Below are 57,036 nucleotides of genomic sequence, written 5' to 3'. Positions count from 1 at the left end.
CAAGTACGTCACCCGGAATCACCTTGCGACGGAATTTGCATTTGTCGATGTTCATGAAATAAATCAGCAGCTCGCTGTCGATCACGTCCATACCGACACCCAGCATGACACCAGCCGTCTGCGCCATCGCCTCGACGATGGTGACGCCCGGCATGATCGGTGTGCCCGGGAAATGGCCCTGAAAGTGCGGCTCGTTCATGGTGACATTCTTGATGCCAACCGCCGAATGATAGCCAGAGATATCCACCACCTTGTCGACCAGCAGAAACGGATAGCGGTGGGGCAATATCCGCTGGATCAGCTGAATGTCTGCGCTTTTGGTTTCCGTGGTCATAGTGCAGTTGTCCCGTTGTGGAGTTGTTCTCTTTGTCGCGTGGTTAGCAACACCGCGCCCTAAGGGCAAGCGAACCTAGTCGCTGCCGCCGTTTTCAAGTTGGCTGCCATCGCCAATCTGTTCATTGATCCGTGCAATTGCCGCGTCTGTTACATCGGTCCGGTCCGAGCTGAGAAAAACGTTCGACCGTTCAATTACGACCGATGCACCGGATTCGCGCAACAGCTCAATCAGGATCGGTTGCACAAGAACCAGAAAGGTTTGACGCGCATCCTCGCTTTGACGTGCGAGGGCATCCAGTTTGGCCCGTTGACCTTCGCGGTGCGACTGAACCTTGTTGTCGAAGGCCTCGGCCAACGGACGGAATTCATCGGGCGTCAATTCCGCGCGCTTTTCGGTAAGGTCTTTTTCTTCCTTGCTTAGTTCAGCCACGATCCGTTCGTTCTCGGCGGCCAGCGACGCGCCTTCGCTTTCAATCTGACGCAGAACACGCTGTCCGAATTGCGACTCGGTAAACAACCGGTCGCTGGACAGGGTTAGGACATCGGCCTGAGGTACACCCAACTGCTGTGCCTGAACTGTTGGCGTACAGGCAAACACCAGAAAAACGCACAGGGCCCGCAATGGGCCCTGCACTATTGAAGATATATCGTTCCGCATTCCGTGATCAGAACCGTGCCTGAACGGTCAGGTCAAAGTTCTGTTCCTTATCGAAGTCCTCTTTCTTCAAGGCTTGCGAGAAATTGAAACGAAGCGGTCCAAATGGCGTATCCCAAAGAACCGATACGCCGATCACGTGGCGAATGGAGCCGTCCGCGCCGACAATGTCAGCACCGGCAGTATTCACGTTGTCGATGTTGTACACGTTGCCAACGTCGTAGAACACGCCGCCCCGCAAGCCCAGTTCCTCGGGCAGCCCCAACGGGAAGTCAGATTCAAAGCGGGCAACCCAATAGTAGTTACCACCGATTGCGTCGTCCTGACCGTTGGACAGGTCACGTGGACCCAGACCCGCAGGTTCAAAGCCTCGGAACGTGTTTGGACCAATCAAAAAACGGTCGACCACACGGCTGAAGTCATCACCCCGCCAATGCAGCGCACCAATTTCCATCGACGCCCGCAGGACAACTTCCTCGTTCAGGACCCGGGTCTGAGCGATACCACGCGCTGTGGTCTTGTAGAACTCGTTGTCGCCGCCAAGACCGGCTGCATCGACGCCTACTTCAAACAGAACGCCGGCATTCGGGTTCAGACCGCCACGACGGCTGTCATAGAGGTAAGATACGCCCAGCGTGCTGGAAGTCCGCTTACCTTGCGCAATCTCCGAAGCGATAACGGCACCGTTCACCTCGTCATCTTGCTGCGTCATCTCGCTGCGGTCCCAACCATAGCGCAACCGGACCGACGACAATTCGCTGATTGCATAGCTCAACTGCGGCTCGAAGAAGACCCGTTTAGTATCGTAGCTGGCAAAGCTCGAATTCGTCGATGCCAGACCCAAGCCCAAATCAAACTGCAACCGGCGGCCCAGCAAGTACGGTTCGGTGAAGTTGATCGTGTATTGCTCGGCGTCCTGCGCTGTCGAAAGCGTTACCCCAAGGTTTTGACCACGCCCCAGGAAGTTTGACTCGTTCAGGCCGATCGCAATCCCGAAACCGTCCGAAATCGAGTAACTACCCCCAAGGCTCAGCGAGCCTGTGGGTTGTTCTTCGACGTCCACATCCACTATCACCTGGCTGGGCGTCGAACCTTCGCGCGGCTCTACATCGGCCACGGCAAAGAAACCAAGGGCGCGGATACGTTCGGCACTCTGGCGGATTTCACGCGGGTTGAACGGGTCACCTTCGACCGTGTCGAATTGGCGACGGATCACGCGGTCCAATGTGGTTGTGTTGCCTTCGATGTCGATGCGTTCAACAAATATCCGCGGACCTCTTGTCAGCACAAACTGAACGTCCAGCGTCAGATCTCGCGCATTCCGCGTGACACGGGGTTCAACCCGCAGGAAATCCACGCCCTGTTTCAGGCCCAACCGCTCCTGACGTGCGATCGAGTTTTCAATCAGCGACGGAGAATAAGTCACACCCGGACGGATCTTCAACGCAGCCTGATAGGCTGCTGGATCAACACCGGGAATTTCACTGACGGTCGAAATCTTGCCAAACGAGAATTTCTGCCCTTCGGTGATGTTCATCACCAGGAAGAACGCGTCGCGTTCACGGGTGAATTCGACATTCGCGCTGTTGACCCGGAAATCAATATAGCCACGCGACAAATAGAAGTCGCGAATGACCTGTTTATCGAACTCGATCCGGTCTGCGATAAATGTATCGCCCCGCAGGAAGGTACGCAGGAAGTTAGCCTGTTTGGTTTCCAGAACCCGACGCAGGCGGCGGTCCGAGTAAGCCCGGTTGCCGACAAAGCTGACACGTTCGACTTCGATCGTTGTGCCTTCGGCGATCTCAAAAACAAGATCGACGCGGTTATCGCTGCGGCGAATGATGCGCGGGATTACCGTCGCCGACACACGGCCCTGCGCCGAGTAAATCGCTGCGATCTGATCCGCGTCAGCTTCTGCCACCTGAGGAGTGAAAACGCGGCGGGGTTGAGAATTGATCGCTTCAAGCAGAACATCGTCCTTTACGCGGCGATTGCCTTCGATGCTGATCTGGTTGATCGTCGGATATTCTTCGACTTCGATAACCAGAGTGTTCCCGCGCGGCGTCAGTTCAACTGTCTCAAAAACACCACTGTCAAGTAAACGCTGAAAAGCGTCGTTCAACTGTCCGGCAGTTACTGTCTGACCCGGCTGGATGCCTGTTCGGGCAATAATTGTCGAACTTTCAATGCGTCTGTTGCCCTCAACATCGAACGAATTGATCGTGTAGCTTTGCGCGCGAGCAGCCTCCGGCAGGAAGGTAAAGCAAGCTATAAATACAAAGGAAAAAACACGTAGCGTCTGCCACAAAATCTTGTTTGCTGGCTTCTGCCCCCCGCAGGATGTGCCTGCGCCTCGCCTATTAGTCATTTTTTTCTCTACCCAGAATTTTAGGACTTTATTGTTGAGTAGCGAGATTAGGTTTCCTTGTCAAAAGACGAAAAAACAAAGCGGCCCTGTGGGCCGCTGCGCGTTGAATTCAATTCTTGGTAAGAATCACATGTTAGCGACAAGCGTCCAGCCGCCGAGAGCCAGTGCCGTTGCGCCAAAAAATAGTAACAGGTCCCAGTTTAGGAGGAACAGGAAGCTAAAACTCTGATATGATTTTCGCAGCGCCTTTGTCATTTTTAGCCTCTGACACAGAAATTAAGACGCAATAATCCTATGCTTGGATTGAGGCGAAATTGCGGCTTTTGTTAGGGATGATCGGCCACAATCAGCAGAACAGATCGTTGGACACGGAAAAAATCATCAGACCCAGAATCAGGGATATCCCAACCCCCATCAAAACCTTCAGCGCGCCATCGCTTGGCGGTTTGCCTGTCACCGCCTCGTACGCATAGAACACCAGATGACCACCGTCCAATGCCGGGATCGGAAACAGGTTCAACAAGCCAACGGCGGTAGACAGCACGGCGATAAAGAAGATGAAGCTTTGCGCGCCTTGGCTGGCCATGGCCCCCGAAGTTTCGGCAATGCCAATCGGGCCTGACATATTGCAGGTACTGATTGCACCCGTAACCATGTGCCACATTCCCGACAGCGACCGCTCGATGACTCGCAGAGTTTGGCGTGCGCCACCCGAAATGGAGTCCAGAATACCGGCCGATTCAGTCGCGGGCTCCAGCATCATGCCTCCGACGATGCCGATGCGCCAGTGTGTGACAAACCCGCCTTCTGGTTTGGGTTCATCTGTGCGGCGCGGGGCAAGGGCAAACTCAAGATCGGCCCCATCGCGCCAGACATTCAGCAACAGAACCTTACCGTCGGATCCTTCGACGTGTTCTTTCAACTGGTCGAACGCAAAGATCGGATCGCCATTTACCGACGTGATGACATCGCCGCGCTTGAGGTCGATATCCATGGCAGCGCTACGGGGTGCTACTTGCTGAATAAGCGGTGGAAACAGCCAGGGACCCGAAACATCCATTGTCTGTTCATCGCGTATGACCGTGTAGTCAAGGATCGGTTCCACCGGCAACGTGTCAACAAAGCCGGCCCATGCGCCATCCTGATCGAAATCCGGTACCGGAATACCGGCAATGGCGACGATTTCATCTCCGTCCCGCAATTCCTGAACGGTTCCCGGCAACGGGTACAGAGTTCCAACGGTCAGAGGATCTTTGGTCACGCCTTGGGTCAGGAAAATCAGACCAAACACCAGGATCGACATCACGAAATTGAAGACCGGCCCTGCCGCAACTGTGGCTGATCGCGCCCAGAGAGGTGCACCATGCATGGTGCGGCGCAGATCCTCCGGGCTTTGCTCGATGATTTCGGTCATCGCAGTTTCGTCTTTGCCCGACGCTGCGTTGGCATCGCCCAGAAATTTGACATACCCGCCAAATGGCAGCGCTGCGATCTGCCAACGCGTGCCACGCTTGTCCGTTCGGCTCCAGAGAACCGGGCCAAACCCGATCGAGAACACCTCGGCATGAATACCGGACCACCGCCCAACGATATAGTGGCCGTATTCGTGAACTGCGACGATCACTGAAAGCGCGATAACAAACGCAATGATCGTGTACAGCAAGTTGCCGAACTGAGGGATCAGAGAAAGTACGTCCAAAATTTTATCCTGCTCGTTGGATGACGATGTCATCTACCCACGTACGTGCCAAATGGTCCGTTCGCAGTACGTTATCAAGGGTTAAAGGGGCATCAATAAGACCGTCGGCGGCCTCGAACCTGTCAAGTACGGCCTCGACGATATCGGCCATCTGAAGGAATCCGACCTCGCGTGCGATAAACCGGTCCAATGCGCGTTCCTTCGCGGCATTAAAAACAGCGCCCGACAAGCCGCCGCGTTCCATCACAGCGCGCGCAAGGCGCAGCGCCGGATACCGCGCTTCATCAGGTTCGTTGAACCTCAATTGCCTTAATTTCGCAAGGTCCAGGCGTTCGACCGGCAAGCCCTTCCGTTCGGGCCAGTGCAGCGCATATCCGATGGCATGGCGCATGTCCGGAGCACCCATATGAGCCATGACAGCTCCATCCTGAAATCCGACCAGGGCGTGAACGATGGATTCCGGGTGCACCAGAACTTCGATTTGGTCCGCGGACACACCGAAGAACTCTTTGGTTTCAATAAGCTCCAGCGCTTTGTTGAACATCGACGCGCTGTCGATTGTGATCCGTTGCCCCATGTTCCAGTTCGGGTGGCTTGAGGCTTGTTCCACTGTGGCAAAGGCCAGCTTGTTCAATGGCCAGTCACGGAACGCGCCGCCGCTTGCAGTGATGATGATCCGCTCGACAGCGGTCATATCCTCGCCGACAAGTGCCTGAAACACAGCCGAGTGTTCGCTGTCGACCGGCAAGAGCCGCGCGGAGTTTGCCTTGGCCGTCTCAAGAACCAATGCGCCGGCGCAGACCAGCGTTTCCTTGTTGGCCAATGCCAATGTGCCACCCTGCCGGAGTACCTCAAGACCCGGCTCCAGACCGGCTGCGCCCACAATGGCCGACATGACCCAATCAGCAGGCCGCGCCGCCGCTTCGGTCAGCGCTTTTTGACCTGCTGCTGCCTCAACGTCCGAACCCGCCAGCGCTGCGCGCAACTCATCCAGTTGATCGTCATACGCCGTAACCGCTACATCCGCTTTCAAACGCCGGGCGTCTTCGGCCAGTTTCTCGATATTCGCGCCACCGGTAAGCGCGACGACGTCATACGCGGCAGGGTCACGATCAATCAGATCAATCGTGTTCTGTCCAATTGATCCGGTCGCGCCGAAGATTGAGATTTTGCGCATCACATCGCTCCGGGGGAATAAAGAATCCCGGCTATCAAAACGAACAGGGCCGCGCCCATCATGCCGTCAAAGCGATCCAAAAACCCACCATGGCCCGGGATCAGGTTCGAGCTGTCTTTGACCCCAAACTTGCGCTTTGTCGCGCTTTCGACAATGTCACCGGCCTGACTGGCCATCGAGGCAATCACCGAGATCAATACGAACACCACGCCAAACCCGGCATATATGGCAAAGAACGTTCCGACGATCGCCGCAGCAATCCATCCGCCCGCGGTGCCCGACCATGTTTTCTTTGGGCTTACCTTTGGCCAGAACTTAGGGCCACCGAAGGTTTTGCCAACAAAGTATCCGGCAACATCGGTGGCCACGACTACCGAAATCAGCCAGACCATCCAGCCAAAGCCCATGTTTTCGCGGATCGAGATAAAACCCAGACCTGATGCAGCGATCCAAAGCGCGAATAGCGCATAGATCCCTTTTGATCGACTGATCTGCCCTGCCCCAACCAAGGCCGGAGCCAGCAGGAATGGCAGTGTGTAAAGTGGCGGCAGATGATAGCTGAGCACAACCGCAACTCCGGTGAGGATGCCCAGTTGGATGGCCACACCATTGCGGTCCGGGTCGATCATCCGCACCAGTTCCCAGGTCATCAAACCGCAGGCAATCGCGATAAAGGCTTCAAACCACAGCCCGCCCAGCCACACCTCGACCGAGCCGATGCACACAAGCACCGCAGCTGATAGGACACGGGCGGTTAAGTCAGACCATCGGCCTTCACTCATGCCGGAACCGCTCCAAACCGCCGGTCACGCGTGCCAAAGTTACGGCACAGCCGTTCCAGTTCGGCCGATGTGAAGTCGGGCCAGAGCGTGTCGATGAATTCGTATTCCGAATAGGCGGACTGCCATAAAAGAAAGTTTGAAATACGGGCTTCGCCACTGGTCCGGATCACCAGGTCCGGATCGGGAAGAACATGTGTATCCAGGTACTTGGGAAGGGTTTCCTCGTCCACATCCTGGGGGCGCAGGCGGCCTTCGGCCACATCACGTGCCAGTCGTTTGGTCGCCCGAGCAACCTCATCCCGACCGCCGTAATTTATCGCAATAGTCAGGTGTACTAAATCATTGTGTTGAGTGGCGGCTTCAAGCGTATCCATCAGGTCGGTCAGCTTGGAATCCAAACGCACCCTATCGCCGATAAAGCGTACACGCACACCGGCTTTGGTCAGATTGCGCGCTTCTTTGATGATATACCGTTTAAACAAGCTCATCAGTCCCGCAACTTCGACCTGAGTCCGTTTCCAGTTCTCGGTCGAAAATGCAAAGACGGTCAGATACTTGACGCCCAGTCCCGGACAGGCCTCGACCACTTCCCGAACCCGCCGGGCACCAGCCTGATGCCCAAACAGCCGGGGCCGGTTGCGCGCCTGTGCCCACCGCCCGTTTCCATCCATGATGATGGCGACGTGGCGCGGTCCGGTTTCAGGTGAGGGTTGCGTGGTGTCAGGCATGATGTGGGCTCAGACCTGCATGATCTCTGCCTGCTTGGTTTCAAGCGCGGCGTCTACATTCTTGATCATCTGGTCCGTTAGGTCCTGAACTTCACTTTCCCAAAACTTCTGATCGTCCTCGGACATACCGTCAGCCTTGGCTTTCTTGATCTGGTCCATACCGTCCCGGCGAACGTTGCGGATCGAAACCCGGGCGTGCTCGGCATACTGCCCTGCAACCTTGCCCAGCTCGCGGCGGCGTTCTTCGTTCAGCTCAGGGATCGGCAGCATAATGATTGTGCCATTAAGCTGTGGGTTGATGCCCAGACCACTTTCACGGATCGCCTTTTCAACTTTGCCCACAAGGCCCTTGTCCCAGACATTCACAGTCACCATACGTGGTTCCGGGACGTTTACGGTGCCGACTTGATTGATTGGGGTCATCGACCCATAGGCGTCAACCATGATTGGTTCCAACATCGAGGCCGATGCGCGCCCCGTTCGCAGCGAAGCGAACTCAGTTCTCAGGTTGCCCATGGCGCCATCCATACGGCGCTTCAGATCGTCGGTGTCCAGTTCAAAATCGTCAGACATGCTGCTCACTCCCCGTCTTCAGGTGCTGTTTGCATGGCTCATAGTCCATCGCAATTGGGATGTATAGCAATGATGATCCGTAATTGCGCCAATGACCAGAGGTGTTTCTGGTATTTTCGGGTTCTTTCAAAGGCACATGAACCGACCAACACGAATGTCAGTCGGTTCAACCAAGCGCATAGGAATCAGCCGTTTACGTTGACAACAACGCGGCCTTTGACTTGTCCTTTAAGGATATCCGCGCCCAATTGTGGCAGATCACCCAAGGTTGCCGGATGAACCATCGCCTCAAGCTTGTCCATCGGCAGGTCGGTTGCCACCCGCTGCCATGCACGAACCCGGTTGTCATAGGGCTGCATCACGCTGTCGATGCCCAGCAGATTGACACCGCGCAACAGGAACGGAATGACGCTGGCGGGCAGCCCTGCGCCTCCGGCAAGGCCAACGGCTGCGACCGAGGCGCCGTATTTCATCTGACCCAGAACACGGGCCAGCATCTCGCCGCCCACCGCATCAATGCAGCCTGCCCAGGTTTCACTTTCCAGCGGGCGTTTTACAGTTTCATTGATATCTTCGCGCGGGACAATCGTCGTAGCGCCAAGTGATTTCAGATACTCACCGGCTTCAGGGCGGCCCGTTACAGCAGCCACTTCATATCCCAAATTGGCCAGAATGGCGGTTGCAACCGAACCAACACCACCGGCGGCCCCGGTGACCAGCACTGGCCCATTTCCAGGCTGCATGCCTTGATCCTCAAGCGCCATAACCGCCAACATCGCGGTGAATCCAGCAGTGCCTACGGCCATTGCCTGCCGCGTGTCCAGACCTTCGGGTAGCGGAACCAGCCAGTCGGCCAGCGCGTTGGCTTTCTGGGAATACCCGCCCCAATGCGCCTCGCCCACACGCCAACCCGTCAAAACAACTTTGTCGCCCGGATTGTAGCGACCGTCCGAAGACGCCTCGACCGTGCCGCTGTAATCAACACCGGGCACGTGTGGATAGCTGCGCACCAGCCCGCCGCCCTTGGGCGACAAGCACAGGCCGTCCTTGTAGTTTACGGTCGAATACTCAACTGCGATTGTGACTTCGCCGTGGGGCAGATCCCCTTCGGAAAGCTGTTTGACCGAAGCGCCTGCCAGTCCGCTGTCTTCGTCCTTATCCATTACCAACGCATTGAACATTTTCAACTTTCCTTTCTTTTCAATCAGTCACCAGCCTGCGCTGATCCGAGATGTACCGTTCAAATCCAGAACTTGTCCCGCACGGTTGCGCCACGCATTCCATCCGGTGTTTCAACTTCGATCCGTGTGCCGGGTTCCCAATGGCTCAACTTGACCATCCCGATGGACACATTCGTGTTGAAATCAGGCGACCACGCGACCGACGTGATCTGGCCAATCCTCTTTCCGCCCGCAACAATCGGCCAAGGGCGGTCGCATGGCGGTAAGGCGTCGCCGTCGATAGCGATCGGACGGATTTGCTGAACCGGGCCTTCCTTGGCGACGCGCAACAGAGCGTCCCGGCCAATACACCCGATTGCCGTATGCGTGTTGCAGAACTTACCCAATCCGCATTCATGCGGAGTGTTGTCGTCGGTCATGTCGTTGCCGTAGGACAGTAACCCGCCCTCGATCCGTTCGATTAGATTGGGACAGCCCGCACGGACTTGCAGGTCTTCGCCCGCCGCAAACAGCGCATTCCACAAGGGCATACCGATGTCCGAGCCCTCGACATAGATTTCGAAACCACCTTGTTTGGAATAACCAGACCGTGCGATTGCGAGTTCACGCCCCTCGAACTCGAACTTGTCGAACTTAAAAAAGCGAATGTCACGCACCCGGTCGCCAAAAACACGGGCCAGCAGGTCATCCGCCTTCGGCCCCTGAATCGCCAGCGGAGAGACATCGGGTTCATCAACCAGCACATCCAGACGATACCCGTTGGCAATACCTTTGACCCACAGTAGTAAGTCGCTGTCGGCAATCGAAATCCACCACCGGTCTTCTGACAGTTTCACGGCTACCGGATCGTTCAACATACCACCGGTTTCATCGACAATGGGAACGTAAAAACACTGGCCGGGCAACATCCTCCGCAGGTCTCGCGGCGTCAGCATCTGCATCAGGCGGGCAGCGTCAGGTCCCCGCAACTCGACCTGCCGTTCGCAGGACACATCCCAAACCTGCACATGGCTCTTCAGGTGCCGGTAATCCGCCTCCACGGACTCAAAAACAGTAGGCAATAACATACGGTTATAAACCGTATATCCTTTTACCCCTGCGGCCTCGACACCATCCGAAAAAGGTGTCCGGCGCAGACGACGCGAGAGTGAGATCCGAGCCACTTAAGCCTCCTCAGGCAGAAAAACCAGATCGCTCACCGGAGCGGTCGAACCGGTCTCGGTCAACATCTGATGCAACTGACCCCGGTGATGTGTTTGGTGGTTGAAGAAATGGACAACGCATTGCGCATAGGGTTTCGTGACATCGGCTTCTTTTGCAGCCGAGAACCAGGTGAACGGGCCGCTCAGGTCCGTGTCATTCAACGACGCACTCCACGTCGTGATCCTATCGTCAATCTTGTCCCGCAGCGGCAGCCATTTCGCCAGATCGGCACACAATGACGGGCTTTCCGGAATACCGCCGCCGGGACCATCGCCCTTGTCAAATCGCGACATCCATATCCAGTCCCCCCAAAGCAGATGATTTGCCGTGCCCAGGATGGACCCAAAAAATGCTCCGCGCTTGCGGGTCAGCTCCTCATTCGACAACGCCGAAAGAAACCCCTTTAACTGACTGTTTTGCCAGTGATTATACCGCGCCATTTCTTGGGCATAGGCTGCGGTGATCATCACTTGGGCCCGTGCCAGTCGATGGGACAGATTTCAGCGGATTTGCCACCAAAATCCCAAACACGGCCATAGTCACGCACTTTGGATTTGGTGCCGCGGGCAACGATGATGTCTGGCCCCATCCAATACTTCGAGTTCGACACCATGACCGGGTGTTCCGGGTCTTTGCCGCCCAGCATCTCGATCTCACCCTGAATTTTCCGGCCGATCGCGATGCGGCGCTTGTTGCCGTCGCGCTCGATCTGGACCGGAGCACGCTCGGCCCCGATGATCTCGCTGACCAGCATGGTGAACAGCCCCGTCGTGCCGCCCGCCTGACCGCTGAAGATTTGCAGCAGTCCGTTATAGGCCTTGCCGCTGGCCCGTTCATCCACATAGGCGGCCACTTTCCACTGGCCCTCGCCCATGCGGCCCGGAATATCGACCAGCAAGCCGACGTTCAGACCGGACAGATCTTCGCCCTCATAGTGGCCTTTATCAATGATGACACCCATCCACGCGTGGCAATGCCCCTCGGTCGGGGGATGCGCACCCAATGACACCACACAGGGGCAGAACACATCGCACGAGCAGTTCAGGATCAATTCGCCTTTTATTGCCCATTCCGTCGGGCTCATCTCGCGCCGCTTGGGATTTGGCATACGGCTATCAATGCGCTGGCTGATCGGCAGCCTGTCGGCCTCGGGTTTTCTGTTCTTAGCCATAGGCTTATCCTCCGTAGCTTATTGGGTAGACGAGCAGAACAAGACCACCCGCAATCAATGCAAATCCCATCGGACGGGTTACTGCGTGCCCGATCTGGGGAAGTTTCTCCAAAACCATGAACAAGGTCGCGACGCCCATCCACAAAAGGCTCATGACACCGCCAACAAAACCAAGCGCCATAAACCCCCAACAACACCCCACACAAAATGCCCCCAAGCCCAGCCCCATGCGCAAACCGCCCGGGAACCCGGTTTTCCAATGGCCAAGGAAGTAGGTCATAGGAGCGTGACAGACGCCGTGACAGACCTCTTTCGCGCGGGAGAACTGAAAGGCGCCGACCACGATCATGAGCCCCCCGGCGAAGTAACCAGATTTACCGATGCCCAGCATGTCGATGGCCCCACCGAACAACAATGCCAGTTGAACACCGGTGATCAAAGCCGCGAAGCCGACCCAGACGGTAAGATATCCGGTCAGTACACCCAACCAACCTGCACGCGAGCCATTGGCGCTGCGGATCAGATCGTCATAGCTGCGCAACGTCGGCACGAGCGTCGGCAACATCATAGCCGCCATCATGATAGCCCACATCCAAAACAGCGGACCAAACTCGGCCATGGGCATATACATGTTCATCCGCGGGTCCATCGCGGCCATGGCCTGTCCCATTGGGCCGGGGCGACCGATCCAATCCAGATCCATGTCGCGGCTCATGGTGAACATGAACCACCACGAGGACAGGATCAGGGCGTAGAAACCCAGCCAAAATGCGTTGCGTAGAACTGTGCGACTCACGCGCTCCTCCCGACTCAGTCCTTGCTTTTGAAATGTCAGACTTTTAAATGTCAGACAAATAAAAATTCACCAACGGTCCCCGGAATATGAAAATCGACCCTAAAAAACCTGCTGATCTGTCGGCTCAGATCGCTCAGGCCATTCGCGATGCGATCATCTCGGGTGAGTTGATCGTGGACGAACGCCTGCCGTCCGAGGCGGAATTATCTGAGCAATTCCAAGTCTCGCGGCCAACCGTGCGCGAAGCCCTAAAAAGGCTTGCTGCTCAATCTCTTATCCGCACGCAACGCGGCGCAAGCGGTGGCGCTTTTGTAAATCGGTTGAGTTTTGAGGGTGCGTATTCTCAGCAAATCACAACCTCGACCCTGCTGTTGTCGATGAACGCGGTCAGTTTCGACACGGCATGCGAGGCGCGCTTCGCACTCGAACGCGCCTGCGCCGCCTTGTCTGCGCAACGTCGTACAGCGGATCAGTTGGCAACCATGCGGGCTGAAATCCACCGCCAGTCCCAACCAGGCCTGACGGATGAGGCATTCTGCGCCTCAGACGTGGCGTTTCACCGGGCATTGGTGGATGGCGCAGGCAATCCCGTGCTGTCTTATCAATTGGCCGGCGCGGTCGAGGCTATGCAGCCCCTGATGAACATGATCACCTTCACGGCGCGGTCGCGCGAGGCAATCATCGCATTCCACAATCAAATCGCCGACGCGCTGGAACACGGCGATTCGACCAAAGTGGACGCGGCACTCGTTTCGCTTGAGAACTATACCCGGCAGCTGGCGCAGGATGTGGCGCAACAACGGCGCAAACCCGCGTGAGGAGAACAGGATGACACCCGCAGTGAACGTGATTGCAGCTCTTCTAACCATTGGGTTTGGCCTGTTCGGGTTTCTGGCGCCCAGCTTTACCCTAGGCGCGTTGGATCTGACCCCAACCGACAGCAATATGGGGTTGAGTGAAATGCGCGCCTCGGTCGGTGGGCTTTTCGTCGTGACCGGTCTGGCGGTTTTGTTTCTGAACCACCCAATGGCCTATACCATGCTGGGGGTTGTTTATGCGGGCGCGGCTTTGGGACGCTTTGTATCGGTCGTTCTGGACAACCCGCCATTGGTCAAAGCCGCGACTTTTGGTGGAATCGAGCTGGTCATTGCGCTTTGGTTGATCCTGGCCAACATCAACAGGGCCACCTAACCCATTGGAATTGCATTGCGCGTCCAGTTGAATTCCCGGTTTGCATCCGCCCGCACGCTCACCTATATAGAGAGTGTCCTTCGGGACTATGGACATAAACGCGCTCGTAATAAGCGGATCGGACCCGGGGGCGGTACCCGGCGGCTCCACCAAAATCTTTCGTTTGAAGATCATGGGGCCGAAATAGGATCGACGAACGTCTAAAGGGGTTAGCTTTGTCTCGGCTGTCTGCCACCGTTACCGGCGAAAATAGTACAATTGCAAACGACAATCGTGCTCCGGTTGCAGTTGCTGCGTAAGCAGTAACAAGACCGAAACTTAAGCCCTTGCGCCTAGCCGCGTAAGGCGGGGTTCGCAGGTACCTGGCAACAGAAACCTGCACTTTCAACAAAAAGTCTGAGTTTTTTGCTGAGCATGTTCATGTTCAGAGTTTTTTCACGTTTTGGTCTCATGCTGACGCCAGCAGAATAAGGAGTGCTGGGATGGCGCACGCAGATCTACTCAGAGAATGGTATTCCGAGGTTTGGGAAAACGGCAATACGGACGCGATTGACCAATATTTCGCCCCCGAAGCGATGGCCGAGGGGCTAATTCCGGAAATGCAGGTCGGTGCAGATGACTTCCGCGATCTGGTCATGGCCTTTCGTCATATCCTTGGGGACATACAGGTCGACATGCCCAAAATCATCGAAAACGGCGATTGGGTCTCGGCCATCATACACTTGCGCACCACGCGCGCCGATAATGGCGCACCCTTGCAAGCCACTGGCAGCGTCATGGGCCGGATCAAAAATGGCCGTATGGTTGAGGCATATAACCAGTTCGATTTCATCTCACTCTTCGAACAGCTCGGCCAGTTTCCGCAGGATACCCTGCCTGTGTGCATGACGGGACAAAGGCTGGATTGGGCCTGAATTATCAAGCAATCTTGACCCCCTCGGCGCTTACGCGGTAGCTAGGGCCATGGGGTAAGATTGCGAACACCCCGTGAGGCGTCAGCCCAAGTTTCGCATGTATCCGACAAAACCAGGAGACATGCTGTGCCCGCGCCAAACTCGATCACCCCAAAGCAGTTGCTCAGGCTGATAGGTACACCTCAGGCCCCCAGATTGATCGACATCTGTATGGATGCAGATTTTGAGGCTGATCCTTACTTGATCCCTGGTTCTACGCGCCATTCCGCGACGGATTTCAAAGGGCTGGCCAGCTTGATTGGCGACGGCCCGACCGTCGTGATTTGCCAAAAAGGCAAGAAGCTTAGCCAGGCCGTCGTGTCGGGGCTGCGGAGCGAAGGTGTGCAGGCCGAGTATCTGGAAGGCGGTATGTTTGCCTGGCGTGACATGCCCGAGGCACCACGCGTGCCTGCCGCAGCTTTGTCGATGCTACGGCCCGAAGGGTCCCTTTGGATAACGCGGCACCGTCCAAAGATCGATCGCATCGCCTGCCCTTGGCTGATCCGCAGGTTTGTGGACCCCAATGCCCGGTTCCTGTTTGTTGCACCGGGTGAAGTTGAAGCAGCAGCCGAGATGTTCGGCGCGACCCCGTTTGACATCGAAAACACCTATTGGAGCCACCGGCAGGACCGGTGCACCTTTGACACCATGCTGGACGAATTTGCGCTACGCACGCCCGCGTTGGATCGACTTGCGACCGTTATTCGTGCCGCGGATACCGACCGTCATGACCTTGCGCCAGAAGCAGCCGGACTACTTGCGGTCTCTGTCGGGTTGTCCCGGCAATATCGCGACGATCACGAAAACCTCGCTGCGGGAATGCACCTGTATGATGCGCTGTATCGCTGGGCACGCGATGGGTTCGAAGAACGACACGACTGGCCGACGGATCGCAAATCATGACCCCCACATTATCCGATCTGGTCAGGATCTTCGGACGCATCGGAGTGTTATCCTTTGGGGGCCCCGCCGCGCAAATTTCGCTTATGCACCAGGAACTGGTGGAAAAACGCCCCTGGCTGGACGAGCAAACGTATCTGAGGGCCCTCTCCCTTTGCATGCTTTTGCCCGGGCCTGAGGCCATGCAGCTTGCCACCTACGCAGGTTGGCGTCTGCGCGGCGTGACCGGAGGATTGATAGCGGGCGGCCTGTTTGTGATACCCGGTGCGCTGATCATAGCCATATTGGTCGGTCTCTACGCTTCTTTTGGCGACCTGCCCTTGGTTCAGGCCGGATTCCTTGGGGTCAAAGCCACGGTTATCATCATTGTCCTGCAGGCTCTTAGGAACCTTTCACGCAAAGCCCTGACAGATGTGGAACACCGGGCAATCGCCGGATTGGGCTTTGTTGCAATCTTTGTGTTCAACCTGCCTTTCCCTCTGATCATTCTGGCTGCCGCACTTTGGGGATACCTGAGTTTCAAAGGTAAAGCGCACCCTACCGTTACACCCCCTGCCCCCAGCGCCACGCGCCCGTTGCGCACCTGCGCCATTTGGCTGACGCTGTGGCTTGGTCCGTTGGTTTTGCTGAGCGTGACCGGTCAGAAGTTGCTGAGCGACCTCGGCTGGTTCTTCGCCCGCCTGGCCGTTGTTACATTTGGCGGTGCCTATGCGGTCCTGGCCTATATGACCCAGACCGTCGTGGACAAATATCAATGGATCAGCACTGATCAAATGATTGACGCATTAGGGCTGGCGGAAACAACGCCGGGTCCTTTGATCCTGGTCACACAATTCGTGGCTATGCTGACGGGTCAGATCTCGGGCGGCTTCTCATTGGCGCTTACCGCCGGTGCGGTCGCTCTCTGGGCGACGTTTGTGCCGTGTTTTCTGTGGATCTTCCTTACCGCGCCTTATTTGGACCAATTGGCCAGGCGTCCGCGGTTGTCCGCGGCGCTGCACGGGATAACAGCTGCGGTTGTTGGCGTGATTCTCAACCTTTCCGTGTGGTTCGCCCTTAACGTTCTTTTCGGAACTGTCCCCGATTTGACATGGGGCGTCCTAACCATCCCTTGGCCCGAGTTGGCTACTCTTAATATGCCGGCACTTGTATTAACGGCCATAGCTGGGGTGTTGATATTCAAGCTAAAATTCGGCATGGGAGCGACACTAGCCCTGATGGCCGCAGCCGGAGTTGGATTTCACTACCTTTGAACAATCCGCTCACACTCGGTCTTTCGTTTCCGAACGAATCCCCTATGCTTGGGATAACCACTTTTGAGGATGAAACATGTCGCAGGACATCGACTATGGAACCCTGATGCACACCGCGATGCGCGGGCTCATCAAGAAGGTTCTGACCAACGTTTCAGAAAACGGTCTGCCTGGGGCGCATCACTTCTTTATTACATTCGACACACGGCAGGATGGTGTCGAACTGGCTGACTGGCTGCGCGAACGCTATCCCGAAGAGATGACGGTTGTCATGCAGCACTGGTTCGAAAATCTTGAAGTCGGCGACGACGGTTTTGCGATCACGTTGAACTTTGGGGACGCGCCCGAGCCGCTTTATATTCCGTACGATGCGATCAAAACCTTCGTGGATCCTTCAGTTGAATTCGGACTGCGTTTTGAAAGCCCGGAAGACGAAGAAGAGGTTGCGACCCATATCGTTGAAGACACGATCGAAGTTGAAGAGCCTCAGGTCCAGCAAGACGCAGATGTCGTTTCGCTGGACAGTTTCAGAAAATAAACTTCGGCTTAGAAACCCCGATTATCTCGGGGTTTATTCTTTCTTGAGAAACGTATCGACAGAGCGGGATTTCACCCCGTTGCGGAAGCGTGAGAAAGAGAGGTTCAGCCCACCGTCGGCCAATGTGCGATCGAACTGCTGCAACTCGTACCCGCCGTTTTCATCAATAAACAACGAGAACACGGTCAGCGTCTCACCATCAATCCGGCCCCAGACGAACGGTTCACCCTGCATGGGGTCCAAAGGCACCTCGTGCCCGAACACATTGCGCTTCATCGCCGCCGAATAGACGTCAGACCTGTCAGATTGCTTGAAATCGATCGAGAAGGACTGCGCTTTGACGCGGCCATCCGGCTTGTAGGTTGTGGTTTTCCAACTGACGTTGAATCCGTCTTTGGTCTCATGAATCGACACGCTCATGTCACGCGGGGTTTCGCTGCCGTCATCGTCAACGACATTTGCCGAGCCGACATAATCTCCGACAAACGGTTCGATACTATCCGCATGGGCCTGAAGGCTTGCAAAAGCGATCCAAAACAACGCGCCCAGTGAAAATGCGATTAGTTTCAGCGGATGAATCCGGGAATGTAGGAGCACTTTAACCTCCAGCGCTGTGATCTGGGTATACTAACCCAGCGGTGGGCGCACACAATGGTACGAATGGCGGCGCGCAAAAGAAAAATGACGCATCCCCGCGCCTATACCTTTGTTGACCTTAAGTTTATGGTGCGCGCAACTGGCCGATTGCGCGATGACGCCGTCACGGGTAAACGGCATACGACTGCATACTAGACGGAGTGACCGATGTCTCAGACCCGCACCGAATCCGACAGCTTTGGCCCGTTGGAAGTTCCCGCCGACAAGTATTGGGGTGCACAAACTCAACGTTCGATCATGAACTTTCCGATTGGTTGGGAAAAGCAACCCGTCGCCATCGTGCGTGCGCTGGGCGTCATCAAAAAGGCCTGTGCGATGGAAAACAAGGCCATCGGCAAGCTGGACGCCAATATCGCTGATGCAATCATTCAGGCTGCGGGCGAGGTGATTGAAGGCAAGTTCGACGACAACTTCCCTCTGGTGGTTTGGCAGACAGGCTCGGGCACACAGTCGAACATGAACTCGAACGAGGTCATCGCCAACCGCGCGATTGAGATCATGGGCGGTGAGATCGGCTCCAAAGACCCTGTTCACCCGAACGATCACTGCAACATGGGGCAGTCGTCAAACGACACCTTCCCGACCGCAATGCACATCGCTACCGCGATGAGCGTGCGGGACGTATTGCTGCCCGGGCTTGAGAAATTTGCTTCGGCACTGGAAGCCAAGGCCAAAGAATTCGCAGGCATTATCAAGATCGGCCGGACGCACACTCAGGATGCGACCCCTCTGACGCTAGAACAGGAGTTTGGTGGCTATGCGCACCAGATCCGCCAAGGTATCGCCCGGGTCGAGGCCGCAATGCCCGGCATCTATGAACTGGCGCAAGGTGGCACTGCTGTCGGTACCGGCCTGAATACCCATGATGGCTGGGATGAGGCTGTAGCCAAGAACATGGCCGACATCACCGGCCTGCCCTTCGTAACAGCACCGAACAAATTCGAAGCCCTTGCCGCCCATGACGCCATGGTTTTCCTGTCGGGTGCGCTAGCGACCATTGCGGGCTCTTGCTACAAAATCGCAAACGACATCCGGTTCCTGGGCTCCGGCCCGCGGTCGGGTTTGGGCGAACTGATCCTGCCTGAAAACGAGCCTGGCTCGTCGATCATGCCGGGCAAGGTGAACCCAACACAGGCCGAAGCGCTGACGCAGGTGGCCGCGCATGTGATCGGCAACGACGCGGCAATGAAGTTCGCTGGTTCGCAGGGTCATTTCCAGCTGAACGTCTACAATCCGATGATGTCGTACAACCTGCTGCAATCTATTCAGCTGTTGGGCGATGCCACCGACAGTTTTACCGAACGCATGCTGCTGGGCATCAAGGCCAATGAACCGCGCATCGACAAGCTGATGAAGGAATCTCTGATGCTGGTGACGGCGCTTGCCCCAACCATCGGCTATGACAACGCCACCACCGTCGCCAAGACCGCCCATAAGAATGGCACGACCCTCAAGGAAGAGGCAATCGCCCTGGGCTTTGTCGATGAAGAGACGTTCGATGCCGTCGTCCGGCCTGAACACATGATCGGCCCCAAATGATCACTGGGCGCAAGCCATTGTTTCTGTGCCTGCTTCTGGCGGGCGCGGCGACATCCGCGCAAGCGGAATTGTTCGACTTGATTGACGCAAGACTAGAGTGGATGCAGGACGTCGCCGCGTTCAAGCACGCAAACGATCGTCCGGTCGAAGACCTTGCACGTGAGAAGGTCGTGATTGACAAGACGCTGGAACAAGCAGCACTTGCGGGCGTTGACCCCGACAGCGCGCAGCTGTTTTTCGAAGCGCAGATCCAAGCCGCCAAGGAAATTCAGTCTTGCTGGATCGAACGGTGGAGGAAGGATAAAGCCTCTGTTCCAGAGAGATATGCGGATCTGACAACCGAAGTGCGCCCTGCGCTATTGGAACTAGGCGGACAAATCCTTGAGACATTGTCTGATCAACCGCCCGTATCATCTTCGTCGCAGGCCGATTTTCTGGACACTGTGAATGTTGACTGCCTGTCAGATGACAGCCGCGCCGAATTGTTCGATAGTCTGACAAAGGTGAGACATGCGCAATGACGACCCCGGTCAATCTGAATAAGTATAGAAAAGAAAAGAAGCGGACCGAATCCAAGGCCCGCGCTAATCAGAACGCCATCGCGTTTGGCCGTACCAAGGCCGAAAAGGATCTTGCCAAAAAACAGCAGCAAAAGCTGAGCCAAGACCTTGATGGTCGTAAGCTGGATAAATGAGTGGTCGCCCGGTCAAGCGATCCCTGACACTCAAGGGTCACCGGACATCTGTTTCCCTGGAGGATGAATTCTGGCAGGCATTCCGCGCAATTGCGAAGGAAAAAAACCTGCCAATCAATGCCTTGGCGGCGGAAATCGATGTCGAACGCGATCCGGAAGTCGGACTTGCATCTGCCATTCGGGTTTTCATTCTGAACTGGTATCAATCCAAGTAAATCTGCCTTGCTCTGACCTTCCGAAAGGGCCTACAGTACCTTAGAACAAAAAGGGTACATCGCGATGGCGAACACAATTGAAGGACCAGACGGAAAACCGCGCTGCGCTTGGTGTCAGGCTGCGCCCGAGTTCTTTGCGTATCACGATCAGGAATGGGGATATCCGGTTGGCGACGATCAACGCCTGTTCGAAAAGCTCTGCCTGGAAAGCTTTCAGTCCGGCCTGAGTTGGCGCACCATCCTGTCAAAGCGTGAGAATTTTCGCAAAGCATTCAAAGCCTTTAATATCAACGCCATAGCCGCATTTGACGATGCAGACACCGAACGTTTATTGCAGGACGCGGGCATTGTCCGACATCGTGGTAAGATCGAGGCCGTAATAAACAACGCCCGTCGAGCGCAAGAGTTGATCGCCGCTGAAGGGTCCTTGGCCGCGTATGTATGGCGATATGAGGCGAACACGCCACCTGTCCCGCAAACGGCTTCGACATCGCCGGAATCCGTGGCGATGTCGAAGGACCTAAAAAAACGAGGCTGGAAGTTTGTCGGACCAACGACCGTATTTGCCTTTATGCAGGCAATGGGGCTGGTTAACGATCACGCCAAAGATTGCGTCATGCGTGAAAAAGCGGCGCAAATGCGCCGCGAGTTCACCAAACCTGTGTAGCGCGATCAGACCGACGCGCGGAAGATCTTGTCGATATTGCCGCCCAGGGCCGCGTTGAACTCAGCTTCGGATTGCTGTTTCGACAGGCCTTCAGTCAACGCACGCGAGAACGACGCGATCATCTTTCCGTTCTGGCCCAGCAGATCACATGCCTGCTCGGTCGAATAGCCACCCGACAGGGCCACCACACGCAGAACACGTGAGTGATCGGCCACTTCGTCATACAGATTGGCCTGGCTGGGGATCGTCAGCTTGAGCATGACGTCCTGCCCTTCATCCAACTGATCCAGATTTTTCAGGATTTCAGCCTTCAGGATGTCTTCGGCTTCGGCTTTGGTCGCCGAGTCGATGTTCACCTCAGGCTCGACAATCGGAACCATGCCTGCGGCCACGACTTCGCGTGCAACATCGAACTGCTGTGCAACAACTGCCGCGATGCCTTGGGCGTTAGCCTCATGAATGACCGAGCGTTCCTTGGTGCCGAAAACACCGTCAGCTTTGGCCAGAGTCTCGGCCAGACCCGGAATGGGTTTCATCATCTGAACGCCATTCGCTTCGTCTTCCAAGCCTTTGTCAATCTTAAGGAAAGGCACGATACCTTTGACCGACCACAGATAGTCTGCAACTTTCCGGCCATCGATTTCTTCGCCCAAAGTGCGCTCGAACAAGATTGCGCCGATCACTTTATCCTTGGTGAAATCATCTGCCAGAATGATCCGCGCACGCATATTCTGGATTTCACCGAACATCTCTTCTTCCGAGCTGTAGTCCGATGCGTCCACGCCATAAAGCGCCAGCGCTTTGGGGGTCGAGCCACCGCTTTGATCCAATGCTGCGATGAAACCTGCGCCGTTAGACATTTGCGCGCGCTGTTCTGCTGATGACATATGACTTTCCCGTTCAATGTGATTCCGCTTTTTCAAACCGCATACAGCAAGGCGTGATAGGATGGTAGTTTGTTAGCGCTCAACCAAGCGCAACCAAATTCCATCCTTCGATCGGACGGTCAAATGCGCCACTGGTACGGGGTGGCGCCCCTCAACCAGATCAAGCCGGAAGTGTCGTAACAGCATGGATAACAAAAGCGGCCCTTCGATCATGGCGAACCCTGCGCCCGGGCATACCCGGGAACCTGTTGAAAATGGAATGAACGCGTTACGCTGACACGTCTTTCCGTTCTCTGTCCCCCATCGGGTCGGATCGAATTCGTCCGGGCGTTCCCAAAGCCTCTCCTGCCGGTGCAAATGCCAAGGGCTGATCACGATTTGCGCGCCTTCGGGGATATCCCTGCCCCGAAAACGTTCGGGGCATGCTGCCTCACGCACCATCATCGGCACCGGGGGGTATAGCCGCAGAGCCTCGCGAAACACATCCCGACTGAGTTTCAGGCGCGACATAGCGGCGAAATCGGAAGTGTCCAACGCCCCTGCTTCTTCGGCCAACTTGTCCTGCCATTCGGGGTACATGGCCAACAGGTACAGCGTCCAGGCTAGTGCGGACGCGCTGGTTTCGTGGCCGGCAAGGAAGAAGATCGCGACCTGATCGACCATTTCCTGCGTGTCAAAACCACGCCCGGTTTCGGGATCACGTGTCGTCATGATCTTGGTGGCCAGATCGTCCGGTGCTTCACCACGTTCGATCAGCCCGGCACGTTCTTCCGTAAGTTCCTTGATTAGACCCCTGATATCGTTTGCATTTACCTTGGTGCGTCTCGTGTGTAACCGAGGCAACCACTTGGGCAATGGGACAAAGGCCGCAATGTTCAAAATGGGTTGTTCGCGCTGATAGCCGCGAAATTTGTCAAAGACCTGCGCAGCTGTCTCGTTTTCGATTGGCACCGAAAACAGGGTTCGGAAAATAACATCCGCAGCGATGTGGCTGGTGATCTCTTCGAACTCGAGAACTTCACCTGTTTGCGAACGCAACCGCTCCACCGCCGCCTGGCCAGCCGCGCGCATCGCAGGAAACGTGTCTTTCAAACGCCCCCCCTCGAACGCGGGATCAATGATCCTACGCTGCCGTTTCCATGTATCGCCATTTGTTAGGAAGACGGACTCTCCCAATAGCGGGCGCAACCCTTCACTTATGCGGTTTGACTTTGGGAATTCAGTAGGGCGTTTTTTCAAAACTGTTTCAACAAGTTCCGGCTGATTGATCAAGTATGACCGAAAGAACGGTGTTCGAAATTCGGCCATCCAGGCTCGGTACAGCCTTTGAGGCTGGGCCGACAAAATATCCTTTCGGAATAGCTTTAGGTACCGCCAAAGCGAAACCTTATCCGGGCGTGGTGTTGGCTTGGGCGGTGTCATGATTTTATCGACGTGTATTTTGAGACGGCCATATCGACCCGTGATTTCGACGGTGCCCGCCCAGCAAACCTCTGCCCCAAGGTTTGTGGCCCCGCAGTGATACGAAAATAGTCATACCGATCAGGCTTATCAAACGCACAAAGATACTGGAAATGCAGCCGGAAGAATTTCCACCGCAAGTATTTCCATCGTTCTGGAGACAGGGTCTGTGTGAAGGCCGCAGACAAAACCAACGGCCATTTCTTTTCAACAGTGGCCACGCCGCTGACTGACACTGGATCGCAAAGGGCAAAAGAACAGCCATCGCCGGGGGCCGAGACATCGACCCATGTCAGGTTTTCTTGCGTGGACAGGAATTGCAAATCGGTGCGCAATTCATGCGCTTGGGGCAAAAAGGACACCATCGGCATGACCTGCCCCAATGTCAGGAACGAAAATTCAGGGCAGTCGTCGCGTTGTATAAACTCGCGGATGACATCGGCCAGAACGCTGACGCCCAGATGGGCCCCTGAACTATGGCCGACGACCAACACCTCGTCTGCGTCTGAATTCAGCGCCTCTTGGATCAACGCGCTGAACTCGCGCAAGCGTTGGCGCAATTCAACTGGGGTCGCCCCGTTGAGTTTTGCGGAATAGGCATAGTCGTGCATCAAGTAGTAGGCAAAAAGCTGGCCGTCTTGTTGGCGAAACCAGCGCATCAGACCGTACGCGGCCCCAACCGCCAAGATTACGCCCAGCCAGCCGATAAACGGCATCAAAACCCATGTCACGGCCCCGGCCAGCAAGATCGCCAGCAGCAGTTGAGCCACCAACATTCCAACCGGATACAGTGCGGCAATCACAGGCCCTTTGCGCAGCTGCATCAGGCGCCACAGAGTTCCAGAGGACATATAGATCCATGCGGTCTGCACCAGTTGCAGATAGGTCGCCGGGATCGAATTGGACATGCTGTCACGCACCAGATCCGACCAGACCAGAACATCCACATCGGCCTGAACTTCATCGCCATCCTGCCGGGAAGTGACATGCCACCCATACGGACCATCGCCCGACTTGGCGGACACTGAAATCTCATAACCGGATATCTCAGTCTGCAGCTTGCCTTCGGTACGATAAAGCTCACGATACCGCCGCGGTGGTATCGGATCATAGCCGGGAATATAGAATACCCGGCGTTTACGCACCCGAGGATGATTATTCTGACTGCTCATGGCCTTACCTTCTGCTGCGCAGGTTAACGCAGCCTGAGCGTCAAGGTAAGTCAGATCAGCAGATCATCCGAAATTCGCCAGCGCCGGGAACGTTTCCAGCAGCCACCAACTGAACTCTGTAAACAGGCCGGTGATCAGCATGATGCCCACGAAGAGCAACAAGCCTCCCATAACCTTTTCAATTGTGCCCATGTACGGCTTGATCCGGTTCATCACGGTCATGGATCGGTTCAGGAACATCGCCGCCAGCAGGAACGGAATGCCCAATCCAGCCGCATAAACGCCCAGCAACAGGGTCCCACGCGCGACCGATGCCTCAGACGCCGCAAGTGACAGGATCGCCCCCAACTGCGGCCCAATACACGGCGTCCAGCCAAAGGCAAAAGCCAGACCAAGAATATAAGCGCCAAATACAGATCCACCGGAATCACCGGTCTCGATCCGGGCCTCGCGGTCCAGAAACGGGATACGGAAGACATTCAGGAAATGCAGGCCAAAGACGATGACCACTGCGCCAGACACCTTCGCGAACAACACCTGGTTCTGCAGGACAAACGCCCCGAACGCGGATGCTGTGAAGCCCAACAACAAAAACACAGTGGACAGGCCCAGCACAAAGAACAGGGCCGCCAATGTTGCCTTGCGCCGCGCTTGCGCCTCATCCTGCATTTCGTTGATCGTCACGCCGCTCATGTAGGCCAGATACGGCGGAACGATGGGTAAAACGCAGGGCGACAGAAAGCTGATAAGCCCGCCCAGCATCGCGATGAACATGGCAGGCAGCAGGCCCGCGTCTATGATATCTATTCCGAACATGTTCCAGCACATATGGTATGAGGCGGCGCGCGTCACGGGGCCATTCGGTCACATCCTCGTGGTTGCACGCTGGACACCCCGCCAAAGTGGAAATATCTGAACCTTATGTCAAATCCATCCGAAACACTCGATGCGCTGGGTCTGTTGTGCCCTCTGCCCGTCCTCAAAGCGCGCAAGCGACTGAAATCCATGCCGGCCGGGGCCGTTCTGCGCGTGCTGGCAGACGATCCGGCCGCCATAATCGATGTCCCACATTTCTGTGTTGAAAGCGGGCACCAACTGCTCTCGCAGGAAGAGGCAGACGGCCATCAGATCTACTTGATCCAGAAGTCTTCGTGAGTTCAGCTAAAATGAAAAAGGCGGGCACTTGGCCCGCCTTATTTTTTGTTACTGGCCCAATGACCACCAGCCACGCCGCTTGGGCTTGGCGGGTTGCTCAGGCTCTTCGGCTACAACCTCCAGAACCGGCTCGGGCGTCTCTTCTACCACGACTTCCGCCGGCTCCTGCGGGGCGTCAGTCACCACCTCAGCCACAGGCTCTGGTTGTTCAACCGCCGCAGGTTCAGCCTGTTCTTCGGTGGCAATATCGGTCTCAGGCTCAGACTTCTCTACCGCCGCTTCAACCTGTTCGGCAACTTCGGCAGTTTCTGCAGGCGCTTCTTCCGGCGATTCCGACACACCATTTTCTTCAGCCGGTGCTTCCGAATGTTCGCTCACCGTCTCTTCCGACGTGGCCTCAGCGACTGTTTCTTCCGCTACCTCAACAGGTTCCGCATCCTTCTTTTTGCGGCGCGGCGCACGGCGGCGCTTGGGCTTGGCGGCTTTTTCCTCCTCAGCGGGCTCGGGGGCTTCACCTTCAGGCTTTGTTTCATCTGCCACGTCGGTCTTAGCTTCATCCGATACCTCGGACGTTGCCGCATCACCTTCGTCAGCGTTCGCCTCGGAAGATTCGCCGGAACCATTGCCCTTTTTCCGGCGACGGCGACGACGTTTACGCTTAGGCTTGGTGTCCTCTTCAGCCTGAACAGCTTCCTCTTCGACCTGCTCTTCTTCGCTGGCGTCAACAAGATCCATCAGGGACGCGTCTACCGAAACAACCGGAGCTGTTGCTTCCGGTACGATCCGGCTGGCGGTCTTAAACTTCTCCATCGAGAAATCAGGGCTGACCAGATGCACGTCACCTTCGACACGTACCGAAAGGCCGTACCGCGCCTCGATCTGCGCGATATGCTCGCGCTTCTGGTTCATAAGGAAGTTGGCGATGCTGACCGGACAGCGGACAAGCACCTCGCGCGAACGGCGGCGTGTGCCCTCTTCCTCGATCTGACGCAGAATGGACAGCGCCATATTGTCGTCGGACCGGATCAGACCAGTTCCGTGACACGCCGGGCACGGCTGTGTCGTGGCCTCCAACATACCGGGACGCAAACGCTGGCGGCTCATCTCCAGCAATCCAAAGCCCGAGATGCGGCCAACCTGAATGCGGGCCCTATCGGTTTTCAGCTTGTCTTTCAGACGCTTTTCGACGGCCGAGTTATTCTTCCTCTCGTCCATATCGATGAAGTCGATGACGATCAGACCGGCCAGGTCGCGAAGACGTAGTTGGCGCGCGACCTCTTCCGCCGCTTCCAGGTTGGTCTTGAGCGCGGTTTCCTCGATCGAGCCTTCTTTGGTCGCCCGACCCGAGTTCACGTCAATCGCAACCAGCGCCTCTGTCACGCCGATCACGATATAACCACCCGATTTTAGCTGAACGGTCGGGTTGAACATCCCGGCCAGATAGCTTTCCACCTGATAGCGCGCGAACAGCGGCAGCGCATCCTCGTACCGTTTCACGTTCTTCGCGTGCGACGGCATGATCATCTTCATGAAGTCCTTGGCGATGCGATACCCGCCTTCACCTTCGACCAGAACTTCATCGATTTCGCGGTTATAAAGATCGCGGATCGACCGTTTGATCAGATCGCCTTCTTCATAGATTTTCGCAGGCGCAATCGATTTCAGCGTCAGCTCACGAATCTGTTCCCACATGCGTTGCAGGTATTCATAGTCTCGCTTGATCTCGGATTTGGTACGCTTGGCGCCGGCTGTACGAATAATTAAACCCGCACCAGTGGGCACATCGATTTCCGCGGCAATTTCTTTAAGCTTCTTACGATCCGGAGCATTGGTAATCTTGCGGCTGATCCCGCCGCCACGCGCCGTGTTTGGCATCAAAACGCAGTACCGACCCGCCAACGACAGATACGTGGTCAGGGCAGCACCCTTGTTTCCGCGTTCTTCTTTGACAACCTGCACCAGAAGAACCTGACGAACCTTGATGACTTCCTGAATCTTGTAGCGGCGCGGGCGCGGCTTGCGAACAGGACGAATGTCCTCGCTGTCGTCTTCGTCGGCGACAGATTCGATGGAGTCGTCCTTCGCGGTCGCATCAGGTCTGGCTTCTTCTTCAGCTTTGCCCGCTTCCTCTTCGGTGGCGTCTTCCGAAGTTTCGGTCGCTTCCGCCGAGACAGTGGTTGCGTCTTCTGCCTCCGGCTCGTTCACCGTTTCTTCCGCAGCTTCCGCGTTATCGGGTTCTGCAGGTATATCAACCTCTTTCTCAGGCTCGCCATCGTTCTCCGACGATTCACCTTCGGCGCTGCCCTCGGCATCTGCCTCAGACGCTTCAGGCTGATCCGATGAGTCCGCTTCATCAGCAGGCTCTTCCACCGGTGTTTCCGCGACCCGATCCGCGGGGGATGTCCCCTCGAGGACAGGGACGTCTGCCCCTTCTTCACCCTCGTCGAGATCGATTGTTTCCATGCCGGTGGGTTCGTTCGAAACCTCGATCGACTCAACCGCATCGTCAGATTTTACATCCGCTGCTTTCGACCGGGAACGCGAACGGCGTTTTTTCGGCTTGGCCTCTTCGGCTTCGTCGCGCGCTTTCATCGCCTCGGCATAGGCGCGTTCTTCTTCCATCAGCGCTTCCCGGTCAGCAACCGGGATCTGATAGTAATCCGGATGGATTTCCGAAAACGCCAGGAACCCATGCCGGTTCCCGCCGTAATCTACAAAGGCCGCCTGCAGAGACGGCTCAACCCGGGTTACTTTTGCAAGATAGATGTTGCCAGCAAGCTGGCGTTTGTTTTCGGATTCAAAATCGAACTCCTCGACCTTGTTTCCGTCAACCACCACGACGCGGGTTTCCTCCGCGTGGGTGGCATCGATAAGCATTTTCTTAGCCATGTGTCCTTGGTGCACCGCGCCAAACGCGTTGTCCTTACCCGTCCGGGGGGACAGGCGCTTTTGGGGTGGTGTCTTGTCAGGGCGATATCGGACGGCGCGCGGCAGGGTCTGGCGCTGTGGCCCCCTGCCCGTACACTCAATCGTTGCGCGCGCGTCATCGCGGTTCTTCTCCGACAGGCGCAGATCCAGCCGCAGCCTGCCCATTTATTCCTTTCGCCCGCTGTTGCGGGCTCAGGCGTTCAGCTGCCCCCTTAGGGGCACAATCGGCCTGCTATGCCATGCGGGATTGATCACCATCATCGGCAGAGCAGCGAAACTCAAAGATTCGGGACTTTTGGGCGCAAATTAGCCCTGCCCGTTCGGACACAATAAAAGCAGTCCTGTGGAAAACACAATGGGCAAACTGCGAGAAGATCAATACTAGGCCCCGGGATCGCTTCATCTGGCCCAAAATATCCCCGGGGGTGAACTGCGATGAAAAAATCGTCCAGTGGACGAATTGCGCAGCGAACTGGCGAAGCCCCGGAATTCAACGACAGGCTCAAGAGGGGGGCTGGCCCCCTCTCCTTTTCTTACAAATAGTCCGAACGCTGCAGTCCGTATTTCGCCATTTTCTCGTTCAAGGTCCGGCGAGGCAGGCAAAGCTCGTCCATCACGGATGCAATCGATCCCTTGTGCCGACGCATGGTATTATCGATCAGCATCCGCTCGAACGCTTCGACATACTCCTTGAGCGGCTTGCCCTCGGTCGTCATCACGGGCTGCATTTCCTCGTGATCGGACATCAAAAGCGATGCTATCGTCCCGGAACCGCGCCGTGACTGTAGGACGGCCCGTTCTGCAATGTTGATCAACTGCCGTACATTGCCCGGCCATGGTGCTTGCAACAACTGAGCCGCCTCTTGAGCGCTCACCTGAGGCGCTTCGCAGCCATACTCCTCAGAGAACTGTTCGCTGAGCCGGGTAAACAGCGTCAGGATGTCTTCACCGCGCTGGCGCAGGGGTGGCATGGTTATCCGCAATGCAGCCAGACGATAGAACAGGTCCGGGCGCAGAACATCCTCGCTGGTCTTTCCCGCTTCCTGCAGGTTGGAAATCGCGATGATACGGGTTTCGGCCGGCGTGCCCTGATCGTTCATCACGCTCAGCAGACGGGCTTGCAGCGTATCGCTCAGCGCCTCGACATCCTCCAGCACCAGCGTTCCGCCCCGGGCTTCTTCGATTGCCGGCAATTGCGCGTCTTCCGGCATCATCGGGCCGAACAGACGTTTCGACAGCGCCTCTTCCTCAAGCGCTGCACAGGACACCAGAACAAACTTCTTGCCAGCACGGCTGCCAACGGCGTGCAGCGCATGTGCTACTAGGGTCTTGCCGGTGCCGGTTTCGCCGTCGATCAGGACGTGCCCGTCCGCCTGCCCCAGATCCAGGATATCTTCGCGCAGACGTTCCATAACGGGGCTCGCCCCGATCAGTTTGTTCATGATCTGCGTTCCACCCGACAGCTCGCGCCGTAGGGCACGGTTGTCCAGGGTCAGTCGGCGTGCGTTGCTGGCGCGTTTAGCCAGTTCCGACATGCGATCAGGGTTAAAGGGCTTTTCAAGGAAATCGAATGCCCCGACACGCATGGCTTCAACCGCCATGGGCACGTCGCCGTGGCCGGTGATCATGATGACGGGCAAGGTGCTGTCGGCCCCCATCAGTTTTTTAAGCAGTTGAATGCCGTCCATGCCCGGCATTTTGATGTCCGAGATCACGATACCCGGATATTCCGGCCCCAACACTTTCAGCGCGTCCTCGGCGCTGGCGAAGGTTTCCGTGTCATATCCCGACAGTGCCAGCCATTGGCTGATCGACTGGCGCATGTCCTGTTCGTCATCCACAATGGCGATCTTCATGGCCTGTGCCATAGTCATTCCTCGTTATTCCGCGGCCTCAAGGCCGTCACTTCCTAGTATCGGCAACTGCATCTCGAACACGGCCCCGCCTTGCGGGCTGTTTCGTGCTGTCAGCCGTCCGCCATGGTCGTTCACGATCCCGGATGAGATGGCAAGCCCCAGACCAACCCCGTCGCCGGGTTGTTTCGTAGTATAGAACGGTTCGAACAGGTTTTCGATGTCCTCGATTCCATAGCCGTTGTCACGCACGGTCAGCACTGCCATATCGCCTGCCGCCAGTATGATTTCAACATCCGGCTCAGACACCGATTTGGTGGCGTCCAGCGCGTTGCGTAGGAGGTTCACCATCACCTGCTCGATCCGCATACGATCGCCCATGACCGTCACCGGTTCGTCGGGCAGGATCTGAGTGATCTTGACGTGACGCTGCCGCAGTTGTGGTTCCATCATGGACAGGGATGCAGCCAGCGCTTCACTAAGGTTTACTGGGGAAAACGCATCCGCCCCTTTCCGAGCGTAGGATTTTAGCTGACGGGTAATTGCCCCCATTCTCTCGATCAGACCATCGATCCTACCAAAGCTTGCCAGCGCCTCTTCGGGTCGGTTCCGACGCAGCAAAAGACGCGCGCCGGCGAGATAGGTTTTCATTGCAGCCAGAGGTTGATTTAGCTCGTGACTCACCGCGGCTGACATCTCGCCCAATGCGGCCAATTTCGAGCTTTGGGCGAGGGTCTGCTCGGCAACTTCCAGCGTCTTTTCAACCCGTTCCCGCTCAGCAATTTCCCGCTTTAGGCGTGAGTTCAATGCGCGAAGCTCTGCCGACTCGCGCTGGAACAACGCCATGCGGAACGTGGCCCGGCGGCTAAGTGCGTAGAATGCCAGCGCCAGAAGAATCGCAAATCCCATGATTTCGAGCGCGATAACACTGTTCACCTTTTCCCGAATCGACTCATAGGAGGTGAACGAGGTCATTTTCCAACCTCGGAACGGGATGCGTGTTTCCATCCGCATCACTGCCTCGCCCTGCAGATAGGCGTCCGGCGGCAACGCGGTCCAGTCGGTTGTGGCGCGAATTGCCCGCTGAATTGCGCCCTGTGCAGGTTGGCGAAGCAGCGCGGCGTTTTCTTCAAGCCCCCGCCATTGCGGTTCGGTCGACAGAATTATTGTGCCGGTACTGTCTGTCACCATCACAGCGTCGGAAATACCCGCCCAGGCGCGCTCGAACTTCTGCAGGTCAACCTCGACGACGATGACGCCCAGAACCTCGGCATTGGCCTCCATTCTTCGCGAATAAACAAAGCTGTAGCCGCCCGATTCTCTTGCAATCACGGTAAAGATCGTCGAATTCGCCCGTATCGCATCAATGAAATACGGCGAGCTTCGGTGCGGCTCTCCCAAGCGCGCGCGATCAGTGGCCGCAACAGTGCGCCCATCGCCGTCCAGCAGCATCAATGACGCTGCGCCAATCTCTTCGACAAACGAGATCAGGCGCTGGGTAGACAAGGAATAGTCGCTGGACTGCAGCGCGGATATCAACGTGGGATCGCGTGCCAATAGTTGCGGAACAATCGCATTTCGGCGCAGTTCGCTCAGCAAATTGCCGGAATACAGGGCCAGCCGCACTTCGGCCCGGTTTCGCGTGGATTCGGTAAAGCGGTCCGTCAGCAGCCGGTTCGTCACATAAACCGTGGTAACAGTGGCAATCAAAAGAAAAATAACCGCCAGCCGCAACCGCCAACCCAATGGCGCGCCACGAAAAGGTTTTGTCAGAAAGGACCAGCCTGAGCGAACTTCGGAACTCATCCCGGAAAGTTACGCGGGCTGGATCATAAGCTCAAGTCACGCCGGAGCGAGAACGCCGGACAATGCGCGGAACAATGCCGTTCCGTCTGTTCCGCCGTGGCCCTCATCCGCTGCACGTTCAGGGTGCGGCATCATTCCCAACACCCGACGGTTTTCAGACAGGATACCGGCGATATCCCCAACCGAGCCGTTGGGATTCTCGGTATAGGTGAACGCGATCCGGTCCTGATCCTGCAGTTTGGCCAACGTGGCGTCGTCGGCAAAATAGTTGCCGTCGTGGTGCGCGATTGGAATGCTGATCACATCACCCGCGTTGTACCCTTCGGTGAATGCGCTGTCGCTGGTTTCCACCTTCAATCCGACGGTGCGGCAGATGTATTTCAAACCGGCGTTACGCAGCAAAGCGCCCGGCAGGATGCCTGTTTCGGTCAGGATCTGAAAGCCGTTGCAGATACCAACGGCATAGCCGCCTCGTTCGGTGTGGTTAACCACGGCCTTGCAGATCGGTGACTGAGCAGCGATGGCACCGCACCGCAGGTAATCCCCGTAGGAAAAGCCCCCCGGTACGCCCACGATATCCACGCCCTCGGGCAGCGCGGCGTCTTTATGCCAGACCATATCGACCTGAAAGCCCGCCTGTTCAAAAGCGACGGCAAGATCCCGGTCACAGTTTGAGCCTGGGAATACGATAACAGCTGCGCGCATGGCGAGGCCTCCGGGAATAAGGGTCAGACCAGTTCGATTTCGTAGCGTTCGATGACCGTGTTGGCCAACAGCTTCTCGCACATCTCGGTGATGTCCGCCTCGGTCGCGCCTTCGGCCAGCTCAAGGTCAATCACTTTGCCCTGACGCACACCTTCGACCTGATCAAAGCCCATGGCACCCAATGCGTGACGCACCGCCTCACCCTGCGGGTCCAGGACCCCGTTCTTGAGCATCACATGCACACGTGCTTTCATTCTCGCAACTCCAACTGAGGGCCGATGTTTTCTGCCCGTTCCGTTGCGCGGGGGATAACGTGCCAAAGGGCGTTCGACAACCCTTGTCAGGACGCAGTTTGCCGCAGGTTGACTTGATCAACTGCCGCCCAACAGCCCCGGATAATGTTTGTCTATTGCATCGAACGTACCGGTCAGGACCATTTCCACGGCAACGGCCACCAGAATGATCGCCATGACCCGCGTGATAACGTTGATCATCGTGGGTCCAAAGAAACGCGAGATCGGGTCAGCAAACAAAAGCCCCAGCCCAACGATGGCGCAGGCGATCAACACCGCTGATCCCAGCGTCACAATCTCGGCCCCGTCGGACAATGTATGGGCAAAGACAATCGTCGTTGCAATCGTACCCGGACCGATCGTCAGCGGAATGGCCAGCGGCACAACGGCAATATTGCTTTTCTTGCGCGCTCCTTCTTGCACAGCCTGCTGGTCGCCCTGAGGTCGGTCAGAGGCATTCAGCATCGACATGCCGACGCCCAGAATGATCAGGCCACCGGCGATCCGGAAAGAGGGAATATCAATGCCGAAAACGGCCAGGATTTCTTCGCCGATTGCAACGGAAATCAAGGCAACCGTTACGACCGTGCCCGTCACGACCAGCGCCACGCGTTTTCGCTCAGCCGGGGAATACCCTTCGGTCATGCTCAGAAAGATTGGGATGCCATATAGGGGATTAAAAATCGCCAGCAGGGCCGCAAGAAACTTAAGAAAAACTGCCTGATCGAATAGTTCAGCCATTACTTTGGTCACCGTCCAATGCTCTGGCCGACAATGAAAGACATTTTATCTGTCTGTCAATTTCACCGGGAAAAGAAAAAGCGCTGCCGATGTTTGGGCAGCGCTTTTCCAATTTAAGTGACCCTAAAGACGATCAGTTGATCAGCGTCGGCTTGGCGACGTTGCTTTTGGGCAGGACACCCAAACGACGCGCGACTTCGGAATAAGCATCCGTAAGACTGCCCAGATCGCGGCGAAATACGTCTTTGTCCAGCTTTTGACCGGTTTCGATATCCCACAGACGGCAGCTGTCAGGGCTGATTTCATCGGCTACGATCAGACGCTGGAAATCCCCATCGAACACGCGACCGATCTCGATTTTGAAATCGACCAGTCGGATACCGACAGCCAACATCATACCGCTCATGAAATCATTGACGCGCAGCGCGAGGCTTAGAATATCGTCCATGTCCTGTTGGCTGGCCCAGCCAAAGGCGGCAATATGTTCCTCGGTGACCAGCGGATCACCCAACGCATCGTCTTTATAGCAATACTCGACAATCGGGCGCGGCAGCTGTGTACCTTCGGCGATGCCAAGACGTTTCGACATTGTTCCTGCGGCATAGTTGCGAACGATCACTTCCAGCGGAACAATCTCGCAATTGCGCACCAATTGCTCGCGCATGTTCAGGCGACGAATGAAGTGGGTCGGAACGCCGATCTGGTTGAGGCCGGTCATGAAGAACTCGCTCAGGCGGTTGTTCAGCACGCCTTTGCCGTCGATGACGTCCTTCTTTTCCGCATTGAACGCGGTGGCATCATCCTTGAAATACTGCACAATGGTCCCTGGTTCCGGGCCTTCATACAGAATTTTTGCCTTACCTTCGTAGATCTTCTTGCGACGCGCCATGAGCGACCTTTCCAGTCCGGGGCGAGGGAATGAGTCCCTTCGCGTTGGCGCCCTCATAGTCCAAGCCCCTCTTTCCCGCAAGTTCGGCGGACCGAGAGGCTTTGACGCAGCGCAAATCTCTTGCACCCGGGGCAAGCTATAGTCATATCATCAGGAAAGAAGATGTAATCCATGAGGTCCGCAACCAATGACCACTTTTGACGAACGCGAAAATGCTTTTGAAGCGAAATTCGCCCATGACGAGGAAATGCAGTTCAAAGCACAGGCGCGCTGCAACAGATTGCTGGGCCTCTGGGCCGCAGAAAAGATGGGCAAATCCGGCGATGACGCCGAAGCGTATGCCAAAACCGTGGTAATCGCCGATTTCGAAGAGGCTGGTCACGAAGACGTCGTCCGCAAGGTTTCCGCCGATCTGGGCGCGCTTTCGTCCGATGACGAAATCCGCGCAAAAATGGCCGAGCTTCTGCCCGAGGCCAAAGCACAGGTCCTGAGCGAAACCGAGTGAGCATTGCTCGGCTCATGATCTTCATGAGTTTTATGAATTTGATTTGATGCCCCGGTCATGAGACACGGGGCGTCTCTATTTTTAACGGCCCCTAATGGCCTTTTGGGAATACCCCCATGACAAATGCGCTCAATAAACTTCTGGAAACAAAAGATGCTTTGCTGGCTGACGGTGCCACGGGCACGAACTTGTTCAATATGGGTCTGCAATCAGGTGACGCGCCTGAGCTGTGGAATGTCGACGCACCGGACAAAATTCGGGCATTGTATCAGGGCTCGGTGGACGCAGGCAGCGACCTGTTTCTGACCAACACCTTTGGCGGCACATCTGCCCGCCTGAAACTGCACGATGCGCACAATCGGGTTGGCGAGCTAAACCGGATCGGCGCTGAACTGGGCCGTGAAGTGGCGGACAAGGCCGGACGCACAATTGTTGTCGCCGGCTCGGTCGGTCCGACCGGTGAGATCATGGAGCCGGTCGGTAGCCTGTCCCACGCTGGCGCTGTCGAGATGTTTCATGAGCAGGCTGAAGCACTGAAAGAAGGCGGCGCTGACGTTCTATGGGTCGAAACAATCAGCGCGCCCGAGGAATTCAGAGCGGCGGCCGAGGCCTTTGCGCTGGCCGACATGCCCTGGTGCGGCACCATGAGCTTTGATACCGCCGGGCGCACCATGATGGGCGTGACATCCGCTGATCTGGCCCAACTGGTCGAAACACTACCCAATCCGCCGATTGCCTTTGGGGCCAACTGCGGCACAGGCGCGTCAGACATCCTGCGCACCGTGCTTGGATTTGCGGCGCAGGGCACGGAACGCCCGGTGATCTCCAAAGGCAACGCGGGTATCCCGAAATATGTCGATGGCCACATTCACTATGACGGCACACCCGAATTGATGGGCCAGTACGCACAAATGGCACGGGATGCAGGTGCCACGATCATCGGCGGTTGCTGCGGCACCATGCCGGATCACCTGCGCAAAATGCGCGAAGCGTTGGACTCTACCAGCCGTGGTACGCGCCCGACGCTCGAACAGATCACGGACGCCTTGGGGCCGTTCTCATCGGCCTCGGACGGCACCGAAGCCGATGCGGCCGCGCCCGAGCGGCGCAGTCGTCGCCGTCGTCGCGCTTAAATCGTTCAGCGCCCCTCGAATTTCGGGGGGCGTTTTTCCATGAAGGCAACGACGCCTTCGGCAAAGTCGCGTGAGCGGCCGCAATCCCCCTGCAAATGCGCCTCCATCTCCAGTTGCTGCGGCAGAGTATTGTCGTAGGTTCCGCGGATTGCCTGTTTGATTGCGCCAAACGCTGTGGTCGGGCCATTGGCCAGATACGCAGCCCGCTTGCGCCAATGCGTGGCGAAATCGTCGTCGGCCACCGCTTCCCAGATCATACCCCATTCGTCCGCCTGTTTGGCGCTGATCTTGTCGGCAAAAAGCGCTGCGCCCATGGCCTTGGCGAAGCCCATCTGGCGTGGCAGGAACCAAGTACCCCCTGCATCCGGGATCAGGCCTATGCGGGAAAATGCCTGCAGGAAGTATGCGCTTTCGGTCGCAATAACCACGTCAGCGCTGAGCGCTATGTTCGCCCCGGCTCCGGCTGCCGGTCCATTGACTGCTGCGATGGTTGGGACCGGGCAGTTGTAGATGGATTCCAGCATCGGATCGTATTCGTCGCGTAGCGTTCGTTCCAGATCGATCCGTCCTGTGCTGGACGAATCTCCCAGATCCTGACCCGAGCAAAAGGCACCGCCCGCCCCGGTCAGAACGATCGCCCGCGCGTGGCGGGCAGCATGGGTCATCGCATGAGTGACTTCGGCCCGCATCTGCGCCGTCAGCGCGTTCAGCTTGTCGGGTCGGTTCAGGGTTACCACAGCCAGATTGTCAGTGATATCCAGCAGTATAGCCTCATAGTCCATGTAGTCCTCTCCCCATGCTCACGACTTGGTGAACCCTGACTCAAATACAGGCGAAGGGAAAGAAATACGGGGGGTCAGTCGTCAAGAATCTGGCGCAAGCGCTCTTTCTCGGCTTCGCTGAGACTGTCTTTGCCTTCAACGCCTGCAGCCTGAGATCGATTGCGCAGAAAATTCCAACCCATTGCGGCGGCGATCAAAAGCATGATCGGTCCAGCAAGCCAAAGCATCAGGTTCGAGCCGGTGACCGTCGGCTTCAACAGGACATATTCACCATAACGATCCACGATAAATTCGACCGCTTCCTTGTCCGTATCCCCTGCAACCAGCCGCTCACGCAACAGCAGGCGCAGGTCACGGGCAAGTTCGGCATTGCTTTCGTCGATACTTTCGTTGCGGCAAACTAGGCAGCGCAGACCCGTGCTTAGGTCGCGCGCGCGCTGTTCCAGAACCGGGTCTTCCAGCACCTCGTCCGGCTGTACTGCAAACAAAGGCGATGCGATCAAAATGAAAATGAGGATCAAACGCGTCATTCTGCCGGTACTCCGCCCGGGGGTGTTTTGCGCGCACCTGCTGCCACCCGGAACCGGCGGTCAGACAAGCTGAGGAGTCCGCCCAGAGCCATAAGGATACAGCCGCCCCAGATCCAGTTGGCCAGTGGTTTGATGTAAGTCCGCATGACCCAGCCGCCATCAGCTTGTTGATCTCCGATCACGACATAGAGGTCACCAAGGAAACGATAGTCGATGGCTGCTTCGGTGGTTGGCATCCGCGCCACCGGGTAATTGCGTTTCTCAGGATGCAACGTGCCCATGGGCCGCCCGTTCTTTTCGACCTGTACATCCGCAGTGGTTGAGAAATAGTTGGGCCCTTGCACGTCGCGGACATTTTCAAGCGTCAGTGTGAACTGCCCAACTTCAAACGGCTGACCGGGCTGTGCCACGCGAATATCTTCAACCTCCCAAGCGGTCAGACCGGCGATGGCAAAGATTGTCACACCTAAACCGGTATGGGCCACAGCCTTGCCCCAGTCCGCGCCAGGCAAGCGGAACAAGCGCTGGAGACTGCCATTGCGCCCCGTGCGACTCCACAGGTCTACGGCCGCACCGAAGGTGACCCATGCCCCCAAAAACAGCCCGATTGGCCCAAGAGCACTGCGTTCGGTCTGCATAACCCATACCAACAGGGCCAGTGCGACAGACAAGATGAACACATAGCGCAGGGAATAGGCCGATTTGCCCAGTTTTCCACGCTTCCACGGCAACATGGACCCTATTGGCAATGCAATGCCCAGGGCCACCATGAAGGGCGTAAAGGCCGCATTGAAGAAAGGCGCTCCGACCGAGAGTTTACGGTCGAACGCCATCTCGGCCACCATCGGCCACATCGTCCCGAAGAACACCACGAAACAACTGACAGCCAGCAAGATGTTGTTCAGAACCAACGCGCTTTCACGGCTGACCATGCTGAACACACCTTTCGCCTCCATCGCTTGCGCGCGGGCTGCGAATAGGGTCAGTGCCCCGCCGATGAAAAGCACCAGAATGATCAAGATGAAAACACCGCGTTCGGGGTCATTTGCAAAGGCATGAACCGACGTCAGCAAACCTGACCGCACGATGAACGTCCCGATCAGCGAAAAGCCAAATGCGATAATCGCCAACAGGATGGTCCAGCTTTTTAAGGCTTCGCGTTTTTCGACCACGATGGCAGAATGCAGCAGCGCTGCGGCAAGAAGCCATGGCATGAACGAGGCGTTTTCTACCGGGTCCCAGAACCAGAAACCGCCCCAACCCAATTCGTAATAAGCCCACCACGACCCAAGTGCGATCCCAATGGTCAGGAATATCCATGCGGCCAGTGTCCACGGACGTACCCACCGGCCCCACGCGGCATCGACGCGCCCCTCGATCAGGGCAGCAACAGCAAAGCTGAATGCCATGCTGAGACCCACATAGCCCAGGTACAGGAACGGCGGATGGAAGGCTAACCCAGGGTCCTGCAACAGCGGGTTTAGATCGCGACCGTCAAATGGGGCGACGATCAGGCGATCAAATGGGTTCGATGTGAACAGGATGAACGCAAAGAAAGCGACCGCAATCATCGACTGAACCGACAGAACCCGCGCTTTCAACGTCGGTGGCAAGCCGCCACCGAAAAAGGCCGCCATCGCTCCGAACAGCGACACGATAAGAACCCACAGCAGCATCGAACCCTCGTGGTTTCCCCATGTTCCGCTGATCTTGTACAGCATCGGCTTGGCCGAATGACTGTTCTCGACGACCACGCGCAGGGAAAAGTCCGACGTCACGAAAGCCCAGACCAGGGCACCGAATGAAAAAGACACCAGCAGGAACTGAACGATCGCGGCAGGTTCCGCGAAATTCATCCAACCGACCCAACGTTTGGCTGCGCCGATCAAGGGTACGACCGACTGCACGATGGCGACGAGGAACGCGAGGATCAGGGCAAAGTGGCCGAGTTCTGTAATCATGCCCCGGATATAATCCTGTTGCGTGACAAGCACCAATCACTTTCGGCCCCTTACGGCGAACATAGTGTCGCGGGTCAGACCGGCCGCTCGCGCCGCCACGCCTCCAACGCAGGGTTATCGTCAGGTTTCACGACTTCATCAGCCAAATCCGCGTCTGGTCCCAATTCAGCCGCGCCAACGCTGTCGCTGCGCATCGCTTCAAGCACCTTGAGGTTCTTTAAAACCTGCGGCGTGCGCATCATAGTAGTCGAGATTTCCCGGTGCAGCTCCTGTACTTTGGCCTGATGCCGCGCGCCGAAGTAAAAAGACACGATCACCCCCAACAACCACCACAACGGCTCGGGCACCAGGGCGATCCCCTGCATACGGGCCGAAAACCAGATCGGATCGACCATGGCCGCCACGAAAAGACCCAGCGTCCCTAACGCCATCGCCGGTCGAGGCAGACGGTTTAGGCCGTCGATAAACCGATCAAAAGGAGCTTTCACAGCGCCCTGAAATTCTGCCCCGAACTGACTGACGGCCTGCTGTCGGGTCAGCAAACTTCTTTCGGCACCGCTTTCGGCGTTTTCCCGAAAGATTTCGGCCGTTTCACGTATGATATTACGCTCATTTCCAAACAAAAATGCCAACAGGCCCGAGATCAGTCCCATCCTGAAACCCTCTTTCGAAATTCTGCTTCTGTCAGGTGATAAGAAGGCGAAACGAACTCTTCCGCTCGCTTTATCCATCCCCCTTTTCCGCCCGCTCTGCTGCGCGCGTATTTTCTGGATGCGGCCCGACGATCTGCGAGGCGGAAGTAGTAATTGCGGCGCGCGATCCCATAGGCATCCGCGAAAGTAACCGGATCTGGCTTTGCCGCGTTTTCGCACGCCAGGACGGTCTGAGGGCCGACAACGCCGTCGACCGCCACGTTAAAGCGCATCTCTCGCAATAGACGCTGCAGAATGCGAACTGCCTGCGCACCGGCGTTGACATACATGTCGAACACCGATGGCTGGATGATCGCGGGCAAAAGCGCCAGGCGCGGAAGCTCGAAATAGTGCCGAACAAAGATATCAATGGCCTGAGCCTTACTGAGACGTCGCACATCCACCCGATCCACCACACCATCGCCGGACAAATCCAGACCCAGACGCCGCATCGTGTGAACCGTCACGCCAAACTTTGTCGCGCCTCCCGGGTCATCAGGATCATCCACGAACCCGCCTTCTCGTCCCACGATATCAGTCGCAATCTGCTGAACCGTCTGCATCAAACCCTCCGCCTATGGTTACGCAAAGGCTCGGGCAAATGTGTTAACCGCGGGAAATGAAAGAGGGCGCTGCATGTCTGTCGCACGCAACGCCCTGTTGGTTTTCCAATAGGCGGATTAGCTCAGCTTTGTTCGTCGCCCTTGTAGACGCCTTGCTCTTTCAGGGCATCCATCACCTCTTTGGGCATGTAGGTTTCATCATGTTTTGAAAGTATTTCAGTGGCTTCGAAGACGCCGTTCACATACGATCCAGTACCTATCATCCCTTGGTTTTCCGAGAACAGATCCGGCAGAACTCCGGTAAATGCGACTTGGACACTTTCGCCGCCATCGGTCACGACAAAGCGCACAGTCTCGCCCTGCCCCCGCACGATCGAGCCCTCTTCGACCAACCCGCCAATCCTAAACACTTCGGTCGGCTGGGGTGGTTCAGCGATCACCTGGCTGGGTGAACGGAAGAAATTGATACCATCCCGCATGGCATACCCAATCAACGCCGTCGATAGAGCCAAAGCGACAGCCGCCAGAACAATGACCTGAATTCGACGACGTTTCTTGAGCGTTTTCATACCGTCCTCACGGGAACAGGGGGGCCATCATCAGACCCCGGGTTTCGTCTTCACCTAACATCAGGTTGGCGTTCTGCAAGGCTTGCCCGCTGCTACCTTTTGTCAGGTTATCCAATGCGCCGATTACAATGGCCCGGCGTTCGATCCGGTCAGCCACCACTCCGATATGGCAGAAGTTAGATCCCCGCACATGATGGGTCGAGGGCGCTTCGCCAAAGGGCAGCATCTGGATAAAGGGTTCTTCTTCATAAGCTTTTGCCAGCGTCTCATATACGCTGCTCGGATCACCCTTGACGTAAGTCGTCGCCAGAATGCCCCGGTTTGCCGGGATCAGATGCGGAGTGAATTGAACATGAACGGTCCGCCCGGCCAAGGCCGAGAATTCCTGGTCGAATTCACCCAAATGCCGATGTGTGCCACCGATAGCATAGGCATTGTACCCCTCGCTCAGTTCGGCATGCAGCAGGTTTTCCTTCAACGAGCGCCCTGCCCCGGACACGGCGCATTTCAGGTCCAGAACAATATCATCCAGATCAATGACACCTGCAGAAATCAAAGGGCGCAGCACATACTGCCCAGTCGCGGCATTGCATCCCGTTCCGGCTACAAGCCTGGCATTGCGGATCTCATCCCGATAAAACTCGGTCAGGCCATAGACGGCCTCTTGCTGCTGCTCCAACGCCACATGCGGGTTTCCGTACCATTTTTCATACTCATCAGGGTCGCGCAGCCTGAAATCAGCAGACAAGTCGACAATCTTCAGAGTCTTGGGCAGATCGCGAATGACCTCTTGGCTGGTTTTATGCGGCAGCGCACAAAAACACAGGTCGATTTGCGAGAAATCAATCTCAGAGATTTTGCAAAGATCCGGCAGGTCCATGTGCCGCAGATGGGGAAAGACCTGAGCCATCGACTGGCCAGCCTTACGCTCGGCGGCCAGAGCGACGATGTCCATATTCGGGTGCTCGGCGATCAGCCGCACCAGTTCTGCGCCGGTATAGCCGGAAGCGCCCAGAATTGCGATTTTGTGGGTCATGTGAGACCTCTTGCTTCAGTTTGTCACAGAGTACGACCGCCGATGTGACGGTCGTTGATTTACGGAATCAGATGGGCACAGTCCTTGACCTAAGTCAGGCGGTCTCGAAGGTGATTTGTCGTCGGAGGAATTGCGTCGCTCGGTCGCTGACAAAAGCGGGCTTGCCCGTGGTCAGAAAACCACCCTCGCCTTCACCCTGCATGGTCGGGTGCCGCTGCAGGTAATCCGCCAAGCTTTCGGCAACCAGATCACCCTGACTGTACACTTGAACATCTTGGCCAAGCGCTTTCTGGAAGGTTTCGGCCATCAGTGGGTAATGGGTGCAGCCAAGAATCGCTGCCTGAGGTTCGGGCATCTTGCGTTTCAGCGCGTCCACATGAGACCGCACGAGCGCCTCTGCCAGGATCATGTCACCGTCTTCGATTGCGTCAACGACACCACCACAGGCCTGCGCTTCGACATCAACGCCGATGGCCCGAAACGCCAGTTCCCGCTGAAATGCCCGGCTGGACACTGTGGCGGGCGTTGCAAACAAGGCGACGTGTTTGACGGCAACTTCGCGTGGCGGGCTATTGTCGCCCCACTGCCGTTCCGTCAGTGCTTCGATCAGCGGCACAAAGACGCCGAGCACGCGTTTGCCTTCGGGCACCCCCTCTTCCTGCATCCGGCGCAACGCCGCAGCACTAGCGGTATTGCAGGCCAGAATCACCAGATCACAGCCCCGATTCCACAGATCGTGCACGGCCTTGCGTGTAAGATCATAGATGTTTTCGGCGTCCCGCACCCCATAAGGCGCGTGCGCGCTGTCCGCGAAATACAGAAAATCCACGTCCGGCAGACGTTTCTGCGCGGCGTTCAAGACGGTCAGGCCGCCCAACCCGGAATCAAAGATGCCTACTGCCATTTGCCCCTTCAGGCGCGATGCCGTTCCTCAAATTCATAGCCGTAGTCATAAGACTTCAGCGGCTTCGGGGACAGCTCATACGTGGCTTTGCGCAAGAAATCCATCATCTTGCGTTTGTCCGTGGCTAACGGGTCCAAAACGTCGCGGGAAATCGGCTCTCCGATGACCACTTTTACCGGCGTATCGACGCGTTTCTTGAACTCTTTGATCAGCAACCCCATGCGCAATGTGTTGTGCAGATGGCTGGCGATCTGGAATAGGCGCGAGGTGTGACCGTCAAAGAAAACGGGCACTACGGTAGCCTCAGATTTGGCCACCATTCTTGCGGTAAACCCACGCCAACCCGGATCCATCGGATGTGAAAACGGTTTTAGGCCCGTGCTGACCGTGCCGCCCGGAAATATCCCTATGGCGCCGCCTTCACCGAGATAGTTCAGCGCGGTTTTTCGGGTTTCAATATTCTGCTTCATCGCCTCTTTCGTTTCATCAAACGATATCGGCAGGATAATGTTGTCTAAGTCTTCCGCTTTCCGAAACACGTGGTTCGCCAGAATGCGAAAATCGCCGCGCGTTTCGGACAAGATGTGCCCCATCATCATCCCGTCCAAAATGCCATATGGATGGTTGGCAATCAGGATTAGTGGCCCTGTTCGGGGGATGTTGGACAGCGAACCGCCGACCACGTCCAGCGAAAGCCCGTACCTCTCAACCATGACCGACCAGAAATCGCGCCCTTCGGCCACCTCTTTTTCATAACCATCCGCGCGCTTGATCAGGCGCATGCGGCCCGTTGTGTTTTCCATCAACTTAATGACCATACGCCCGCCTTTGGTTTCGGCGGAATAGGCATAAGAGATGTCACGAGCAACGTGGCGGCGCGATGGCATTTCGGGCTCCGATACTTGGCACCTGCTAGATAGTGCCAAGTAACAATTTTGCCTAGCTATCGTGACAAGCTTGTGACGTATTATTCGGCCGCCGCTTGCATTTCTGGACCACCGTTCCGAATGTTTGCCAACAATTCCTCGCGCCTTTTCGCGGCCTTAGCCTCGTTTTCCTGCAGTACCGGGCCAAAGCCCTTTATCTCAAGTGGCAGCTTGGCCAAAGCAACAACCGCATCCTTGGTTTGTGCTGTAACCAAGGGCGCTATCTCTTTGAGATCGCGTTCATATTGTCGGATCAAGGCGCGCTCCATTCTCCGTTCGGTGCTGTAGCCGAAGATGTCCAATGGCGTACCACGCAGACCTTTCAATCTGGAAAGAAGCTTTAGTGGACCCAACATCCATTCACCGAAGGCGCGTTTGCGTGGCCGACCTTCTGCGTCCTTGCCACCCAAAATCGGCGGCGCAAGGTGCAGGGTCATTTTGAAGTCGCCATCGAATTCAGCCGCAGCCTGTTCACGACTGCGCAACAATAGCCGCGCAACTTCGTATTCATCCTTGTAGGACAACAGCTTATGATATCCTCTTGCGACAGCTTCTTTGACGGTTTCATCCTCGAAGCTGTCGACTAGCTTGCGATACCGCTTTGCCAAACGGGTGCTTTGGTAGTCGGTCAGATGCTGCGCCCGAAAATCAACTAGTTGACCCAGTGATTTCGGCAGCTCGGCCACTTTTGGTTTCAGAATTGCGGTGACGTCCTGCGGGTGCAGAACTGCCCAGCGGCCGATATCAAACGCGCGCTTGTTGCGCTCAACCGCGGTCCCGTTCAACTCGATCGCACCAATCATCGCTTCATGGCTAATCGGCAACAGACCACGCTGCCAAGCCGCGCCCAAGACCATCATGTTCGAATAGATCGAGTCGCCCATCACTGCGCGTGCCAGATCGGTGGCGTCGAACAGCGACAGACCCTCTTTCAGCCGCGCCTGCAGCGCAAGTTCAAGCCGATCCCCTGGGATTTGGAAGTTTGTATCGCGTGTAAAGTCGCCTGTAACCGTTTCATGGCTGTTTACAACCGCACCGGTTTGTCCCGTGCGTGTTAAACCGAGCGTCTTGGCCCCGGCAGACACAACTAGATCACCTCCGATCAAGGCATGCGCCTCGCCAGTGGCCACGCGAATGGCGCTGATATCCTCGGGTCGGTTGGCAAGGCGGCAGTGGATGTGCACCGCACCACCCTTTTGTGCCAGTCCCGCCATCTCCATCATCCCGGCTCCCTTGCCGTCGATCTGAGCCGCCTGCGCCAACACCGCGCCCAGGGTAACAACACCGGTTCCTCCGATGCCGGTGATGACCACGTTGTGGGTGCCCTTGATCGTTGGAAGCGTAGGCATCGGCAGATCGGGAAGATCGATCTCGGTCGTGGCCTCTTTGCGGATTTTGGCCCCCTCTAACGTCACGAAAGACGGGCAAAACCCCTTCAGGCAAGAGAAATCCTTGTTGCAGCTGGACTGATCAATAGCGCGCTTGCGCCCCAACTCTGTCTCTTTCGGAACAATCGACACACAGTTCGACTGAACACCACAATCGCCACATCCCTCGCAGATGTCCGAGTTGATGAACACGCGCTTGTCCGGATCCGGGAATGTCCCCCGTTTGCGACGGCGACGTTTTTCTGCAGCACAAGTCTGAATGTAAACGATGACCGAAACGCCTTCGATCTCGCGGAACTTCCTCTGTACGTTCATCAGTTCGGCGCGCTCAAAGGTTTCCACGCCGGACGGCATCGCCTTGAAGTTCACGTCTTCTTTTTCGTCGTAAACCACCGCCACGTGCTGAACGCCCATTGCCTTGACCTCGGCCACAATCCGCTCTGCACTCAGGTCGCCTTCGTTGTCCTGCCCGCCTGTCATGGCGACGGCGTCATTGAACAGGATTTTGAAGGTGATGTTTGTTCCAGCCGACAGTGCCGCCCGGATCGCCTGTACGCCCGAGTGGTTATACGTTCCGTCGCCCAGGTTCTGGAACACGTGATCGGTCGTTGAGAACGGCGCCTCGCCGATCCAGTTCGCACCCTCTCCGCCCATCTGGGTGAACCCGGTGGTTTCCCGGTCCATCCACTGCACCATGTAATGACATCCGATCCCCGCATAGGCCCGGCTGCCATCGGGCAGTTTAGTTGAACTATTATGAGGACAGCCCGAGCAGAAATACGGCAGACGCGTTGCAATCTCCTCCGCGTTATCCGCCCGGCGCGCTTCGGAAAGTTTGGCCATCCCGGCGCGTACCCCATCTGTATCGCGCCCTTCCTCGATCAGGATATCGCCCAGCTTTTCGGCGATCATGATCGGGTCCAGTGCGCCGCGTGTTGGGAATAGTTCTTCGCGGTGCAAAGTCCCAGCCCCGCCTTTGTACCAGCCATAAACACGACGGCCGCGACGGTCGTCGAAAATGGCCTCTTTGACCTGAACCTCGATTAGTTTTCGCTTTTCTTCAACGATTACAATCAGGTCCAGACCCTCGGCCCAGTCATGGAACCCTGCCATATCCAGCGGGAAGGTCTGTCCGATCTTGTAGGTCGTGATGCCAAGGCGCTCGGCCTCGGCCTCATCAATATTCAGCAGCGACATGGCGTGGGTCAGGTCCAACCAGTTCTTGCCTGCCGCCACAAAACCGATTTTTGCGCCCGGCTTGCCCCAGACCCGTTTGTCCATCTTGTTCGCATGCGAAAACGTCTCGGCCGCGAACCGTTTATAGTCAATGACCCGCCCTTCCTGCAGGTGCGGTGTGTCGCCCAATCGAATGTTCAGCCCGCCCTCGGGCATGTCGAATTCCGGTACAACCACGTTCATACGATCCGGACTACCATCCACGACCGAGGTGACCTCGATCGTATCCTTCATCGTTTTCAGGCCGACCCAGACACCCGCAAACCGGCTGAGCGCGAACCCGTAGATGCCATAGTCCAGTATTTCCTGCACACCAGCGGGGCTGACCACGGGCATGTACATGTCAACCAACGACCATTCGGATTGATGCAGTACGGTCGAGCTTTCGCCGGTATGGTCGTCGCCCATCGCCATCAGAACGCCGCCATGCTTGGCGGTTCCGGCCATGTTCGCGTGACGCATCACGTCACCGGATCGGTCCACGCCCGGCCCTTTGCCGTACCAAAGCCCAAAAACACCGTCGAACTTGCCATCGCCGCGCAGCCCGGCCTGCTGGCTGCCCCACAGTGCTGTAGCTGCCAGATCTTCGTTCAGACCGAACTGGAAGGTCACATCGCTTTCAGCGAGTTGCTTCTGGGCCCGCATCATCTGCTGGTCCACCGCCCCAAGCGGCGACCCGCGGTATCCGGTAACCAAACCGGCGGTGTTCAAACCCGCCTCGGTATCCCGAGCCTTCTGCATCAGCATGAGACGCACCAGCGCCTGCGTGCCGTTCAAAAGAACGGGGTTTTTCTCAAGATCAAACCGGTCGTTTAGCGATATTTGTGGCTGACTCATCAGACGCCTCCCCTCGTCAGATCAGTGTGCTTCTTTCATACGCATTTTAGGTCAAAAAAGCTGACCTGTATAGGACCTACCACCCTGTTATTGTAACGTTTCAACAGTTTGAATGTAGAACTTGTTACCTATTTCATATAGGGCTTCGGAAGGATAACGAAAGTTGCGGCGATGGATTGGGACAAGTTAAGGATATTTCACGCGGTTGCGGATGCGGGCAGCCTGACTCATGCGGGGGACAAGCTGAATCTGTCCCAATCCGCGGTCAGTCGGCAGATCCGTGCGCTGGAAGAGTCGCTTGATTCGACGCTTTTTCACCGCCACGCCCGCGGCCTGATTCTGACCGAACAGGGTGAATTGTTGTTCGACGCAACATCAGCCATGTCAAAACGTCTGGATGCGGCTGCTGCTCGCATTCGCGACAGCGAAGAAGAGGTGTTCGGGGTTCTGCGCGTCACCACCACGTTTGGCTTTGGCACATTATGGCTGGCACCGCGCCTGCCAAAACTCTACGAACAATACCCCGATCTGAACATCGACCTGATGCTGGAGGAACGTGTTCTCGACTTGCCGATGCGCGAGGCGGATGTCGCCATCCGAATGAAAGAGCCCAGCCAAGCGGATCTGGTTCGAAAACGCCTGATGACCGTTCAGATGCAACTCTATGCAACACCAGAGTATCTGGACGAACGCGGCAGCCCTGAAAGCCCCGAGGACATCTCGAAACACAGACTGATCTGCCAGACACCCTCGGCCCCGCAGGTCGGCGCAAGCGCGATGATGGTCCGGCACTTGATGACCTATAATCCGACCTCGCTGTTGACGGTAAACAACTACTTTGGCGTTTTGCAGGGGGTTCTGCACAACCTTGGCATCGGCGTCCTGCCAGACTACGTGACCCATGACTTTCCGCATCTGCAGTCAATCCTGTCGGACATCGAGACGGCCGATGTCCCGGTTTATCTCGCCTACCCCGAGGAACTACGTCATTCGAAGCGTGTTGCGGCGTTCCGCGACTTTGTTCAGGATGAGATCATTGCGCAGCGCAAGCAGTTGAAGCAGATGGGAAAACTGTAGCTATGCACCAATGGCATAGCGGGATTGATCTACGGTCAGTCTTAAAAACCTTGATAGTCCACGGACCGCTCCCTAAATGAGCAATCGAAGGCGGTGATGCTGAAACGCTCATCATCTTCATACCTCCCTGTTGGACTACGGCCGAGCTTAGTGCTCGGCCTTTTTTTTGGCCACAACATAAAACTCATATCCGAATGAGTGAAACATCTGGGAAAATCGGGCACTTAAGCCTATGATCACGAAAAAATCATCAAGACTTATGGTCGAGGACAGATTCGATGTTTCACCTCACTCGCCTGCTGATGGCGTTGTTTTCCATTGCGCTTTTGTCTGGTCCCGCTCTGGCTCAGGTCAGTAGTACCTCAAGCACACCCTCTACGGTCACGATCCCCGAGGATCTGACACCCGAACAAGTCGATAGCATGGTCGCTCGTATGTCCGACGACCAGGTCCGCGCGATCTTGCTGGAGCGATTGGACGCAGTCGCCGAAAAAAACGCCGCCGAAGCGGAAGAGCGCGAAGACCCAATCACGGAAATCAATGAGATTTGGGCCGAAATGGTGGCGTCATGGACTCAGGTGATCGTCACAATTCCAAACTTGTTCAGTGCGCAAGCCGAAGCTTTCAAAAACTTCTCGGCAACCTTTGGCACAACCGGCGCGTTTAAGCTGCTGGGCCTGATCCTCAGCGTGCTCGTCGTTGGCTTTCTGGCGGAAAAGCTGTTCGAATTCCTGACCCGACGGTGGCACGAACATTCAGAAATTGGCGATGAAAACGACCTTTGGGGCGCCGTCAGTTACCTGTTCCGTCGCTTTTGCCGCGAGATTGCGGGGTTGGTCGTATTTTATGTCGTCATCCGTGCGGTTGGTCGCGGCCTTCTGACGCCTGAACAAATCACCTATGCGGCACCTTTCGTTTTCTACCTGATCTGGATTCCACGTTTGGGTGCGGCGGCCTCGCGGTTTGTTCTTGCGCCAAGCAAGCCTCATTACCGGTTGGTCAACATCGATGATCATTGGGCGAAATACCTGCACCGCAATCTGATCGGTCTACTTATACTGGTCGGCTTCACGCTGTTCGTACTTCATTTCAACAGGCTGAACGGTATTACCAGCGACGAAACACGCATTGGTTTCTGGCTAAACCTCGCGATCCACATATATATCGGCGTCATCGCCTGGACCGCGCGTGAAGGCCTGTCGCAGATGATGCTGGGAACTGACCCTGATCACACCAAATTTGATGAGGAAGTTGCCCACTACTACCCCTATTTCGCTATTGGCGTTTCGGCGGTGATCTGGCTGCTGGTCGAGTTTGTGGTTGCGCAGCGTAATCCCTCGTCCTTGGCGCTGCTGGTCAAGGGCGCACATTTCACCACCATGGCTTGGCTGCTGGTCGCGCCTGCCTTGGATACGCTGATACGTGGGCTGGTTCGCCATCTACAACCGCCCATGTTGGGTGAAGGTCCGGTGGCCGAGCAGGCATACAAATCTACCAAACGCAGCTATATCCGGATTGGTCGGGTACTGGCTGGCATCCTTGTCATCCTGATGATCGCCCGGGCCTGGGACCTCGACCTCAGTGAAATTGCGGGCGGTGCGGATGAGTCCGGCAGCAAGGTCATCCAGTTCTTCATCATCATTGCCGTCGGCTACATCCTGAACGAAATTGTGTCGCTCTGGATCAACCGTCGCCTTGCGAAAGAGCAGACTGCTGTTGAACAAAGTGCCGATCAAGAAGCGGGCGAAGGCGGCGGTTCCGGCGGATCACGTTTGGCGACGGTTCTGCCCCTGCTGCGTGTGACAGCACAGGTCGCCATTGCAGTGATCTTTGCCCTGCTCGCACTCGGTGCACTGGGTCTTGATATCACGCCGCTGCTCGCTGGTGCCGGTATTCTTGGTCTGGCCATCGGCTTTGGTGCGCAGAAACTGGTCTCTGACATTGTCGGCGGGATTTTCTTCCTAATCGACGATGCGTTCCGGGTAGGTGAATATGTCGATATCGGCGGCACCATGGGAACGGTCGAAAAGATCTCGATCCGTTCGATGCAGCTGCGCCATCACCGCGGTCTGGTTCACACCATCCCCTATGGTGAGATTCAAAAGATCACGAACTTCAGCCGTGACTGGGTCATCATGAAGCTCAAATTCACCGTTCCCTTCGATACGGACCCGAACAAGGTGAAGAAGATCTTCAAAAAGATCGGTGCCGAGATGATGGAGGACGAAGTTCACAAGGACGGCTTCCTGCAACCCTTCAAATCTCAGGGTGTGTTCGACTTTGACGATGTCGGCATGATCATCCGCGGTAAGTTCATGGCAAAACCCGGCAAGCAGTTCACCCTGCGCAAAGAGATCTTCAACCGGGTCAAAGCCGCTTTCAAAGAAAACGGCATCGACTTTGCCCGTCGCGAAGTGCGTGTTGCGATCCCGGGACTGGATGAAGCGGAAAACCTGACCGAAGAGCAAAAGGCGGCAGTTGGCGCTGCGGCTGCAGATGCGTCCAAGGCGCAAAACCCGGCCTAGCGACACCAGATCAACTGCTGATTGGTCAGTAGCTGAAGCCCGCACACACAAAACAATGGACGGAACCGGCCCCCTCGCCGGTTCCGTTTTTTACTTTCACAATTGGACTGCGCTGACTTGACCCTTTCCACAGGCGGCACCTTGCCCTAAAAGGCCCGCAATCCCGGCCAACCTGGACAAGGACACACGATGCAAGAGCCCGCCATCACCCCGGATCTGATTGCCGCACACGGGCTAAAGCCCGACGAATACGACATGATCCTCGAGATCATCGGGCGCGAGCCGACATTTACCGAGCTCGGCATCTTCTCGGCCATGTGGAACGAGCACTGTTCCTATAAGTCTTCCAAAAAATGGTTACGCACCCTGCCCACCTCGGGGCCTCAGGTGATCTGCGGGCCGGGTGAGAACGCCGGTGTCGTCGATATCGGCGACGGTCAGGCGGTGGTGTTCAAGATGGAAAGCCACAACCACCCCTCGTATATCGAGCCCTATCAGGGCGCGGCCACTGGCGTTGGTGGCATTCTGCGCGACGTTTTCACCATGGGCGCGCGTCCTATCGCATCCATGAACGCACTGTCTTTTGGTGAGCCCGGCCACCACAAAACACGCCAACTGGTCAACGGTGTGGTCGAAGGCATCGGGGGCTATGGCAACTGTTTCGGCGTGCCTTGTGTTGGCGGCGAGGTTCGGTTCCATCCCGCCTATAACGGCAACTGCCTTGTGAACGCGTTTGCTGCAGGTCTGGCAGACAGCGACAAGATTTTCTACTCGGCGGCATCAGGCGTCGGAATGCCTGTCGTCTATCTAGGTGCAAAAACAGGCCGCGACGGCGTGGGCGGCGCAACGATGGCTTCGGCCGAGTTCGACGACACCATCGAAGAAAAGCGTCCCACGGTTCAGGTTGGCGATCCCTTCACCGAAAAGCGCCTTATGGAGGCCACGCTGGAGCTGATGCAGACCGGTGCCGTGATCTCGATTCAGGATATGGGCGCTGCGGGTCTGACCTGTTCTGCCGTTGAAATGGGCGACAAGGGTGGCCTTGGCGTACGTCTGGACTTGGAAAACGTTCCGCAGCGCGAAGAAAACATGACGGCTTATGAGATGATGCTGTCGGAATCTCAGGAACGCATGCTGATGGTTCTCAAGCCCGAGCTTGAGGCTGAGGCCCGCGCTGTGTTCGAAAAATGGGATCTGGACTTCGCCATCGTGGGCGAGACCATCGCCGAAGACCGCTTTCTGATCGTCCATAATGGCGAGGTCAAAGCCGATCTGGTCTTGTCCAAACTCTCTTCGACTGCACCCGAATATGACCGCCCATGGGAACCAACACCCGAAGCCGAAGAGCTGGCCGAGGTACCCCAGATTGACCCCATCGACGGCCTGCGCGCCCTTCTCGCTTCACCCAACTATGCGGGTAAGCAATGGGTGTACGAACAGTACGACACAATGGTCATGGCCGACTCCGCCCGTACGCCGGGCCTGGGCGCCGGCATGGTCCGCGTTCATGGCACGGACAAGGCGCTTGCCTTCACCAGCGATGTCACCCCGCGCTATGTTCGTGCAAACCCCGTTGAGGGCGGCAAGCAGGCTGTGGCTGAGGCATATCGCAACCTGACTGCCGTAGGAGCCAATCCTTTGGCGACCACCGACAACTTGAACTTCGGGAACCCCGAAAAACCTGAGATCATGGGTCAGTTCGTCGGCGCGATCCAGGGCATCGGCGAGGCGGTCGCCGCCTTGGACATGCCCATCGTATCGGGCAACGTATCGCTCTATAATGAAACTGATGGTCAGGCGATCCTGCCGACGCCGACCATTGGTGCTGTGGGCCTGCTGAATCACACGGACGACATCATCGGCAATGAGGTCCGCGAGGGCCATGTCGCGCTGGTCATTGGCGAGACGAACGGTCATCTTGGTCAATCCGCCCTGCTGGCCGAAGTGTTCAACCGCGAAGACGGCGACGCGCCGCATGTTGATCTGGATGCCGAAAAGCGCAACGGCGATTTCATCCGTACCAATCGCGAGATGATCAAGGCCTGCACAGATCTGGGCGACGGCGGTCTGGCGCTGGCTGCATTTGAACTGGCAGAATCCGCAGGCGTTGGCGTCCACCTCGACGAAGCCTCGACCGAGTTCCTGTTCGGAGAAGATCAGGCCCGCTATCTGGTTGCCTGCAACTTTGATCAGGCCGAGGCTCTGATGATCGCAGCTGGTCAGGCGGATGTTCCGCTGGTGTCTGTGGGCCGGTTCACCGGTGACAGCGTTCGTGTCGGCAACTCGGAAGCCTCGCTGGAGGATTTGGCCGCTACATTCCGCAGTAGCTTTGCAGAAGCGGTCGCCTGACACCAAGCCGATCTTTGAAACACGAAATCTGCGCCCGAACCGGCGCAGGTTTTGTCGTTTCAAGGCCCCTATCCTACCCTTGCACGCCCCGTCCCGGCGCTCTACATCTTGAGAAAGACCTTCAGGAGAAACCTACATGCCGATGAGCGCCCACGAAATCGAAGCCCTACTGCGTGAAACCTTTCCGGATGCGGAAATTCAGGTTGGTGGCAGCGATGGCGTACATATGTCTGCAATGGTCGTTGACGAAAGCTTTCGCGGCAAGAACCGGGTGCAACAGCAGCGCGCAGTCTATGCAGCCCTGAAGGGCAAGATGGACGGCTCGGACGGAGAGCTGCACGCGCTGGCGCTGACGACCAAAGTGCCTGAATGAGCACAACGATTTGGATATACGGCATTTGCGGAGTAATTGCCGTCATCGGCAGTGTCCTTATTGTAAGATCTGTGGTGAACAATAAGCGTTCTGAGAAAATTCGGGGCGTGGAACCTGGTCAAGGCGAGCAATTGATAGACCATGGAACCGTTTTGGGCGGCGGAGGCGGTCACGTGACAGTGTCTCGGGTCACCAGAGACCCTCGGGAGTATGCCAAGGCGATGGCCCCTAAAAAATGAACGGGTGGCTCTTCTGGATAGGCACACTCGCAACATTGATAGTTGCCGCAGCGCTGATCGAAGCCTATGTGAAGCGCAACAGAAAGCGTAAGCTGACCGACATGCGCCCCGACCCGGACAAGATCAGCAAAGTTGGCGGCATTGAAAGATACGGGCTTGATCCGCTTGCTTTGGCACAGGCCGAGCATCGGCGGTTAGAGGAAGAAGGTTGGGTCCCTGACCCGTCACAGGATGAAACGACCGCCCCGGATACGGGTGAAAAGGACAAGTAGAATGACCGACGTTAAGACTCAAATCGACGAAACCGTCAAAGCCAACGATGTGGTGCTATACATGAAAGGCACCAAGGAAATGCCCCAGTGTGGTTTCTCGTCCCGCGTTGCAGGCGTGCTGAACTACATGGGTGTTGACTATGCCGATGTTAACGTTCTGGCTGACGAAGAAATCCGTCAGGGCATCAAGGACTATTCGGATTGGCCGACCGTTCCTCAGCTGTATGTCAAAGGTGAGTTTGTCGGCGGTTGTGACATCATCACCGAGATGACCCTGTCGGGTGAGTTGGACACACTGTTTGACGAGAACGGTGTTGAGTTCAACAAGGAAGCCGCCGACAAGATCCGCGAAGCAAACGCCTGATCAGCGGCTGGTACAATTCTCTAGTACAACCTGCTCACTGGCGGCCCCACTGGCCGCCAGAAAGCTGACGGTCGCATCCCACCCCTTTGAGCGCAGGATATACGATCCGGCCACCCCTTGGGATTCATAGCGAATGCCAGAACCGCTGGGTACCTGCTGCAAGGTAACCAACTGGTTGTCCACCAACATCGCCGCCGCGCTGGAACCGTCAGGTGCATTAAAGTATGCAACCTGCAGCGGAACGCCGTTTTCGCAGGTGAAGGTAACCGGCAGGATGTCCATATCTGCCCAGGCATAGCCGCCATTCAGACTGATCAAACTGGCCAATGCGGCGGTTTTCAACGCATTCATTTCGCCGATTTCTCCTCGACTACCGAGGCCAAAGCCTCGGCGCGTGCGGCCAACTCGGCCAGTGTATCCGTTACCGAAGGCGGGACAACCGCCACCTCGACCCTTTCGGGTTCGGGCTCTGGCCTATTTCGCAGGCTCTGAAGCTCGGCTTCAATCTCAGCCAGTTTGGCCTCAGCCTTTTTCAGCTTGTCGTCGGTGGCCGCAGTTTTGTCGGCCAGCATCAACCCTGCCATCAGCAGCATTCGGGCCTCGGGCATCCGCCCGATCTGATCAGACAGAACCTGCGCCTCGTCGTCCAGCATTTTTGCGGCAGCCTGCAGGAATGTCTCTTCACCGTCCTGGCAAGAAACATCAAAGCCGCGCCCGCCGATATAAATGGTCAATTCGGGCATTACTCTACCTCTCCCTCAGCCAGCTTTGCCTGCGATAGCAACGGTTCAAGCCGGGCCAAAACAGCCTGGGCTTCGGCAGCGTCGGTGGCCTGCGCGGCCTTCGTGGCCTCAAGCTCGGCCACTGTGGCGCGGTTTAGCAATTCGGCATCCGCCAAACCGTCTTTGCTGGCCGCCCGCAATTCATCCACCGAATTGCGCAATTGCTCATTCGCTTTGCGCATACGCTGCAAGTCATCGTCCAAACGAGACATGGCGGCACCGTGGCTGGCACGTTCGGCGCGCAGCATTTCAAGTTCTGCGCTCAACTCTGCGACCCTTTCGCTGTCTGCCAATTCAGACCGCAAGCGTTTGTTCTCTTCCTCAAGCGGCCGAGCTCTGCTCACAACCGCTTTAAGTTCATCGTTTTCCTTTTTCAAAACAACCAGTTCGTCCTGGTTTTCTAACGCAGCTTTGGCCTCTGCCAACTCGGCTCTGGCCGCTTCGACCGCAGCCAGTTTTGCGGTAGCCTCCGACAGTTGCTGACGCAACGCGCCGTTTTCGGGATCTTCGGCAGGCGCTGCTTTCAATGAGTCCATGTCGGCGCGCATTGCGTCGACTTCTTTCTCGTGCCGCTCTTTTAGGGATTTCAGCCGCTCTTCCAGCTGTGCATTGGCAACGCGTTCGTCTTCTAATGCCGTGCGAAGGGTGGTGTCTTCACCGCCGCTGACGGGCACCGTGTCACGCAAAGCGTCGACTCCCGTTCCGATCCTCTCCATCGCGGCAACGATACGGCGCTGTAATTCTTCGATCTGGCTCATGCCCCTGCCACCTCTTTACCAAGGTTCACTTTTTCGCGGCCCATCCGAATCAATACGGGCCGGGTA

General features: G+C 56.6%; 58 protein-coding genes and 1 other RNA gene (1 of these 59 running past the window's edge). 21 read left to right on the top strand and 38 right to left on the bottom strand.

Annotation, left to right across the window (positions count from 1 at the left end; genetic code table 11):
- The 13 genes from fabZ to GOW16_RS08215 form a co-directional block, all read right to left on the bottom strand.
- On the bottom strand, nt 1–334 hold the 5' portion of the coding sequence (gene fabZ, locus GOW16_RS08275; RefSeq protein ID WP_170413052.1) for a 3-hydroxyacyl-ACP dehydratase FabZ. Its footprint begins 140 nt before the window's first position; 334 of the gene's 474 nt are visible here — the first part of the coding sequence; the start codon lies at nt 332–334; its stop codon lies off the left edge, out of view.
- Between the two features lie 75 nt (nt 335–409).
- Nucleotides 410–958: an OmpH family outer membrane protein gene (locus GOW16_RS08270; protein WP_254429717.1), complete on the bottom strand. Its 549-nt coding sequence runs from the start codon at nt 956–958 to the stop codon at nt 410–412.
- A 43-nt stretch (nt 959–1,001) separates the two neighbouring features.
- Nucleotides 1,002–3,362: an outer membrane protein assembly factor BamA gene (gene bamA, locus GOW16_RS08265; RefSeq protein ID WP_170413047.1), complete on the bottom strand. Its 2,361-nt coding sequence runs from the start codon at nt 3,360–3,362 to the stop codon at nt 1,002–1,004.
- A 346-nt stretch (nt 3,363–3,708) separates the two neighbouring features.
- The gene (gene rseP, locus GOW16_RS08260) at nt 3,709–5,061 is read right to left on the bottom strand and encodes an RIP metalloprotease RseP (protein WP_170413045.1); all 1,353 of its coding nucleotides are present in this window, start codon (nt 5,059–5,061) and stop codon (nt 3,709–3,711) included.
- 4 nt (nt 5,062–5,065) lie between these two features.
- Nucleotides 5,066–6,238, bottom strand: a complete 1,173-nt coding sequence (gene dxr, locus GOW16_RS08255; RefSeq protein WP_170413042.1) for a 1-deoxy-D-xylulose-5-phosphate reductoisomerase — start codon at nt 6,236–6,238, stop codon at nt 5,066–5,068.
- The gene (locus GOW16_RS08250; protein ID WP_170413039.1) at nt 6,238–7,020 is read right to left on the bottom strand and encodes a phosphatidate cytidylyltransferase; all 783 of its coding nucleotides are present in this window, start codon (nt 7,018–7,020) and stop codon (nt 6,238–6,240) included. The genes dxr and GOW16_RS08250 overlap by 1 nt, the downstream gene beginning before the upstream one ends.
- Nucleotides 7,017–7,748, bottom strand: coding sequence for a polyprenyl diphosphate synthase (gene uppS / locus GOW16_RS08245; protein WP_170413036.1), 732 nt, complete (start codon nt 7,746–7,748; stop codon nt 7,017–7,019). Before uppS ends, GOW16_RS08250 begins: the two co-directional genes overlap by 4 nt.
- 9 nt (nt 7,749–7,757) lie before the next feature.
- The gene (gene frr / locus GOW16_RS08240) at nt 7,758–8,321 is read right to left on the bottom strand and encodes a ribosome recycling factor (protein ID WP_170413033.1); all 564 of its coding nucleotides are present in this window, start codon (nt 8,319–8,321) and stop codon (nt 7,758–7,760) included.
- Between the two features lie 185 nt (nt 8,322–8,506).
- Nucleotides 8,507–9,502 (bottom strand): acryloyl-CoA reductase, encoded by a 996-nt coding sequence (gene acuI / locus GOW16_RS08235; protein ID WP_170413030.1) that lies wholly within the window; start codon nt 9,500–9,502, stop codon nt 8,507–8,509.
- Between the two features lie 59 nt (nt 9,503–9,561).
- Complete coding sequence (locus GOW16_RS08230) at nt 9,562–10,665, bottom strand: dimethylsulfoniopropionate demethylase (protein ID WP_170413027.1); 1,104 nt, start codon at nt 10,663–10,665, stop codon at nt 9,562–9,564.
- Complete coding sequence (locus GOW16_RS08225; RefSeq protein WP_170413024.1) at nt 10,666–11,172, bottom strand: DinB family protein; 507 nt, start codon at nt 11,170–11,172, stop codon at nt 10,666–10,668. It lies immediately after the preceding gene.
- A complete protein-coding gene (locus GOW16_RS08220) occupies nt 11,172–11,876 on the bottom strand; it encodes a DUF1326 domain-containing protein (protein ID WP_170413021.1) in 705 nt (234 codons plus the stop codon). The genes GOW16_RS08225 and GOW16_RS08220 overlap by 1 nt, the downstream gene beginning before the upstream one ends.
- Nucleotides 11,877–11,880: 4 nt before the next feature.
- Complete coding sequence (locus tag GOW16_RS08215) at nt 11,881–12,672, bottom strand: DUF2182 domain-containing protein (protein ID WP_368039878.1); 792 nt, start codon at nt 12,670–12,672, stop codon at nt 11,881–11,883.
- Nucleotides 12,673–12,758: 86 nt separating this feature from the next.
- Here GOW16_RS08215 and GOW16_RS08210 point away from each other — a divergent pair, with 86 nt between their 5' ends.
- The 7 genes from GOW16_RS08210 (at nt 12,759) to GOW16_RS08180 (ending at nt 17,507) form a co-directional block, all read left to right on the top strand.
- Nucleotides 12,759–13,490 (top strand): FadR/GntR family transcriptional regulator, encoded by a 732-nt coding sequence (locus GOW16_RS08210; RefSeq protein ID WP_170413018.1) that lies wholly within the window; start codon nt 12,759–12,761, stop codon nt 13,488–13,490.
- Nucleotides 13,491–13,500: 10 nt separating this feature from the next.
- Nucleotides 13,501–13,863, top strand: coding sequence for a DUF4345 family protein (locus GOW16_RS08205; RefSeq protein ID WP_170413015.1), 363 nt, complete (start codon nt 13,501–13,503; stop codon nt 13,861–13,863).
- Nucleotides 13,864–13,899: 36 nt separating this feature from the next.
- Nucleotides 13,900–14,246: a transfer-messenger RNA gene (gene ssrA / locus GOW16_RS08200) on the top strand.
- 99 nt (nt 14,247–14,345) lie between these two features.
- Nucleotides 14,346–14,777 (top strand): ester cyclase, encoded by a 432-nt coding sequence (locus GOW16_RS08195; protein ID WP_170413012.1) that lies wholly within the window; start codon nt 14,346–14,348, stop codon nt 14,775–14,777.
- 126 nt (nt 14,778–14,903) lie between these two features.
- On the top strand, nt 14,904–15,719 hold the full coding sequence (locus GOW16_RS08190) for a chromate resistance protein ChrB domain-containing protein (protein WP_170413009.1): 816 nt from the start codon (nt 14,904–14,906) through the stop codon (nt 15,717–15,719).
- Nucleotides 15,716–16,969 carry a chromate efflux transporter gene (gene chrA / locus GOW16_RS08185; protein WP_170413006.1) on the top strand — a complete coding sequence of 418 codons (1,254 nt, stop codon included), beginning with the start codon at nt 15,716–15,718 and terminating at the stop codon, nt 16,967–16,969. Before GOW16_RS08190 ends, chrA begins: the two co-directional genes overlap by 4 nt.
- Nucleotides 16,970–17,045: 76 nt before the next feature.
- A complete protein-coding gene (locus tag GOW16_RS08180; protein WP_170413003.1) occupies nt 17,046–17,507 on the top strand; it encodes an SspB family protein in 462 nt (153 codons plus the stop codon).
- A gap of 33 nt (nt 17,508–17,540) precedes the next feature.
- On the opposite strand, the gene GOW16_RS08175 is transcribed toward GOW16_RS08180, so the two are convergent.
- Nucleotides 17,541–18,068: a hypothetical protein gene (locus GOW16_RS08175; protein ID WP_438826268.1), complete on the bottom strand. Its 528-nt coding sequence runs from the start codon at nt 18,066–18,068 to the stop codon at nt 17,541–17,543.
- 243 nt (nt 18,069–18,311) lie between these two features.
- Here GOW16_RS08175 and fumC point away from each other — a divergent pair, with 243 nt between their 5' ends.
- From fumC to GOW16_RS08150, 5 genes are all read left to right on the top strand, one after another.
- Nucleotides 18,312–19,703 (top strand): class II fumarate hydratase, encoded by a 1,392-nt coding sequence (gene fumC / locus GOW16_RS08170; RefSeq protein ID WP_170413000.1) that lies wholly within the window; start codon nt 18,312–18,314, stop codon nt 19,701–19,703.
- Nucleotides 19,700–20,224 carry a gamma subclass chorismate mutase AroQ gene (aroQ, locus tag GOW16_RS08165; RefSeq protein ID WP_170412997.1) on the top strand — a complete coding sequence of 175 codons (525 nt, stop codon included), beginning with the start codon at nt 19,700–19,702 and terminating at the stop codon, nt 20,222–20,224. The genes fumC and aroQ overlap by 4 nt, the downstream gene beginning before the upstream one ends.
- Nucleotides 20,221–20,397 carry a DUF4169 family protein gene (locus tag GOW16_RS08160; RefSeq protein WP_170412994.1) on the top strand — a complete coding sequence of 59 codons (177 nt, stop codon included), beginning with the start codon at nt 20,221–20,223 and terminating at the stop codon, nt 20,395–20,397. The genes aroQ and GOW16_RS08160 overlap by 4 nt, the downstream gene beginning before the upstream one ends.
- Nucleotides 20,394–20,612, top strand: coding sequence for a ribbon-helix-helix domain-containing protein (locus GOW16_RS08155; protein WP_170412991.1), 219 nt, complete (start codon nt 20,394–20,396; stop codon nt 20,610–20,612). The genes GOW16_RS08160 and GOW16_RS08155 overlap by 4 nt, the downstream gene beginning before the upstream one ends.
- A gap of 64 nt (nt 20,613–20,676) precedes the next feature.
- Entirely contained in the window at nt 20,677–21,279 is a 603-nt protein-coding gene (locus tag GOW16_RS08150; RefSeq protein WP_170412988.1) for a DNA-3-methyladenine glycosylase I, read from the top strand.
- Between the two features lie 5 nt (nt 21,280–21,284).
- Here GOW16_RS08150 and GOW16_RS08145 read toward each other — a convergent pair whose 3' ends face one another.
- From GOW16_RS08145 to GOW16_RS08130, 4 genes are all read right to left on the bottom strand, one after another.
- On the bottom strand, nt 21,285–22,166 hold the full coding sequence (locus GOW16_RS08145; RefSeq protein WP_170412983.1) for a fructose bisphosphate aldolase: 882 nt from the start codon (nt 22,164–22,166) through the stop codon (nt 21,285–21,287).
- 72 nt (nt 22,167–22,238) lie between these two features.
- Nucleotides 22,239–23,588, bottom strand: a complete 1,350-nt coding sequence (locus tag GOW16_RS08140; protein WP_170412980.1) for a cytochrome P450 — start codon at nt 23,586–23,588, stop codon at nt 22,239–22,241.
- Complete coding sequence (locus GOW16_RS08135; protein WP_170412977.1) at nt 23,585–24,799, bottom strand: hypothetical protein; 1,215 nt, start codon at nt 24,797–24,799, stop codon at nt 23,585–23,587. Before GOW16_RS08135 ends, GOW16_RS08140 begins: the two co-directional genes overlap by 4 nt.
- Before the next feature lie 63 nt (nt 24,800–24,862).
- Nucleotides 24,863–25,615: a cytochrome c biogenesis CcdA family protein gene (locus GOW16_RS08130; RefSeq protein ID WP_170412974.1), complete on the bottom strand. Its 753-nt coding sequence runs from the start codon at nt 25,613–25,615 to the stop codon at nt 24,863–24,865.
- Nucleotides 25,616–25,720: 105 nt separating this feature from the next.
- On the opposite strand from GOW16_RS08130, the gene GOW16_RS08125 reads away from it, so the two are divergent.
- The gene (locus GOW16_RS08125) at nt 25,721–25,954 is read left to right on the top strand and encodes a sulfurtransferase TusA family protein (RefSeq protein ID WP_170412971.1); all 234 of its coding nucleotides are present in this window, start codon (nt 25,721–25,723) and stop codon (nt 25,952–25,954) included.
- 48 nt (nt 25,955–26,002) lie between these two features.
- Here the strand turns inward: GOW16_RS08125 and GOW16_RS08120 are convergent, their stop codons facing one another.
- From GOW16_RS08120 to purC, 7 genes are all read right to left on the bottom strand, one after another.
- On the bottom strand, nt 26,003–28,843 hold the full coding sequence (locus GOW16_RS08120; RefSeq protein ID WP_170413382.1) for an Rne/Rng family ribonuclease: 2,841 nt from the start codon (nt 28,841–28,843) through the stop codon (nt 26,003–26,005).
- A gap of 572 nt (nt 28,844–29,415) precedes the next feature.
- Nucleotides 29,416–30,750: a sigma-54-dependent transcriptional regulator gene (locus tag GOW16_RS08115; protein ID WP_108858689.1), complete on the bottom strand. Its 1,335-nt coding sequence runs from the start codon at nt 30,748–30,750 to the stop codon at nt 29,416–29,418.
- 12 nt (nt 30,751–30,762) lie between these two features.
- Nucleotides 30,763–32,541 (bottom strand): sensor histidine kinase, encoded by a 1,779-nt coding sequence (locus GOW16_RS08110; RefSeq protein ID WP_170412968.1) that lies wholly within the window; start codon nt 32,539–32,541, stop codon nt 30,763–30,765.
- Nucleotides 32,542–32,577: 36 nt separating this feature from the next.
- The gene (purQ, locus tag GOW16_RS08105; protein WP_170412964.1) at nt 32,578–33,246 is read right to left on the bottom strand and encodes a phosphoribosylformylglycinamidine synthase subunit PurQ; all 669 of its coding nucleotides are present in this window, start codon (nt 33,244–33,246) and stop codon (nt 32,578–32,580) included.
- Between the two features lie 23 nt (nt 33,247–33,269).
- A complete protein-coding gene (gene purS / locus GOW16_RS08100; RefSeq protein WP_109311572.1) occupies nt 33,270–33,500 on the bottom strand; it encodes a phosphoribosylformylglycinamidine synthase subunit PurS in 231 nt (76 codons plus the stop codon).
- Nucleotides 33,501–33,617: 117 nt separating this feature from the next.
- On the bottom strand, nt 33,618–34,280 hold the full coding sequence (locus tag GOW16_RS08095; RefSeq protein WP_170412960.1) for a MarC family protein: 663 nt from the start codon (nt 34,278–34,280) through the stop codon (nt 33,618–33,620).
- Nucleotides 34,281–34,413: 133 nt separating this feature from the next.
- A complete protein-coding gene (purC, locus tag GOW16_RS08090; protein WP_170412956.1) occupies nt 34,414–35,169 on the bottom strand; it encodes a phosphoribosylaminoimidazolesuccinocarboxamide synthase in 756 nt (251 codons plus the stop codon).
- Between the two features lie 187 nt (nt 35,170–35,356).
- On the opposite strand from purC, the gene GOW16_RS08085 reads away from it, so the two are divergent.
- Nucleotides 35,357–35,674, top strand: coding sequence for a DUF1476 domain-containing protein (locus tag GOW16_RS08085; RefSeq protein ID WP_170412953.1), 318 nt, complete (start codon nt 35,357–35,359; stop codon nt 35,672–35,674).
- Between the two features lie 116 nt (nt 35,675–35,790).
- Nucleotides 35,791–36,807, top strand: a complete 1,017-nt coding sequence (bmt, locus tag GOW16_RS08080) for a betaine--homocysteine S-methyltransferase (RefSeq protein ID WP_170412950.1) — start codon at nt 35,791–35,793, stop codon at nt 36,805–36,807.
- Nucleotides 36,808–36,812: 5 nt separating this feature from the next.
- On the opposite strand, the gene GOW16_RS08075 is transcribed toward bmt, so the two are convergent.
- The 10 genes from GOW16_RS08075 to GOW16_RS08030 form a co-directional block, all read right to left on the bottom strand.
- Nucleotides 36,813–37,589 (bottom strand): enoyl-CoA hydratase-related protein, encoded by a 777-nt coding sequence (locus GOW16_RS08075; protein WP_170412946.1) that lies wholly within the window; start codon nt 37,587–37,589, stop codon nt 36,813–36,815.
- A 74-nt stretch (nt 37,590–37,663) separates the two neighbouring features.
- Nucleotides 37,664–38,119, bottom strand: coding sequence for a cytochrome c-type biogenesis protein (locus tag GOW16_RS08070; RefSeq protein WP_170412943.1), 456 nt, complete (start codon nt 38,117–38,119; stop codon nt 37,664–37,666).
- The gene (locus GOW16_RS08065; protein ID WP_170412941.1) at nt 38,116–40,080 is read right to left on the bottom strand and encodes a heme lyase CcmF/NrfE family subunit; all 1,965 of its coding nucleotides are present in this window, start codon (nt 40,078–40,080) and stop codon (nt 38,116–38,118) included. The genes GOW16_RS08070 and GOW16_RS08065 overlap by 4 nt, the downstream gene beginning before the upstream one ends.
- 74 nt (nt 40,081–40,154) lie before the next feature.
- Nucleotides 40,155–40,733: a holin family protein gene (locus GOW16_RS08060; RefSeq protein ID WP_170412937.1), complete on the bottom strand. Its 579-nt coding sequence runs from the start codon at nt 40,731–40,733 to the stop codon at nt 40,155–40,157.
- A complete protein-coding gene (locus tag GOW16_RS08055; protein ID WP_170412933.1) occupies nt 40,724–41,335 on the bottom strand; it encodes a holin-associated N-acetylmuramidase in 612 nt (203 codons plus the stop codon). The genes GOW16_RS08060 and GOW16_RS08055 overlap by 10 nt, the downstream gene beginning before the upstream one ends.
- Nucleotides 41,336–41,457: 122 nt before the next feature.
- On the bottom strand, nt 41,458–41,904 hold the full coding sequence (gene ccmE / locus GOW16_RS08050; RefSeq protein WP_170412931.1) for a cytochrome c maturation protein CcmE: 447 nt from the start codon (nt 41,902–41,904) through the stop codon (nt 41,458–41,460).
- A gap of 7 nt (nt 41,905–41,911) precedes the next feature.
- The gene (gene argC, locus GOW16_RS08045; RefSeq protein ID WP_170412928.1) at nt 41,912–42,940 is read right to left on the bottom strand and encodes an N-acetyl-gamma-glutamyl-phosphate reductase; all 1,029 of its coding nucleotides are present in this window, start codon (nt 42,938–42,940) and stop codon (nt 41,912–41,914) included.
- A gap of 94 nt (nt 42,941–43,034) precedes the next feature.
- Complete coding sequence (murI, locus tag GOW16_RS08040) at nt 43,035–43,844, bottom strand: glutamate racemase (RefSeq protein WP_170412925.1); 810 nt, start codon at nt 43,842–43,844, stop codon at nt 43,035–43,037.
- Between the two features lie 8 nt (nt 43,845–43,852).
- Nucleotides 43,853–44,731: a lysophospholipid acyltransferase family protein gene (locus GOW16_RS08035; protein WP_170412922.1), complete on the bottom strand. Its 879-nt coding sequence runs from the start codon at nt 44,729–44,731 to the stop codon at nt 43,853–43,855.
- Between the two features lie 80 nt (nt 44,732–44,811).
- Nucleotides 44,812–48,231, bottom strand: a complete 3,420-nt coding sequence (locus tag GOW16_RS08030) for an indolepyruvate ferredoxin oxidoreductase family protein (RefSeq protein ID WP_170412918.1) — start codon at nt 48,229–48,231, stop codon at nt 44,812–44,814.
- Between the two features lie 171 nt (nt 48,232–48,402).
- Here GOW16_RS08030 and GOW16_RS08025 point away from each other — a divergent pair, with 171 nt between their 5' ends.
- From GOW16_RS08025 to grxD, 6 genes are all read left to right on the top strand, one after another.
- Entirely contained in the window at nt 48,403–49,308 is a 906-nt protein-coding gene (locus GOW16_RS08025) for a LysR family transcriptional regulator (RefSeq protein WP_170412915.1), read from the top strand.
- A gap of 278 nt (nt 49,309–49,586) precedes the next feature.
- Entirely contained in the window at nt 49,587–51,833 is a 2,247-nt protein-coding gene (locus tag GOW16_RS08020) for a mechanosensitive ion channel family protein (RefSeq protein ID WP_170412913.1), read from the top strand.
- Between the two features lie 189 nt (nt 51,834–52,022).
- Entirely contained in the window at nt 52,023–54,182 is a 2,160-nt protein-coding gene (gene purL / locus GOW16_RS08015) for a phosphoribosylformylglycinamidine synthase subunit PurL (RefSeq protein WP_170412911.1), read from the top strand.
- Nucleotides 54,183–54,318: 136 nt separating this feature from the next.
- A complete protein-coding gene (locus GOW16_RS08010) occupies nt 54,319–54,555 on the top strand; it encodes a BolA/IbaG family iron-sulfur metabolism protein (RefSeq protein WP_170412908.1) in 237 nt (78 codons plus the stop codon).
- Between the two features lie 235 nt (nt 54,556–54,790).
- A complete protein-coding gene (locus tag GOW16_RS08005; protein WP_170412904.1) occupies nt 54,791–55,066 on the top strand; it encodes a hypothetical protein in 276 nt (91 codons plus the stop codon).
- A gap of 1 nt (nt 55,067) precedes the next feature.
- A complete protein-coding gene (gene grxD / locus GOW16_RS08000; protein ID WP_170412901.1) occupies nt 55,068–55,430 on the top strand; it encodes a Grx4 family monothiol glutaredoxin in 363 nt (120 codons plus the stop codon).
- Here grxD and GOW16_RS07995 read toward each other — a convergent pair whose 3' ends face one another.
- Genes GOW16_RS07995 through GOW16_RS07985 form a run of 3 tightly spaced genes read right to left on the bottom strand, consistent with a single transcriptional unit; the run spans nt 55,431 to nt 56,970 of the window.
- Nucleotides 55,431–55,781 (bottom strand): MliC family protein, encoded by a 351-nt coding sequence (locus tag GOW16_RS07995; RefSeq protein WP_170412898.1) that lies wholly within the window; start codon nt 55,779–55,781, stop codon nt 55,431–55,433.
- Nucleotides 55,778–56,173: a cell division protein ZapA gene (locus GOW16_RS07990; protein ID WP_170412895.1), complete on the bottom strand. Its 396-nt coding sequence runs from the start codon at nt 56,171–56,173 to the stop codon at nt 55,778–55,780. The genes GOW16_RS07995 and GOW16_RS07990 overlap by 4 nt, the downstream gene beginning before the upstream one ends.
- A complete protein-coding gene (locus GOW16_RS07985) occupies nt 56,173–56,970 on the bottom strand; it encodes a hypothetical protein (protein ID WP_170412892.1) in 798 nt (265 codons plus the stop codon). Before GOW16_RS07985 ends, GOW16_RS07990 begins: the two co-directional genes overlap by 1 nt.
- Between the last annotated feature and the right edge of the window lie 66 nt (nt 56,971–57,036).

The organism is Ruegeria atlantica, assembly GCF_013033965.1.
In the GTDB taxonomy this organism is placed as follows: domain Bacteria; phylum Pseudomonadota; class Alphaproteobacteria; order Rhodobacterales; family Rhodobacteraceae; genus Ruegeria; species Ruegeria atlantica_D.
This window is presented reverse-complemented; position numbering and strand designations above follow the sequence as displayed.

Bases quoted from the DNA above. Each gene is read 5' to 3' on its own strand.
- bamA (WP_170413047.1), bottom strand. From the start codon at position 3,362: ATGACTAATAGGCGAGGCGCAGGCACATCCTGCGGGGGGCAGAAGCCA.
- dxr (WP_170413042.1), bottom strand. From the start codon at position 6,238: ATGCGCAAAATCTCAATCTTCGGCGCGACCGGATCAATTGGACAGAAC.
- GOW16_RS08250 (WP_170413039.1), bottom strand. From the start codon at position 7,020: ATGAGTGAAGGCCGATGGTCTGACTTAACCGCCCGTGTCCTATCAGCT.
- uppS (WP_170413036.1), bottom strand. From the start codon at position 7,748: ATGCCTGACACCACGCAACCCTCACCTGAAACCGGACCGCGCCACGTC.
- frr (WP_170413033.1), bottom strand. From the start codon at position 8,321: ATGTCTGACGATTTTGAACTGGACACCGACGATCTGAAGCGCCGTATG.
- acuI (WP_170413030.1), bottom strand. From the start codon at position 9,502: ATGTTCAATGCGTTGGTAATGGATAAGGACGAAGACAGCGGACTGGCA.
- GOW16_RS08225 (WP_170413024.1), bottom strand. From the start codon at position 11,172: ATGATCACCGCAGCCTATGCCCAAGAAATGGCGCGGTATAATCACTGG.
- GOW16_RS08220 (WP_170413021.1), bottom strand. From the start codon at position 11,876: ATGGCTAAGAACAGAAAACCCGAGGCCGACAGGCTGCCGATCAGCCAG.
- GOW16_RS08210 (WP_170413018.1), top strand. From the start codon at position 12,759: ATGAAAATCGACCCTAAAAAACCTGCTGATCTGTCGGCTCAGATCGCT.
- GOW16_RS08205 (WP_170413015.1), top strand. From the start codon at position 13,501: ATGACACCCGCAGTGAACGTGATTGCAGCTCTTCTAACCATTGGGTTT.
- GOW16_RS08195 (WP_170413012.1), top strand. From the start codon at position 14,346: ATGGCGCACGCAGATCTACTCAGAGAATGGTATTCCGAGGTTTGGGAA.
- chrA (WP_170413006.1), top strand. From the start codon at position 15,716: ATGACCCCCACATTATCCGATCTGGTCAGGATCTTCGGACGCATCGGA.
- GOW16_RS08180 (WP_170413003.1), top strand. From the start codon at position 17,046: ATGTCGCAGGACATCGACTATGGAACCCTGATGCACACCGCGATGCGC.
- fumC (WP_170413000.1), top strand. From the start codon at position 18,312: ATGTCTCAGACCCGCACCGAATCCGACAGCTTTGGCCCGTTGGAAGTT.
- aroQ (WP_170412997.1), top strand. From the start codon at position 19,700: ATGATCACTGGGCGCAAGCCATTGTTTCTGTGCCTGCTTCTGGCGGGC.
- GOW16_RS08160 (WP_170412994.1), top strand. From the start codon at position 20,221: ATGACGACCCCGGTCAATCTGAATAAGTATAGAAAAGAAAAGAAGCGG.
- GOW16_RS08155 (WP_170412991.1), top strand. From the start codon at position 20,394: ATGAGTGGTCGCCCGGTCAAGCGATCCCTGACACTCAAGGGTCACCGG.
- GOW16_RS08150 (WP_170412988.1), top strand. From the start codon at position 20,677: ATGGCGAACACAATTGAAGGACCAGACGGAAAACCGCGCTGCGCTTGG.
- GOW16_RS08145 (WP_170412983.1), bottom strand. From the start codon at position 22,166: ATGTCATCAGCAGAACAGCGCGCGCAAATGTCTAACGGCGCAGGTTTC.
- GOW16_RS08140 (WP_170412980.1), bottom strand. From the start codon at position 23,588: ATGACACCGCCCAAGCCAACACCACGCCCGGATAAGGTTTCGCTTTGG.
- GOW16_RS08135 (WP_170412977.1), bottom strand. From the start codon at position 24,799: ATGAGCAGTCAGAATAATCATCCTCGGGTGCGTAAACGCCGGGTATTC.
- GOW16_RS08130 (WP_170412974.1), bottom strand. From the start codon at position 25,615: ATGTTCGGAATAGATATCATAGACGCGGGCCTGCTGCCTGCCATGTTC.
- GOW16_RS08125 (WP_170412971.1), top strand. From the start codon at position 25,721: ATGTCAAATCCATCCGAAACACTCGATGCGCTGGGTCTGTTGTGCCCT.
- GOW16_RS08120 (WP_170413382.1), bottom strand. From the start codon at position 28,843: ATGGCTAAGAAAATGCTTATCGATGCCACCCACGCGGAGGAAACCCGC.
- GOW16_RS08115 (WP_108858689.1), bottom strand. From the start codon at position 30,750: ATGGCACAGGCCATGAAGATCGCCATTGTGGATGACGAACAGGACATG.
- GOW16_RS08110 (WP_170412968.1), bottom strand. From the start codon at position 32,541: ATGAGTTCCGAAGTTCGCTCAGGCTGGTCCTTTCTGACAAAACCTTTT.
- purQ (WP_170412964.1), bottom strand. From the start codon at position 33,246: ATGCGCGCAGCTGTTATCGTATTCCCAGGCTCAAACTGTGACCGGGAT.
- purS (WP_109311572.1), bottom strand. From the start codon at position 33,500: ATGAAAGCACGTGTGCATGTGATGCTCAAGAACGGGGTCCTGGACCCG.
- GOW16_RS08095 (WP_170412960.1), bottom strand. From the start codon at position 34,280: ATGGCTGAACTATTCGATCAGGCAGTTTTTCTTAAGTTTCTTGCGGCC.
- purC (WP_170412956.1), bottom strand. From the start codon at position 35,169: ATGGCGCGTCGCAAGAAGATCTACGAAGGTAAGGCAAAAATTCTGTAT.
- GOW16_RS08085 (WP_170412953.1), top strand. From the start codon at position 35,357: ATGACCACTTTTGACGAACGCGAAAATGCTTTTGAAGCGAAATTCGCC.
- bmt (WP_170412950.1), top strand. From the start codon at position 35,791: ATGACAAATGCGCTCAATAAACTTCTGGAAACAAAAGATGCTTTGCTG.
- GOW16_RS08075 (WP_170412946.1), bottom strand. From the start codon at position 37,589: ATGGACTATGAGGCTATACTGCTGGATATCACTGACAATCTGGCTGTG.
- GOW16_RS08070 (WP_170412943.1), bottom strand. From the start codon at position 38,119: ATGACGCGTTTGATCCTCATTTTCATTTTGATCGCATCGCCTTTGTTT.
- GOW16_RS08065 (WP_170412941.1), bottom strand. From the start codon at position 40,080: ATGATTACAGAACTCGGCCACTTTGCCCTGATCCTCGCGTTCCTCGTC.
- GOW16_RS08060 (WP_170412937.1), bottom strand. From the start codon at position 40,733: ATGGGACTGATCTCGGGCCTGTTGGCATTTTTGTTTGGAAATGAGCGT.
- GOW16_RS08055 (WP_170412933.1), bottom strand. From the start codon at position 41,335: ATGCAGACGGTTCAGCAGATTGCGACTGATATCGTGGGACGAGAAGGC.
- ccmE (WP_170412931.1), bottom strand. From the start codon at position 41,904: ATGAAAACGCTCAAGAAACGTCGTCGAATTCAGGTCATTGTTCTGGCG.
- argC (WP_170412928.1), bottom strand. From the start codon at position 42,940: ATGACCCACAAAATCGCAATTCTGGGCGCTTCCGGCTATACCGGCGCA.
- murI (WP_170412925.1), bottom strand. From the start codon at position 43,844: ATGGCAGTAGGCATCTTTGATTCCGGGTTGGGCGGCCTGACCGTCTTG.
- GOW16_RS08035 (WP_170412922.1), bottom strand. From the start codon at position 44,731: ATGCCATCGCGCCGCCACGTTGCTCGTGACATCTCTTATGCCTATTCC.
- GOW16_RS08030 (WP_170412918.1), bottom strand. From the start codon at position 48,231: ATGAGTCAGCCACAAATATCGCTAAACGACCGGTTTGATCTTGAGAAA.
- GOW16_RS08025 (WP_170412915.1), top strand. From the start codon at position 48,403: ATGGATTGGGACAAGTTAAGGATATTTCACGCGGTTGCGGATGCGGGC.
- GOW16_RS08020 (WP_170412913.1), top strand. From the start codon at position 49,587: ATGTTTCACCTCACTCGCCTGCTGATGGCGTTGTTTTCCATTGCGCTT.
- purL (WP_170412911.1), top strand. From the start codon at position 52,023: ATGCAAGAGCCCGCCATCACCCCGGATCTGATTGCCGCACACGGGCTA.
- GOW16_RS08010 (WP_170412908.1), top strand. From the start codon at position 54,319: ATGCCGATGAGCGCCCACGAAATCGAAGCCCTACTGCGTGAAACCTTT.
- GOW16_RS08005 (WP_170412904.1), top strand. From the start codon at position 54,791: ATGAACGGGTGGCTCTTCTGGATAGGCACACTCGCAACATTGATAGTT.
- grxD (WP_170412901.1), top strand. From the start codon at position 55,068: ATGACCGACGTTAAGACTCAAATCGACGAAACCGTCAAAGCCAACGAT.
- GOW16_RS07995 (WP_170412898.1), bottom strand. From the start codon at position 55,781: ATGAATGCGTTGAAAACCGCCGCATTGGCCAGTTTGATCAGTCTGAAT.
- GOW16_RS07990 (WP_170412895.1), bottom strand. From the start codon at position 56,173: ATGCCCGAATTGACCATTTATATCGGCGGGCGCGGCTTTGATGTTTCT.
- GOW16_RS07985 (WP_170412892.1), bottom strand. From the start codon at position 56,970: ATGAGCCAGATCGAAGAATTACAGCGCCGTATCGTTGCCGCGATGGAG.